A 57,671-nucleotide genomic window follows, 5' to 3' on the forward strand; every position below is an offset into this window, starting at 1 on the left:
GCCATCAATCACACCAGTGACTAAATCGATTGGGCTACCGTCAGTGCCACCTGTAATGCCATCAATCACACCAGTGACTAGGTCGATTGGGCTACCGTCAGTGCCACCAGTAATGCCATCGATCACGCCAGTGACGAGATCAATCGGACTACCATCAGTACCACCCGTGATGCCATCAATCACGTCAGTCACAAGATCAACCGGGCTACCGTCAGTACCACCCGTGATGCCATCAATCACACCAGTCACTAAATCAATCGGACTACCATCAGTACCACCAGTAATGCCATCAATGACACCAGTGACGAGATCAATTGGACTACCGTCAGTGCCACCTGTGATACCGTCGATCACACCAGTCACCATTTCAAGTGGTGTACCATCAGTAAGATTACCTAAGTTACCAAGATCGCTACCAATGTGTTGGACAACCTCTGTAGCTGTAGAGCCGTTATTAATTAATGTTTCCACTACACCAGATACGGAGTCGATCGCACCATTAAAATCTGCACCAGCTAAGTCTGAAACAGCTTCTAAAGAACCATTTACGGTATCGCGTGAAGTCTCAAAAGTCAGTGTGCCTAGATCTGCTGTATCCCCAATCGGATGTTCGGATTGATGAACAGCGCTAATGATTGTATCTGCAACGGTATTAATACCTGAGTTAATGACTTCTGTTTTGAGGCTTTCAGCACCTTGTAATGAATCAATACCGCTTTGAACAGTTTGAGTTACAGGGTTACTTCCGCTACTTACCTGATTGATGATGGTAGAGAAGGTATTTGTTGGGTTAGTCTCACCAGTGATATTTGAAATGGTTGTTGTGAGTGTATTGAGTTGATAGCCGCCGACACCAATATTTATATCGCCTGATCCTGTATTAATCCCACCATTGATACCATTCTCAGGGTCACCAGAAAGGCCACTATTGATATTTCCAACAGGCGTATTGATGTTGCCGCTGGCATTGCCTGAGCTATCATTCACTCCGCCATTTAATCCCCCAAAGAAGTTAGTTAAAGCTGTTGCAGGATTATTCGCAATTAAGGTTTTAAAGTTGTTAATGGTGTTGATGTTATTTGCGAAACCATCTGTGTTTAGCCCAATAATTGAGCCACTGAATGCATTTGTTACGGTACTGAGTGGTGAAGTGTTGGTTGTGTTTGTAAAGGTATCAAAAATATTGGTTGGATTTTCTAGCGTACTTGTATTGAGAAGGCCTGAGTTATTGGTGATAGTGCTCGTGGTCTGATCAAATAATTGGTTATTCAGAGTTGTATTTTTTACATTTCCAGCCATATTAACAGCTGCATCTAATGGATTGTTGGTCGGAATATTTGGAACTCCACCACTCATATTGGGAACGACTTTAAACGGAATATTGACTAAACTTTTGAAGTTCCCGCTACTACTAGAAATGTCTTCAAAAGTCCCTGTGAATGATGATATAGGATTAAAATTTCCTAGAATATTAAGTACAGGGCTAAACGAGTTCATTGCTATATTGCTCGTTATACTGCTCACCATACTGTTGATATTTTGAGTAGACAGCGCCTGTGAAAGCAACGCAAAAGGAATCTGTGTTGAGCCACTCAGGGGCGATATTGTGAAATTATCATCAAATGAATTCGATGATAGATTCGAGATTGGCGAAAATAGACTTTTGAAGCTCATAAGCGTACCTATATATTTTTAAAATGTTTTGTTTCGAGTAATTATTAAATCCATATTGTTTTTGTGTGATTAACATCACATTAATCATTTTTAGTGTTATATGTTGCAGTTTTTTTGTCAATCTTGAGAATTTGATTTGCTTATTCTGTTTTTGATACCTTATCTTGTTGATTGTAAATAGTTTTAATATTTAATAGACTTTTTATTTGAGCTTAAGCTCAGGTAGAATTTGTTTAATATGTGAGCAATATCAGTTGTTTAAAGTGAAGGTTAATTTTTTAGACTGTCGGGGCGTTCTGTTTGTCAAAAGTGGTCATTCGTCAGTTTTTTTTGTATAGAATTTATTATTGTTAAGATATTTAAAACTATGTATTTATCAATACTGTTGATTAAGGTGTTTGAATGGATAAGTACGTTTAAATCTTTATTAAATCAAAGCCGCTGATGACAGCGGCTTTTTGAGCGAGGATTTAGAATAGATTCAATGAGTGGAATAGATCATCTGAGAGATTTGTCAGTGTAGATGGTGAGGTAATGGTTTCTGTATATGTGCTGGTTGAGCCTGTTGAATCCGCTACCGTTGTCACTGTTGATGTCGTTCCTGTAATTGCTGTCAGGATATGATCAACGCCTAAGCTGTTCTCACTTTCACCATTTAAGCTAATGCTGATGAGGTTATGAATACCATCAAGTGAACCATCACTTAATCCGCCAGTCAGACCATCTAAACCAAGTTCAAGGTTATCCGTCGCATTGCTAATGGTTGTTCCAACAGAATCAAGCGCTCCGCCACTGAATACGCCATCGATATCGGCTGTAATATGAGTTACTTCACTTAGTGCACCACCATTAAGACTACCAGTAATACTACCAAGTAAGTTTGTGACGATTCCCAATGAACTTTCAGTACTAGTTATGCCACCAACTACATTGGTGAGTAGATCAATCGGACTACCATCGGTACCACCTGTAATGCCATCGATTACACCAGTCACTAAGTCAATCGGACTACCATCGGTACCGCCTGTGATACCGTCAATGACATCAGTCACCATTTCTAGTGGTGTACCATCAGCAAGATCACCGAGATTACCAAGGTCATCAGCAATATGTTGAACAATACCGATTGCAGCAGAACCATTATCAACTAAGGTTTCAATGACACCTGTTGCAGAATCTAAAGCACCACTAAGATCAGCACCCGCCAAATCAGACACGGTTTCTAAAGTACCATTTACAGTATCGCGAGAAGTTTCAAAAGTGAGGGTACCTAGGTCAGCGATATCACCGACAGGATGTTCAGCTTGAGGGAAAGCACCGATGATGGTGTCAGCTACAGTATCAATCCCCGTATTGATGATTTCAGTTTTTAAGCTTTCAACGCCTTGTAGAATATCGATGCCTTCTTGAACAATCCCTGTGACAGGATTATTAGCAAGATCACCACCAGTAATACCATCAAGGGCACCAGTGACTAAATCGATAGGACTACCATCAGTGCTACCCGTGATGCCATCGATTACACCAGTCACTAAATCAATCGGGCTACCATCGGTTCCACCCGTGATGCCACCGATTGCACCTGTAACAGTACCTAAAACTCCTGAGCCATCACCATTACCAGCAACAACGTCAACCAAGTTAGTCACTGGGCCAAGCACATTAAAATCACCTTCACCATTTAGACCACTGAGATCGAGAACGGATATTGCATTTCCTGAGAAGTTAATCGGTATCGTAATTGGCGTTACAACATTCGCATCATCTCCGTTGCCATTACCAATACCGTAGTTGTGCTCACCATTGCCTGCACCGATACCATTGAGGATTCCACCTGAACCATTGGCACTGCCGTTGCTATTATTTTCAAGGTCATTGTCATTGAACTGATTGGTTGTATTGGTAGATGAGTTGTTAGTTGAGTTCGCAGAGGCACTACCAAAAAGAGAAATCGCATTACCAGAAAGGTTGATAGGAATCGCAATCGGTGCAACAACACTTGCATTGTCACCGTTACCATTGCCAATACCGTAATTGTGCTCTCCATTACCTGAGGCAGCGCCATTGAGTATTCCACCAAGACCGAATAAGCCACCAGAACCCGTGCTAACACCATTTCCTGTGCCATTGCTATTGTCAGTATTATCATTGTCCTGATAATAGTTTGTAGTGGTTGTTGATGAGTTATTGGTTGAGTTGGCTGTTGCATTTCCAAAAATTGAGAACGCATTACCAGATGCATTAATTGGTGTCGTAATTGGCATCACGATGCTGGCATCATCCGCAATACCATTGCCAATACCATAGTTATGTTCACCATTTCCTGCAGCAACACCGTTCAGGATACCACCATCGCCAAGAGTCCCTGAGCCACCTTCGATTTCGCCAGCATTATGAGCATTGCTGTTATTGATGCTGTCATTGTCTTCGAAGTGATTCACAGTTGTTGTTGATGAATCATTGGTTGAGTTTGATGTTGCATTACCAAAGATGGAGAAGGCATTGCCTGAAGCATTGACTGGTGCAGTAATCGGGGTAACGATACTGGCATCATCAGCTATACCATTGCCGATTCCGTAGTTATGTTCTCCATTGCCAGCACCAACACCATTTAGCAGTCCTCCGCCAATTCCGTTCCCTGAAGAACCACCACCTAGACCACCATCACCAAAACCATTCGCGCTGTTACTGTTGTCTGTGGTGTCATTGTCTTGGAAATAGTTTGTCGTATGTGTGGATGAGTCATTCACAGAATTAGAGGTTGCATCGCCAAAGAGTGAGAATGCATTACCAGAGCCGCTCAGCGGGGCAGTGATAGGGGAGACAACGCTGGCATCATTGCCAATACCATTGCCGATGCCATAATTATGATCACCATTACCAGCGGTAGGACCGTTGCCCCAACCGCCTAAGCCGTTGCCAGCAGCTCCTTCGACGATGCCAGTGCCACTGTTACTATTATTTGTGGTGTCATTATCTTCAAAATGATTGACAGTTGTTGTTGATGAATCATTCACAGAGCTTGAATTTGCATCTCCAAATAATGCAAATGAGTTACCCAAGCCACTCATTGGTGTGGTAATCGGTATGACGACACTAGCATCATCACCGTTCCCATTGCCAATTCCGTAATTATGTTCTCCATTGCCAGAACCAACGCCATTCAGTAAACCGCCAACACCATTACCTGCAACACTATTGATACCAGTGCCGTTATTACTGTTATCTGTACTGTCATTATCAAAAACATAATTTGATGCTGTAGTAGATGCATTATTCGTGGATGAGTTGTTTGCGTCGCCGAACCAAGAAAACTCATTTCCGAGGGCGTTGATTGGTGTCGTTGTTGGCATGATCACGCCTGAATCATCACCGTTACCATTTCCGATACCGTAATTTTGCTCTCCGTTACCAGCGCCGAAACCGCTGAGAATACCACCAATGCCATTACCAGCTGCACCAGCGCCATTATTGCTATGATCAGTAAAGTCATTGTCTTCAACAATATTGGTGGTGTTGGTGGTTGCTGTGTTGGTTGAGGTATTGCCAGAACTGTCTTCATCATTGTTTTGATTTATTCCAGAGACACCATTGCCCATAATATTGATTGGGCTGACGACAGGTGATGTCCAGTCGACATCATCACCGTTACCATTACCGATGCCATAGTTATGTTCACCATTTCCAGCGCTCACACCATTGAGTAGGCCGCCAATCCCATTACCAGAAGCACTGCCCAAACCAGTGCCACCATTGTTGCTATTATCGGTACTGTCATTGTCTTGTACGTGGTTGAGAGTTGTGGTTGAGCCATTGTTCGTCGATGAAACATCACCGCCAATACCTTCAAATGCATTACCTAGAACATTGACGGGTGTTGTGAATGGGGCTGTAACATCAACATCATCGCCATTTCCATTGCCGATACCATAGTTTTGTTCGCCATTACCTGCTGCGGGGCCGTTGCCCCAACCATCAATCCCATTACCTACAGCACTGCCAAGACCATTGCTATTGTTGCTGTTATCAATACTGTCATTGTCTTGAACAATATTTGTTGAGGTTGTTGCTCCATTATTGTTGGAAGAAACATCGCCACCACCGATGCCACCAAATGAGTTACCGAGAACCTGAACAGGTGTTGTCCATGGGACAGTTACATCTGCATCGTCACCATTTCCATTGCCAATACCATAGTTTTTTTCGTCATTGCCTGCGCTGACGCCATTCAGTAAGCCATCAAGACCATTGCCTGTAGAGCCATCAATGCTATTGGAACTATTGTTGCTATTGTCGGTTGAATCATTGTCTTCGACATAGTTTAGCGTTTGAGTTGGTGCATTATTGGTTGAATCAACATCACCTCCACCGATGCCTGCAACAGAATTTCCAAGTGCTTGGAAAGGAGCGGTGACTGGTGCAGTTACATCAACATCATCGCCATTTCCGTTCCCGATACCATAGTTTTGTTCACCATTGCCAGCAGCAGGACCATTGCCCCAACCGCCAACACCATTGCCTGTTGAATTGGCTATGCCTGTAGCATTATTGCTGTTATCTGTTGAATCATTGTCATGAACAATGTTGGAACTTAGGGTTGGTGCATTATTGCTTGAACCGACGTCACCACCACCTATGCCTGCGACTGAGTTACCAACCGCTTGAACTGGCGTTGTCCATGGCATCGTGACACTTGTATCATCGCCATTTCCATTGCCGATACCATAGTTGTGTTCATCATTACCTGCACTCACGCCGTTGAGTAGACCATCGCCAATCCCATTGCCTGAGCTACCCTCTATCCCCATGCCATTATTGCTATTGTCTGTTGTGTCATTGTCTTCGATGACATTGGATGCCACTGTTGGCGTACTGTTCACGGAATCTACATCACCACCTCCGATCCCAGCAATCGAGTTGCCAATGCTTTGAAAAGGAGCAGTTACAGGTGTGGTCACACTGGCATCGTCACCATTGCCATTCCCAATGCCGTAGTTTTGTTCACCATTTCCTGCACCAACAGCATTGGCTAATCCTCCACCAGAACCATTGCCTGATGTGCCTGTACCATTGTTGCTATTATTGGTTGTGTTATTATCTTGAAGATGGGTTGAAGATACTGTTGGTGCTGTATTGATGGAGTCTACACCGCCAATGCCAGAGATTGAGTTTCCAACAGATTGCACTGGTGTCGTCCAAGGTGTTGTGACACTGGCATCATCACCATTGCCATCACCAATCCCATAATTATGTTCACCATTTCCCGCAGCGACGCCATTCAGAAGACCGCCTGCGTTTCCATTCCCAGCGGCATCTACGCCAGTATTGCTGTTATTGGTATTGTCATTGTCTTCAATAACAACTGTTGAACTGGTCGGAGTTGTATTGATTGAATCAACTGCACCACCACCAATTACTGCATAAGCATTCCCTAGGGAGTCTACAGGTGTGGTGATAGGTGTAATGATGTTGGCATCATCGCCATTTCCATCACCAATGCCATAGTTATGATCGCCATTACCTGAAGCAGTACCATTTAAGAAACCACCATCATTGCCATTTTCTGCAGTACCCGTATTACTGTTATCAATCGTATCTTGATCTTGTAAATGGATTGAAGAGGACGTTGGTGCTGTATTTATAGAGGTGACAGGTTCAGCATTGCCAAACCAAGAATATGAGTCTCCGAGTGAATAGAAAGTTGTCGTAAATGGAATAGGAAAATTAACGCCTTCACCATTACCCACGCCAACACCGTAGTTTTGTTCACCGTTTCCAGCGGCAGTTCCATTCAACAAACCATCATAAGCAGAACTACTGCTATTATTGGTCAAGGTACTATCTTCTATTTGATTATTATTGACTGTTGATACCGTATTCACAGAAGATGATGAGCCTTGATTATTCTGGCTTGGAAGAGAAAGGATGCCTGTTATGGGTGATAAGATATTTTTAAATAACATATTGGTATACCTATCATAATTATTAAAGTCTTGTTTTATTCGTCCTTATAATTATGTGACTCCTGTCTCATAATTAATAAAAAGTATTGAATGTTTAACTAATTTTTGTCAACGCCACTCGATAAAGCGTAGTTTTTGTGAAAATCTTGGGGATAATAAAAATCAACTGCTTAGCTTATTTTTTAGTGTGAGAGAAGAGAGAAAATATGGATAAAATAGCTAAAATCCATATCAAAAGCTAAGTGAATAAAATGTGAAACAAAGCATCTAACGCTGTAAATAAATTTTTAATCTTCTGAAATTTAATAATAAATCATGAAAATTTTGATCGTAGTGATTAAGCAGAAACTCTTGTCTCGTATTTCAATTGAAAGCAAATGTTTATATTGTGTATTGATGTGTTTTTAAACGATGTGCTGAATCTATAATCAATTGAAATTATTTTGCAATAAAGTTCTTATCAAATGGGAAAAAGTGCGTATAATGCCCTCCATCAAATACGCGCTCATAGCTCAGCTGGATAGAGCACTTGGCTACGAACTAAGGGGTCGGGAGTTCGAATCTCTCTGAGCGCACCAATTTGAAGAATTAACCGCTAACTTAGCGGTTTTTTTGTGCCTGAAATTTATATTTTGTTTTTAACTTTCTGTACAAACACAGTATTACCTCCAACAGCAGGCAGCACATCATGATAAGGCAAGCTGCGCATTGCCCTTAATAAAAATGGTGCTTTTTCATCAATTTTTGCGCTGGTGGTTATTTTAAATAAACTGCCTTGTTTGAGCTCAGTCAACTCCATTTTTCCTTTAATAAAACGTAAATCACCACCCGTGGCATAAAAACTATTCTCGGTGTCATTTGGATAGTTAAAATGCAGTTTAAATGCAAAGGGAATATTAATGACCCCTAAACCGACATTAACTTGAATATCAGCATTTTGTCCTTGGTTTTGAATGGGTGTCGTGACGACTTTTTTAATTTGTCTTGGAAATAACTCTTGATAGGAAATAGGATTCAACCATTTCTGTAATTGCTGTGGTGGATGTTTATAAAAATGATAGGTCGTTGTAAATCGCATGCCTTCACGTCCGTGAGTATACGGTACGCTCGTCGGGGCATGTAACACGCTGACTGGTTGTTGGGATGCTTGAATCAGTTGAGTGATTTTCGCTAATTGAGCTGCACTGAGTTGTGGATTGGGCATTTGTCCTGCATTGAGTGCAGCCGTGTTTTGTCCAATAAATCGATTTCTGAGAGATTCTAAAATAAATGCATTACTTGTACTGGGAATCCCAAGCTTAACTTCAGGAATGGCATTTAATACTTTTTTGATGATAAAGCCTTTGGGTTGGTTTAGATCTCCCCATTGCGTTAAGGTGATCAAAGTTCTGTTGTCATCGAGTGCAAACCACTCTAATTTCCCTACTCCGTAAGGAATAGGTGCATCGACCACCAAACTCGCGATGCTATTGGCTTTAATCTGATGTTGTAATGTCACATCTTCATTGAAATTAAGTACAGGAATAGGGGTTGGGATGGAGACTTTATATTTCATCTGTACGATATTGCCTGATTGTTCAATACGTTTGGCAGATTTCAGTGTTGGAAATAGACCAACATAATGACTAAAGTCAGTCAATGTTTCAGAAACGCGTTGGCTATTGGCGGGGACAATAATCGCAGCAGTATTAAAACTAACACTTGGCTGAGGATTGTTTTTTAATGTTGGTACAGATGTTTTGACGGCAGGGTGGCCATAAATAAAAATATTGCCTTGCGTATAACTGGCTAAAAGTTGAGGATTATTTTGAAAAGGCTGTAAAGCACTTGGAATATTGTCAGACCATGTAATGATCTGAGCAAAACTAAACGGACTTATTCCGAATAAAATGCCTATAGAAATGAGGCGAGAAAAATAAGACATTACATTCCTTTGAGTTCTTATAATTTACCTGTTGAGCAATGGGTGTTTATCCATAACAGTGAATCCAAAATATTTATAATTTCTTTCTAGAGTAAAAAATAGTCATATTGTGTAAAACAACATGTAGCCATTTAAATTAGTGTAATATTTATGCCCATTCATGATGAGCAAAATTAGAAGCCGAGTATGTCTGAACAGCGTCCAACCGTATCTGTGCGTTATTACCTTAACTTACAAGAATCTCAAGATGGTTTTGCCTTAGTCACTTTTGGAAAAAAGCCTCTTACGCGTTTTCTCACCCCAGCGATTAGCATTGCGATTATTTTGTGGGGTGTTTATCTCGGTTTTACTGATGTAGGTCGCTACTACGTCGCGCTTGGCGTTTTCTTCCTGATTATGCAGGGTGTGATGCGTTATTGGTTATTGCCGATGTTGTTTAAACGTCAGTTCGTGCGTTATCAATTTGGAAAAAGTGAGCAAGGCATTGATCTCTACCAAGATCATTTTGAACTTTACTCAACAGGAAAGAAACAAACAGCGCAGTATGCTGAAGTACAATCCTTTGCAGTAGGCAAGTTGACCTACATGTTAGAGTTGAAAAATCATACGGTGATTATCGTGCCCAAACGAGCATTTACCGATTCAGCAGATCAAACGAAGTTTGAAAATAGCTTTAAAAAATAAACTCATTATTGGTTATAACAACAAGGAGCTTACATGAGTACTCAGCCATCAAAAATTGTTTGTGTAGGCAGAAATTATGCTGAGCATGCAAAAGAGCTTGGTAATGCGATTCCAGATCGTCCGATTTTATTTATGAAACCACCCAGCAGTATCGGTTCACTGGCGCAAGGTGTTAAATGGAATCAGGCTTTAGGCGAGTGTCATTTTGAATGTGAAATTTGTTTGCAAATCGCACATCCTCTTTCTCAAGAGACGGATAAACTAAAAGCTTTAGAAGCTGTTGGTGCGATCACGCTAGGTTTGGATCTCACGCTGCGCGACTTACAAAGTGACTTAAAAGCCAAAGGACAGCCCTGGGAGCGAGCGAAAGCATTTGATGGCGCATGTATTCTAGCGGATTGGGTCGAAACAGATGAAATCGGCGATTTGCAAGAATTAGAGCTGATCCTGACGATTAATGGAGTTGAGCGTCAGCACGGTTTTAGCCGAGATATGTTATTTGATATTGGTGCTTTACTGGTTGAGATCAATCAATCTTTCAGCTTACAAGCAGGCGATGTGATTATGACTGGAACGCCAGCTGGCGTTGGTGCATTACACCCGAATGATCAGTTGACAATGAAGTTGATTACCCAGACTGGAGAATATGACTGGGATACCTTTGTAAACGCTTAATAATGTTTAGAATGGCGCTGACGCTTATAAGGTCAGCGCCATTTTTATTTAAAAATAAAAGAGAAGAATCATGAAAAAATGCTTAGGTTTGCTGCTGATATTTGTGACAACAATGGGGCAGGCGAAACAACTGGCATTAAGCTTTGATGATGGTGTGAATCCCGATCTAAATTCGCAAGCGGTGCAGATTAATCAGCAAATTCTACAACAACTCAAACAACATCAACTAAAAAGTATTATTTATCCAAGTGTTATTAAAATAGGGGATTATGCCGGTTTGCAGCTTGTAGCTGAATGGCGCAAGCAAGGGCATCAAATTGGGAATCACAGTGAGTTACATCTAAATCTCAACAAAGACCATATTAGCAGTCAGCAATATATTGCAGGCATACAACGTGCTGAACAGGTTTTTCGTCCGCTAACGGGTTGGACGGCAAGATATCGTTTTCCTTTTTTAAAAGAGGGAAATACGCTTGAAAAACGAGATCGCGTTGCAGCGTACTTAAAACAACATCATTATCAATCTGGCGCTGTCAGTATTGATGCTAGTGATTGGTTTTATAATCAGAAATATATCGCCTATCAAAAACAAGGACAGACGCAGTACCTTAAAAAGTTAAAACAGGCTTATATTGCTCATTTACTTGATCGGGCGGCATATTACGATCAATTAGCGATTGAAACGTTGGGCTATTCGCCTAAGCATGTTTTGTTGTTACACGTAAATGCCATTAATGCGGCATTTCTCAATGATATCATACAGGCATTTCAAGCACATGATTGGCAGTTGATTGATAGCGAACAAGCATATAGTGATGCACTTTATCAAAAAAATGCAAAAATTTTGCCCGCAGGTGAGAGCATTATTTGGTCTTTGGCAAAGCAAAAGGGGGATGTCAATTTGCGTTATCCCGCTGAAGATGCACCCTATGAACAGGAAAATTTAAAACGTTTCGAGCTGCCTTAACTGCCTTGATAGAGTTTTCGGAACTGATCAGGGGTGAAATGCATCCAACGTTTGAACATATAAATAAAAGCTGAGGAACTAGCATAACCTAAATCAAGCGCAATACTTTCAATGGTTTTGCCTTTGTTTAACATCGACATTGCTTTCATGACTTTTAAACGTTGTCGCCACTCGTGCAAAGACATACCAAGCTCTTTTTGGCTATAACGCGCCAAGGTTCGCTCAGTCATGTTGATCATTTTAGCGAGTTCTTCCAAGGTACTATCATCTGCTGGATGCTCATGTAAATGATTAAGAATTTGAGCAAGAGCTGGATGTTGTGTAGTGGGTAAATAACTTCCGACTAATTCGGCATGTGTTAAGCAATCAAGCAGCACTTGGAGCAGCCTTAAATATTCAGGATCATGGTCGGGTAAGTGATGACTACGAATATGTTCGAGTAAGGATGGAACGAGTGGTGCAGTCAGTAGAATACCTGCCTGTTGCGGCATCTGCTGACACAAAGATTCATGGACATACAGCGTACAGTAAGTGACATCATTTCGGTTAATCCCCCTGTGCTGCATATGTGGTGGTAGCCAAATACCATAAGGTGGCGGTGTTAAATAATGGATTTGCTCGATATTTACTTCTAACACACCATCAAAGGCATAAATAAATTCACCCCAAGCATGTGCGTGTTCGGGGTAAATTGTTTCAGCAGGCGCATCGCGAACTCTTAACCATAACGGGGCAGGAATATCATTGATGGCAGGAATTTTTTGGAAATCCTGAATTCTTTGTGCTGTTTTTTTCATAGAGTGAGAATTGCCCGAAAACACGTATGTATTGTCAGATTTTCACTATATCATGAAAATCTGACAGACTTATATTGGCTCTCTAGAATGAAAATTGGGAGAGGGCGATGGATGAGCGTAAAGCTTTAGATGCAAAAGCATCAGGTCTAATGATCGTGCTTTGTATGATTTGGGGATTGCAGCAAGTGATTTTAAAAATGGCTGCTCCCGATATCTCTCCCTTGATGCAAATTGCATTGCGCTCTGGTTTAGCTGCACTTTTGTTATTGCCTTTATTGTGGCTGGATAAAAACAGTCAACTGTTTAATCGACAAAACCTTAAAGCAGGCGGTTTGGTTGCTGTTCTTTTTTCTTTAGAATTCTTCTTATTGGCACAAGCGTTAAATCTAACCTCCGCGTCTCACGCTGTGGTATTGCTATATACCGCTCCGATTTTTGTTGCCTTAGGATTGCATTGGAAATTACCGTCTGAGCGTTTAAGTGTATTGCAATGGAGTGGGATCACGATCGCATTTATGGGGATCGTTGTAACCTTCATTCGCCCCAATCAAGGCCCTACAACAGTACTTGAGCAACAAATGCTTTGGGGGGATTTATTGGCTTTGGCGGCTGCAATTGCTTGGGCTGCGACGACGATTACCGTACGTTTATCCTCTTTGGCTCAGGCCGCAGTGACTCAGACTTTGTTTTATCAGCTTGCAGGGAGCTTTGTCCTGTTATTTAGCTTGGCTGTTTTTTTGGGACAATCCACTATCTATTTTACTCCCTTGGTTTTTGGTAGTTTGGCATTTCACACTTTGATTGTTTCTTTCGCAAGTTTCCTTGCATGGTTTTGGTTACTTAGAAATTATTTAGCTTCTCGTTTAGGTGTATTTTCATTTTTAACGCCATTATTTGGTTTGGCTTTTGGTGTGTGGTTATTGAATGAAACTGTAGAACTAAACTTTGTGGTTGGTTCTGCATTGGTTCTGTTTGGGATTGTAGTTGTGAGCTTGCAGGGTTGGCTACGGAAATAAAAAAGACCTCTGTTGAGGTCTTTTAGGTGAGCTTTATTTCTGTTCAAAGATAGTGGAAAGAGGGATGGAAAGTTTAGCCGCTAAGTAATCATTACTTTCAATCAATGATGGTCCAAGTCTCTCCATCCATTCATCATCTTGATGAATATTCAGAACGTCCTCACGGAGTGGAAGCCGATAAGGTAGCGCAGTAAAGAAACTCCAGAAATCGACTTGTGCCAGATTGCGAACCAAAACGTATTCGTCCTTGTCGGTACGCTTAACCAAATTTTGTTCCTCTAATTGGAGGATATATGCAGGCAGGCGGCCCAGTTCGCCTCGCCCAATAATACCGAGAAGCTCTTGCTCCGAAACACTTTCACCAATCTGTTGCTTTTTATAAAACAATTCCAAAATGTCCAATAACATCAAGATCGGATGGCGTTTTTGTTCCTTTCCTGAGTGAAATGCAGTCAATGCATAACTCACTTCGACGCCGAGCAAAATCATATTCCAAGAAAGGTAGATCCAGAGTAGGAAAATAGGAACGGCAGCGAACGCACCATAAACGATTTCGTAGCTGGTAAAGTTACTCATCACCCAACCGAAGAAGCGTTTTAAGATTTCAAAAACGGTTGCACTAAAACAGGCAGCAATCAGTGCTGAGGGAATAGGCACGGTACGATTTGGAATTGTCCAATACAGAATAAAGAAACCAATAATGGTCAATAAAAATGAAATCAGCCATAAGATGAAAGATCCATCGAGCTGATAACCTGCAAAGTTATTACTCAGAATATTCATCGAAGCAACAGTAGAGGACAGGACAAATGCACTACCGAGCACGATTGGGCCTAATGAAATAATGGTCCAATAACGCATAAAGCCAACCAAACCTGAGCGTGTCTCTTTAACGCGCCAAATACGGTTAAAAACGTTCTCGATGGAGGTCAGCATTAAAACGGTTGTGATAAAAAGAAACAGCACACCAATGATGGTTAGGTTGCTTGATTTTTCAGTGAATGCATTGAGTGCCTTATCAAAAGCGATGGTACTTTTAGGTAAAAAGTTACTATAAATGAGTTGTTGTAGTTGCTGTCGAGCAGGCTCTAACGCCTTAATCGAAGAAATGATAACCAAGAATACAGTTAACATTGGAACCACAGCAAATAGGGTCGTATAAGTCAAAGAACCTGCTTGTTCCTGACAACGATCAGCCTTGAAGCGCCGTAACACAAATACAATAAACTGAAACCATGTTTTCTCTAAAAAAGGTAATTTTTTTAGATAACGGTCTAAGATCATGGGTTCTATCCTAATTATTTTTAATAAAAATCTTGTGAAAATCACAAGACTTACTACCGCGCAAACTATAAAAAATGTCGTATAGTGTTCTTTTTAACAAAATTATCGAAACTGATGCAACCTTACGTCCTTGTACTTTATTACAGTAAATATGGTTCAACTAAGCAAATGGCACACTTGATTGCTGATGGAATTGAAGCTTCAGGTATGACTGCACGAATTCGTACTGTACCGAATTTAGCGACTGTTGTGACAGAGGCTCAGCCAAGTATTCCAGCAGATGGCGATATCTATTGTAGCTTAGAAGATCTCACACATTGTTCTGGTTTAGCACTTGGTTCTCCAACTCGTTTTGGCAACATGGCGAGTGAGATGAAATATTTTTGGGATCAGACCACGAGCCTATGGCTGAATGGCGCTTTACACAATAAACCAGCATGTGTATTCACCTCATCAGGATCAATGCATGGTGGGCAGGAAAGCACATTGCTGACCATGTTACCGCCACTGTTCCATCATGGCATGATGATTTTAGGACTGCCGAATTCTATTCCTGCGCTATCAAATACTAAAACAGGTGGCACACCTTATGGTGCAAGCCATGTCAGTGGTCCTCGGCATGATCAAAGCTTATCTCAAGATGAAAAAATGTTGTGTGAAGCTCAAGGGAAGCGGTTAGGTGAGGTCGTGAAAGCGTTAATCGGAACGTTTAATTAGAAAAAAGGGAGCATCAGCTCCCTTTTTATTATTTCTTAATTTGCCAATCGTAGATTTTCTTGTGATAGGCATACCACATCATCCATAGACCAATAATGATCATTGGGAAACTGAGGATTTGTCCTTTGGTCATCCAGCCAAACAAGATAAAGCCTTGGTCAATATCGGGTTGACGGAAGAATTCCATGAAGAAGCGCGCAACACCATAGCCGATCAAGAATAATGCTGAAACTGCCATACGTGGGCGAGGTTTCGCACTAAACCACCATAAGATGATGAATAGAAGCAGACCTTCACACAAAGCTTGATAAATTTGTGATGGGTGACGAACCAATCCTAATGGATCTGTTGGAAAAATCATGCCAAATGGATAGTTTGGGTCTTGAACTTGGCGGCCATAAAGTTCACCACCAATGAAATTACCAATACGACCGAACATTAAACCTGTTGGTACACACGGTGCGATGAAATCCAAAGTCTGAAACCATGTTTTTTGGTATTTCTTACACCAAAATAACATCGCAATGATGACTCCAAGGAAGCCACCGTGGAAGCTCATGCCACCTGTCCACACTTGGAATAACCAGAGTGGGTTTTCTAAAAACTTACCAAACTCATAAAACAGCACATAGCCTACACGGCCCCCAAGCACGACACCTAACGCACCATAAAACACAAGGTCTGAGACCATGTCACCAGTCCATCCATCACGTTGCTTAGCACGATATGATGCTAAACCCCATGCGCATAGAAAGGCCAATAAATACATCAGTCCATACCAGTGCACTTTGACTGGTCCTAAGCTCAGTGCGACTGGATCAATATTAGGATAGGTCAGCATTGCTGTTCCTCAATTTTATATTTTGAGCAGATTGTAGCGGAATGATGTGAAAAATGTTGTACATTCAATGTGTAAAGATGTGAGAACAAAATAATGTGTATCGTCGCTTTTGCATGGCATGTTCTTGAGGATATGCCACTTTGTTTAATTTCAAATCGTGATGAGTTTTATCATCGTCCAAGTCAAACGCTGCATCTTTGGGAAAATAGTCAGATCGTTGCAGGACAGGATTTACAGTCTGACGGAACTTGGATGGGTGTCACCGCATCAGGTCGCTGGGCAATTGTGACAAATTTTCGCAATGGACATGATAAAAACCAATATGAAACCTCGCGTGGAAAACTTATTCAGGACTTTTTAGAAAGTGACTTGCCACCCATTCGCTTCGCGCAAAACTTAGAACAACAGCAACAAGCCTATGCTGGCTTTAATTTATTCGTTGGCGATCATGAGCAAGCGGTGTATATGAGTAATCGTGGCGAAGCACCTCAAGTGTTAGCCAATGGTGTGTACGTGGTTTCCAATGGATTAATGACTGAGGATTGGGAGAAAACCAAACATTTACGCAAGCGCTTTACACAAGAGTTTCTACCGATGTTGCAGCAAGTTGATATTTCAGAATCAGATTTAAAAAATGCGGTATGGGATATTTTGGAGGATGAGAGAAAGATTATTCCTGATCTTTTACCAAATACGGGAGTCAGCGTGGAAATGGAGGAGTTACTTTCTTCCACCTTTATTCAAAGTCCGATTTATGGGACACGCTGTTCGAATTTTTTAAGAATGACATCGCAACAGTGGCATTGGCTTGAGAAAACCCAACAAGGTGAGCAGCAGGGGCATCTTGAGGAAATAAAACTGAGCTTGCTGAAATAAATAATGCCGACATTTGTCGGCATTATTTTAGTGGGTAAGCTAGGATTATCCTGCAATTACTCCACCATCGGTACGTGTAATCACAACAGTCGCTGAACGAGGGCGAGCAGTTGTATTATTTGGATTTGTTTGAGTTGCAGGCCAGTTACTTGCTGGAGTTGCATAATCATCTGAATCTTCACCAGGATGTTGGACATTGATGAAAATTGCTTTGTAGTCTGGTGTCATAGCGATACCTGTGATCTCACATTGTTTTGGTCCAGTAAGGAATCGACGTAATGTTTCATCAGTTACTTTTTTACCAACAAGTGTCTCAGTACCATTTGAAGTGGTCGCCGCAGCACCATCACCAATTTGACCTGGTAGAGCAGCAAGCATCATACAGTTTGTTACGTCTGTATATGCACCGTCATCTGTCTGAATCCAAAGAACACCGCGTGGGTCAAACCACATGCCATCTGGACTTGAAAGATCATTATTATCTGTCAAACCTGAAAGGTTGATGTTTGCTGCCATAGAAGCTTCAGCACCAAATAGATAGATATCCCATTTGAAACTTTCAGCAGTAGTTAAATCTGCAGTTTCACGGAAACGAATAATATGACCGTTTACATTGCCTTTTTGAGTTTTTGTATTGTTATATAAATCTTCATAAGTACGAGGGTTTGCAGCATCTGTTGGATAACTTGAACCACGGTTAGAGTTATTGGTTAAAGTAACGTAAACCTCACCATTCTCTGGATTTACTGTACACCATTCAGGACGGTCCATTTTGGTCGCACCAACAGAGTCAGCAGCTAAACGAGCAAAGGTTACAACATCTGCTTGAGAGTTAAATGGATAAACTGCGTTGGTTTGATTTAAGCCATTTTTGCCAAAGCTAAGTTCAATCCATTGACCTGAACCATCATTATTGAACTTCGCAACATATAACTTACCAGCGTTCATGTATTTATCGCCAGCAGCGTAACCGCCATTAATATCGTTGGCATCCCATTTTGCATCTGACACAAATTTATAGATGTATTCACCGCGTGAATCATCACCCATATAGAATGCGAGTTGTTGTCCTACAACAGCTCGGCAGGCGCTATCTTCATGTGCAAAACGTCCTAATGAAGTACGTTTTACTGGGTTTTGACGACCATCAAATGGATCGATTTCAACCATCCAGCCAAATGTATTTGGTCCATTACGATAATCTTTTGTTGCCATATCTGCTTTCGCATCAGCATTCCAACGATCATATAGGTCTTGAGATTCAACTCCACCAATTGCAGATTCCCAACCATAACGTGAGCTAGAACCAGCTTTTAGACCATAGCGTTTCAGTGCAATAATTTCTTCTGGGCTGCGTAAAGCATCGTCAGTTGTGCTACGAGCAAAATATCCAATGAAGTTTTCTTCAGTTGTTAGATAAGTTCCCCATGGCGTGTAACCATTACCACAGTTATTGTGTGTACCACGTGTTTGGCGGCCAGCTGGTGAATAAGCAGTTGCAAGTAAAGCTGAACCAGCAGCGGCACCAGCAAAGTCCATTACTGTAGAACCCGTAATACGACGGTTGAAGATAGAGTTCTTAACAACCTCTACCTTTTGTGAAGTTTTATCTTTTTTGATTTCGATGACAGAAACACCATGTGCATTTACTTCACGAATCACTTCATCTTCAGGGCGACGACCATCAACTTTCGTTGGTCCTTTAGGGTGTAGGAAAGTTGGGTTGATATATTCGTGGTTCATGACCAGCAAACCATGATCTGAAATGCTTTCATCAAAGCGTTGAGTAGAAGCATTCATGCCGAAGTAATGCATACCGTCGTGACAGTCACCTGAACGGAACTGGAAACTTGGGCCAGATGGAATATTATTATCATCCCATTCAGCATATGTTGGGTTGATCGAGTCACCTAAAGCATATAAAACCGTCGCTTGATAACCTTCAGGAACAGTAACAATATCATCTAGATTTTTTGAGACTGGTGAGAATGACAATTTTTCTGGTTTTTGATTCGGATCAACAGGTGTTGGTGTTCCACCATTATTATTAGAGTTATTATTATCGTTGTCGTTACAGCCAGTCAACGTAGAAGCCAAAGTTAATGCGACAGCACCACTCGCAGTTTTGCTAATTAAGCTACGGCGACTAATGTGTTGTTCTAAAATGTCACGGAAATGGATATTGTCTGATGTGTTGTTATCCAACTCTTGATCTTCATGATATGGCGATAGCTCGGTCATGGAATATTCCTAAAATAGTAACAGTTGTTCTGAAAGTTTTCCCCCAATTAACTTAATGTTTAAATATGACGAAGCATTTACATTTGCATGACAAATTTGTGAAAAATCAATTAATAAGTAAAATATAAGAAATAAAAAAACAGGTAAAAACCTGTTTTTTCAAGAATAATCTAAGCCGTCTTTCTTTTTTCTATAATTTTTCCAAACAGTAATCCAAGCTCAAACAGGAGCCACATTGGGACTGCTAACATAATCATTGAAATAGCATCGGGTGGGGTAACGAACATAGAAATAAAAAAACATCCAACGATGATAAACCGCCGCTTTTCTACTAGGCTTTGTGTTGTTACGATCCCAATTAAAATCAGTAATAATGTAATGATAGGGATTTCGAAAGTTAAACCGAATACTAAAAATAGTTTCAAACAAAAAGCTAGATAACTATTGATGTCCGTCATAGGGGCTACAGTTTCAGGCGATACACTCATAAAAAAATGTAAAATAGAAGGAAGAGCAATAAAATACGCAAAAGCGATACCAGCGTAAAATAAGACAATGCTGCTTACTAATAATGGAAACGCCAAAGATTTTTCTTTTTCATACAGAGCGGGCTTTGCAAATGACCAAATTTGGTAAATGATGAAAGGCATTGCAAGCATAAGAGCAACGAAAAAATTCAGCTTGAATGGTGCCATGAATGTTGCGGTTACATCTGTTGCAATCATTGATGAGCTAACAGGAAGCTGTGCTCTTAATGGCTCAGAAAGTAATTGATAAGTCTGATTTGCAAAAGGCAACAAGCAAAAAAATAAAACGAGTAATGCGCTTACGATTTTAAATAAGTGTTTCCTTAAAATCATTAAATGCTTCGTAATCGGCATTTCTTCTAGTTTATTTTCTTGCTCATCATTCACCGTATTAGATGAAGGTAATTGTTGAGTAGACGATGGGTTCATACAGCTACCTTTAATTCTGAAACCGATGAGTCAGAATCCGAGTTTGATTTATAGGATTCCAAGTGTAAGACAGCGAATTTAGGAAAATAAATCAATGCTAAAGGCTGTATGAGATATGAATATGATGTTTGAACCTTAATTGGTTGGTCACTGCTAGTCGAGTTCTCTTGTGCAAGAACAGACGCTCTTTGCTGTTCTAATTCATTGATCTGTACTTGCATTTTTTGTTCTAGCTCAGCGATACGTTGCATCTCTTTTTGCATTTGCTCACGTAATTCTGATAGTCGGAGTTCACGATCAATATCATTCTGAACATTACTGACGAGGCGTTTTATTTTTGTATACCATTTACCGACAAAACGAGCAGCCTCAGGTAATTTATCAGGCCCGAGTACAAGTAAAGCAATAATGCCGAATACTAATAATTCGGACATTCCCAAATTCAGCATAATCAGGCTCGCTTAGTTTTTTACTGAACTTTCAGTATTTTTAACTTGAGCATCAATCGTGCGTGGTTCATTTAAAGATGCAGTTGCCTCATCTTCTTCTTTCATTGATTTTTTGAAATCTTTTACCGCGCCACCAACATCTTTACCTAAGTTTTTAAGCTTAGATGTACCGAAAAGTAAAATAACCACAATAGCGAAAATGAGTACATGCCAAATAGATAAACCAGCCATAATTTTATTCCTATCAAACTTTGTATATATCTCAACAGCTTGGCATGACAAATATGTGACACTTATATTGCAATTTTGCGACAGAGGAACAATTAGCTTTAAATATTTGAATAGATGATTTTACTTTTTGATTTGTAATCAATACCTAATACAGGCGTTTTTTCTAATTTAAGCGTATTTGATTTTTTATTTTATCTAAAAGTGCTCTAGTTTTTATTCATCAACTAGAGCACGCAGCTTGATTTAAATTAAGCTGGCTTTGAAGAGTTGCATTGCTTTGCCACGATGACTGATTTTACTTTTCTCTTCTTTGCTGAGTTCAGCACTCGAACAGTTACATTCAGCTACCCAAAAGAGGGGGTCATAACCAAATCCATTTTCTCCGCGGGCAGTTTCTAAGATTTCACCTTTCCAAATACCTTGAAAGATTTGTGGTAAAGGATCTTCGGCATGTGTAACCAATGCGAGTACGCAAACAAACATGCCTTCAATCACTTCGCCATCTTTGCGAAAAGGTGCGAGGTCAGCTAAAAGTTTTTGGTTGTTGGCAGCATCGTTACCATGTTCACCCGCATAACGAGCAGAATAGATGCCTGGAGCACCACCTAGAATTGGAACACAAAGTCCTGAATCATCAGCAAGTGCAGGTTTACCTGATAGTTTAGAGGCATGACGGGCTTTGATAATCGCATTTTCGACAAAGCTGAGACCATCTTCTATCGCATCTTCAATATCCAGTTTGCCTTGAGGAATAATCTCCACAGGTAGGTTGAGTTGTTGAAAGAGGTGTTCGAATTCGACAACTTTGCCTTTGTTGTTACTTGCAAGGACAAGACTGCCTTGAGAGAACCAGAGGGGAGTAGACATATGAATTTTAAATTCGCTTAGATTGAGTGGAATTTTAGGGTGTTTTTATGGAATAGGGTAGAGAGTCATTATTTATTTTCAGTAAATGTTTAACAAGTCTAGTTATTAATTTCAAAAAGTAGAGGAATATGATCACTATAGTTAAGCCATTTATATTTATTGAAAAATTTAAAAGAAGAGTTGTTCTTAGAGAATAAATTACTATGACAAAATAAGTAGTCAATATGATAGTTCTTTTCATGATTTCTATTCATAAAAAATGTGGGAAGTGTCTCCTGTCCTTGCTCTTCATTTGATAACTCATGGTAAAGGCTATGAATATTCATTGCTTGTAATTGATTTACTACATCACTATGATTCCACCAGCGATCCCATACATCCCATTGAGCGTTGCTATTTAAATCGCCACAAATAAGAGTAGGTTGTACTTTTATTAACTCTTCATGTAATTGTAAATATTTCCAAAGTTGCCCAATATATTGAAATGTAGGGGAATTGGCATATTTAGTCCAAGCAGCTAAGAGCTGAAAACTATCATTAACTCTTATTGGTAAAAATAATTCTAATCTAGAATCCTCCCAATATAATTGCTCTAATTTATAGTCTTCTCTAGCAAAGACTCCTAGTCCTTTATTTTTATTAGTACCTTTCCAAATTAAATTGGGTAACCATGCTTCATAAGCATTTTTGGCTTGTTGTTGATTTTCACATTCTTGAATGATGTAGATGTCGGCTTCTATTTCTTGAATAAACTCAATTTTCTTTCTAAAAGCTCCATTGCAATTCCATGTTAATATTTTCAAACTTTAATTTCCTTAAATAAAAACCGACTCTTACTAGTCGGCTTTCAAATCATTCAAAAAATATTAAAAAACTACTGTGCTTGAATCCATTTGTCAGCACGGTCACGTGCAGTACGGATTTGATCTTGCGTTAAGTTAGCAGCTAAAGCAGTTTTCTTACCTTCTGAAAGTTTAATTACTTTAGTGTCGAGCATGCCATCACGAGTAGAAAGCTCATACCATTGATAAGCACCCATGTAGTTTTTCTTTTGCTCTTCCATCATTGCAAGATTAAAGCTGGCACGATTGTCACCATGACTTGCTGCTTTCTCAAAGTATTTACGTGCTAAAGCTTCATCTTTTTTGACGCCAATACCATCAGCATACATGCGGCCGACATTTAATTGTGCTGCTGAGATACCTTGATCTGCTGCTGCTTTAAACAAAGAAAAAGCTTGTTTCTCATCTTTAGCCACATCCTTACCGTATTGGTAACGAGTCGCTAAATAAAATTGTGCCCCAGCCTGACCAGCTTTTGATGCGCGTTGTAACTCATCAATACCCATTACTGAGTATCGTGCTGCTTGTGCTGCAACCGATTGCGGTTGAGTCACATAGTCAGCATGCGCTTGTATACTGATCAGACCAAATAAAAATGTGCTGATTAATGTCTTTTTCATAGAGCGCTCACTCGATAAATTGCGACTTCACCAAATAGGTTCGGCATATGCTTGCTCAGCATACTACCTTGTTGGTCACCATTAACGGCAAGTCGATTAATAATTTTAATCCGATTCTCAGCACATAAGGCTTCAAAGTCACGGAAAGTACATAAATGAATATTCGGGGTGTTATACCACATATAAGGTAAAGCTTCCGAAACAGGCATTTTCCCTTTTAATGCTAGAAAAGAGCGTGTTTTCCAATACGCAAAGTTTGGGAAGGTAATAATGGCCTGTTTGCCGACACGCACCATATCACGAAGTAATACATCTGGTGCATCTACAGCTTGCAAAGCTTGTGCCATAACCACAGAATCAAAAGATTGGTCGGCAAAGCGGCTTAAACCTAAGTTTAAGTCCTGTTGGATAATATTTAACCCCCGACTGATCGCAATTGCAATCTTTTCTTGATCAATTTCTAGACCATAGGCACGAATATTGTGCTGTTTACTCATATGAGCCAGTAATTCACCATCACCACAACCCAAATCGAGTACGCTCGAATTCGGATTAATCCATTTTTCAGCGAGTCGTTGATCTATACGCATTAGTGAACCTCCTGCGGTGTCGATTGCAACTGTTGTTCTCCACCTAAAAATGCTCGTAGTGTTTTTACATAAAGTGGGATTGGGAACAAGAACGAGTCATGACCTTGTTCAGCATCAATATCTAAGTAGCTGACAGGCTTATGATTATCAATCAATGCATCCACTAACTCTTGTGAACGGCTTGGGCTAAAACGCCAATCCGTGGTAAATGAGATGACCAAAAACTTACATTTAGGTTGACTCATTGCCTTCGTCAAAGAGTGCTCATATTCACGAGATGGATCAAAGTAGTCCAATGCCTTGGTCATAATCAAGTAGGTATTTGCATCGAAATTACGGCTGAATTGTTCGCCTTGGTAACGAAGGTAACTTTCTACTTGGAATTCGACATCAAAGCCGTACATAAATTTGCCTGATTTTAAATCACGACCAAATTTTTGCTTCATCGCCTCTTCGGAGAGATAGGTAATGTGCCCAACCATACGCGCTAAAATTAAGCCACGTTTTGGATAGCTATCATGTTCCAAATAACGACCATGATGGAAATCAGGATCGGAAAGAATCGATTGGCGTGCAACTTCATTGAATGCAATATTTTGTGCTGAAAGCTTTGGTGCACTTGCGATGATGGCACATTTTTTTAAACGATCTGGATAATCCAAAGACCATTGTAATGCTTGCATGCCACCCAATGAACCACCAATAACTGCATACCAAATCTCAATCCCTAGACGATCTGATAGCATTGCTTGAGTTTTTACCCAGTCGCGTACTGTGACAAGCGGAAAGTCTGGGCCATAAGGGCGATTTTCATTCTCTGGATTCGGCGAAGTTGGGCCAGTTGAACCGCTACAACCACCAATGTTGTTTAATGAAACCACAAAGAAATGATTGGTATCGATTGCTTTTCCTGGTCCAATACAACTATCCCACCAACCTGCTTTTTTATCATCTTCATGATGAAAACCTGCGGCATGGTGATGTCCTGATAATGCGTGGCAAATTAAGATCGCATTTGACTTATCTGCATTGAGTGTTCCATAGGTTTCAACCATCAAATCGAAACGGGGGAGAATACGCCCACATTCGAGTTCTAGAGGTTGTTCAAACTGAAACTTTTGTGGTGTGACTAAACCCACTGAATCCGATGGAAAAGACACTGGAATGATTCGCCCTATATTAAATCATTAATAATAAAAGGATACCAATTCAGGTATCCTTTCAAAAGTCATTTTTTCTGATATTACAACTCAGCTTTACTGAGCATTATGTGAAATTTCACAAATTTAGACGGCTGCTGCAACCACTTGTTCAGTTGTCAACACGCCTTGCTCGATCAAGCGGTTAGTACATGCGATAATTGCTTCAATTGATGAAGTGACAATGTTGTCGTGAACACCTGCACCAAATGCGCTCTTACCAGCACCTTTCACTTGAAGCTCAATTAAGGCAAGCGCTTTCGCATTTGCACCTGAACTGATGCTACGTTCTTCATAGTTCACAACATCAATTGGGAGTTGTAATGCATTCAACATCGCTGAAATTGGGCCATTACCTTCGCCACGTAAGCGTTGAATCTCACCTTCAATTTCAATGTCTAATTCAATGATTTGTGTGCCATTGATATCTGACAATTGATAATGCTTCATTTGATAATGACGGTTTTTGATATCGACATAAGTATTTTGGAATAAAGTCCAAATTTCAGTTGCACTGATCTCAGTACCATTTTCATCAGTATGTTGTTGTACGATCTGACTGAACTCAATTTGTACACGACGTGGCAATGCAACGTTGTAATTTGATTCCAATAAGTAGGCAATACCACCTTTACCAGATTGGCTATTCACACGAATCACCGCATCATAATCACGACCTAAGTCTTTAGGGTCGATTGGTAAATAAGGCATGTCCCAAATTTCTTCATCTTTCTGGAATTCAAAGCCTTTTTTAATCGCATCTTGGTGAGAACCAGAGAATGCAGTAAAGACTAAATCACCTGCATATGGATGACGAGGGTGCACAGGCAAACCAGTACATTCTTCAACAGTTGCAATAATTTCATTGATATTTGAGAAGTCTAATTCTGGCGCAACACCTTGGGTGTACATATTCAAGGCAATCGCGGCAACGTCAACGTTACCTGTACGTTCACCATTACCAAACACACAACCTTCAACACGGTCAGCACCTGCCATAATTGCCAACTCAGATGCTGCAATACCGCAACCACGGTCATTGTGACAGTGAACTGAGATAATCACCCCATCACGACGTGCTAAATTACGGTGCATCCATTCGATTTGATCGGCATAGACATTTGGTGTTGAAACTTCGACTGTTGCAGGTAAGTTTAAAATGACTTTGTTGCTAGGAGATGCTTCCCAAATTTCAGTTACAGCATCACAGACATCTTTTGCGACTTCTAATTCAGTTGCAGAGAAACATTCAGGGCTGTACTGGAAAATCCAGTCCGTTGCTGGATATTCGGCTGCATACTCTTTTACTTTTGTCGCGGCATTGATTGCAAGTTGTTTTGAACCATTTGCATCGACATTCAACACTTTCTTACGGAAAGTCGGGGAGTTCGAATTATAAATATGGACGATCGCACGTTTCGCACCAACTAAAGCTTCAAATGTACGTGCAATTAAATGATCACGTGCCTGAACCAATACTTCGATGTATACATCTTCAGGAATCAAATCTTCTTCAATCAACATACGAGTAAAGTCGAAGTCGATTTGTGAAGCAGAAGGGAAGCCGATTTCAATATGTTTAAAGCCGATTTTCACCAACATTTTGAACATTTTCAATTTTTGATCCATGTTCATTGGTTCAAAAATCGCTTGGTTACCGTCACGAAGGTCGGTACTCATCCAAATCGGTGCTTTGTTAATTTCGTTGTTTGGCCATTGACGATCTGGTAAATCCACTCGTTGATACATACGGCGGTATTTTTTGCTTGGGTCAGCCAACATCATGAGATAACTCCTTGTTGTAGCATGGTTGCTGAGTCAAATTAAATGCAACGTACTACAAATATATATGGGGTCTATAAGAATCAATTTAAAGAAAATATGGGGATCGAGTACCTGAAAAAATAGGCAAAAAATTTATACGCGCGCGAGGCGCAGCATCAGGAGAGCAGTGAGATGTGTTGTATTATTAGACGGATGGGTAACACCGTGAGTTGTTTTCATCTTCTACCATTCAAATCAGTGATTGGGTTTTGCAGTTATATTCATCATCTAGTAAAAACCAGTCTAGGTGAAAACACAAGCGACTGCAAAGGTCTATAAAACATTTTAATTTGAACAAGTGGGAAATGTTTTTCTATTTTTTGCAGTATTCCAAGAATTGTGAGAAAAATTTCCCATAATTTCTATAAAAATGGGAAAAATAAATTATTTCTTAAGGCTGAAAACTTTATAGTTCCGACCACATACGAATAAGGTTGTGATAGAGATTAGTGAGTTTCATCACTTCTGAATAGTCATCGCCGTGATCTTTGCGGAGCTGGCGAATGCTTTCATCTAAATTAAATAGCATATGACGTTTTTGATCTTCGCGAATAAGGCTCTGTACCCAAAAAAATGAAGCAAAGCGAGTGCCACGCGTGATGCTACTGACTTCGTGCAAACTAGTAGAAGGATAGAGTACGACATCACCTGCAGGAAGTTTTACTTCATGATAACCATAGGTGTCCTCAATCACTAGGTCGCCGCCCTCATATTCTTCTGGTTCACTTAAAAAGAGTGTACAAGATAAATCTGTTCGAATTTGTTGACTCGTACCACGAATCAATCGAATGGAGTTATCGACATGAAAACCAAAGGTCTCGTGTTCATCATAGCGATTAAATAGTGGTGGAATAATCTGTCGTGGTAGAGCCGCGGCTTGAAACGTTGGATGTTTCCAAATGGCTTGCATCACGATCTCACTTAAATGATGGGTGAGAGGGTCTTGTTCTGAAAGTTGCTGATTTTTTTTAACAGATGCCGAGAGTGTACCTGCTGTTACTTTACCGCCAACCCAACTTGCTGTTTCCATCACTTTGCGGAATTCTGCAACTTGTTCTTTGCTTAATACATTAGGAATGTGATGAATCACAGAACATATCCTTTTGAATAATAGATAGTGATAAAAATAGCCTCTTAGTAGAGGCTATTTTATATTAACTTAGATAAATTCCATAATAAACTTATGGGATTCAGTCTTAGTATTTAAAGTTAACAGCAAGTACAGCGTTACGACCATCACCTTCATTTGCGTAATGGCGGGCATGTGCACTCGTGAAGTAACGTTTGTCAGAGAGATTATTGATATTTAGCTGTAAATCTATGTTGTCATTAACATTATATTTAGCCATTGCATTGTAAATCGTAAATGTTGGCAATACACGGCTCTGGTCATGGTATGTGTAAACTTTATCGCGGTATTGCACGCCTGCACCTACAGTGAATTGTGGTAATACTTGATACGTTGTCCACAGATTTGCACTGTTTTTAGCTACGAATGGGATTGGGCCACCTGATTGAACTTGCTCATTTCTGACGATTCCACCTTCTTCAAGTTTGCTATCTAAGTAGCTATAGCCAATCGCCATTTCCCATTGATCAGTGATATGGCCTGTCAAGCCAATTTCAAAACCATCAACTTTGCTTGAACCTGCATTTGTAGAAAAGCCTGAGCTATCGGTAATGCGAGTATCTTGTTTTTCTGTACGGAAGATCGCAGCAGTTGCATTGGCACGATTTTCCCAAAGACTCCATTTTGTACCGATTTCATAGGTGCGTGCTTTTTCAGGCTCTAAGTTCTTTGTTGATTCACTTAAACTATCAATATCAGGGTCGATACCTACAGGATTGGCTGATGTTGCGTAGCTCGCATAAATACTACCATGTTCAGTAGGGCGGAATACCACACCAGCTTGATAAGAGAAGTAATCTGTATCGTTTGAATACTCTGTGCCAGCAGTAATGGTATTACCACGACTTGTTACATCTTTATTGTATTTTAAGTTGGTATCAAATTGGTCCCAACGTACGCCGAGATTGAGTAACCAGTACTTGTTGAACTCAATACTATCTAATGCATAAATAGAAACAGTTTCATTGGTGAGAGTGGTTTGTTTCTTATTTGGATTGAGTGTGCCTAACCACGGATCATTTGCGCTAGGGGTGTTTAGATCTGTACACCAACCATCATTATTCTGACATTTTTCGTTGAAGCCTGCTGTAGTTGAATCTGTGTAACCTGGATAAGTCATATCATAGTTACCACGATTGGTTTTTTCGCGGTTGTACTCTGCACCCAAATTAAAGCTATGAGCGAATGTACCTGTATTGAATTTGCCAACTAAAGACAACTGATCGGTAAATGCTTCTGTGTCACGAATTGACTGAGTTGCACGACGATAAACCTTGCCGTTATAAATGTTACCTTTTGAGTCATCTGGGTTTGTGTAAATATAGTCTGCTTTAGAGCGACTATAAGTTGTTGTATTCGTTACAGTGAGATCATCATTAAAATCATGTTCTAATTTTAATGTACCGATGTGATTTTCACGTTTATCAAAGTCACGATCTTTCCAGCCATAATATGAACCTTGCTTCACGTTAACTGGTTTTCCACCATTATTCCCATCAAATGGAATGCCAGAGTCTGGTTCATCATTGCTTTTCAAGAAGTAGTAGCTAAGCGTTGCACGATTTTCACTACCTAACCCAAATGCAATACTTGGTGCTAATCCAACACGTGCATATTCAGCACCGTTATGTTGGCCCGGTTTTTCATTCTCATGGCCCATCGCAATGACACGACCTGCGATACCATTGCCAAAGTCTTTATTTGCATCTAGTACGATGTGTTTATAGTTATCAGTACCGCCAGCAACAGTACCTTGGTACTCATCACCTTCGTGAGCAACTTTAGGGATCAAGTTAATGCTACCACCTACACCGCTACCACCAGTAAGTGCAGAGCTTGAACCTTTAGTGATTTCTACTTGGTCGATTGCGAACATGTCGCGATTTTGAGTCGTTGAGTTTCGCACACCATCTACATAGATTGCGCTTTGCCCATTGTAACCACGAATATATGGGATATCTGTATAAGGTGTACCGCCTTCACCTGCGCCTAAAGTAATACCAGGCTCATTACGTAATGCTTCTAATAATGTATTTGAGTTGGTTTCTTTTAAAAGTTTTTGAGAAAGAATCGAAACAGTCTTTGGTGTATCTTTTAACGGAGCCACATATTTTGCATTTGCAGATTTGTCGACTTTTAATTCATCAACAGTTGCTTCTGCATGGATCGTTGGAAGTTGAACCACTTGGCTTTGATCTTGAGCAATCGCTGTTGTTGCGATCATTGATAGGGATGATGCAATTGCAGAAGAAACAAATTTCTTACGTGTTCTGATAAAAGAGGACATATCGTATCCATGTAAACCTTAAAATTCATGCAAATAATAATTATTCTTATTTTTATATGCAATTCTTTGAGATTGGTTTTAACGATCTAAAGATCATATAACTTTGGAAAAAGAAATAGAATAGTGTAATAAAGTGTAAGTTCTTGTGGATTTTGATTGTTTAAATATGAGCGTTTTTTATGGTGGAGTAATTAACCTTGGGTATATGCAATTTTCACCTATTTAGAATAATCACTGAAAATAATTAAAAGAGGCGAGTTGGTAGAGATGCTCGGATTCACTTTTGCTGCTAGAATGCCTGACTAATTTTGTATATCAGCAAAGTTGTCATATAATGTGGCACTTTTAAAATTGTTACTACTAACTATATATCGAGGAAGCCATGCAAGTAACGACTGAAGCGGTTTCGGGCGTTGCCCGTCGTTTAAATGTTTCTGTACCGACGAGCCGTGTTAACGAGCAATTTGAAGCTCGCTTAAAACGCACTGCTAAAACTGTGAAGATCAACGGCTTCCGTCCAGGTAAAGTGCCTTTAAATGTTGTTCGCCGTGAATATGGTGCGAGCATTTATCAAGAAGTTGTGAATGACATCATTCGTGACACAGTATTCGAAGCGATTCAACAAGAAAAAATCAATGCGGTCGGTATGCCGAACATTGAGAAAGTTGAAAACAAAGATGATGCTTTAGTTTTTGAAGCGACTGTTGAAGTTTATCCTGAAGTAGAAGTGAAAGCTTTTACTGATTTAGAAGTTGAGCGTAAATCATCAGAAATCAACGATGCAGATGTTGATGTAATGATTGAAAACTTGCAAAAACAACGTGCTTCTTGGACTGAAACCAAAGGCATGGCGAAAAAAGACATGCAAGTGACTTTCGATTTTGAAGGTACTGTTGATGGTGAGAAGTTTGAAGGCGGTACTGCTGAAGACTTTAAACTAGTTCTTGGTTCTGGTCGTATGATTCCAGGCTTTGAAGACGGTATCATCGGCATGAAGAAAGGCGAAGAGAAAGTGATTGATGTTACTTTCCCTGAAGACTACCAAGCTGAAAACTTAGCGGGTAAGGCAGCTCAATTCAAAATCACTGTGAAGCTTGTTGAAAAACAAAAACTTCCTGAGATTGATGCTGAATTCTTGAAAATCTTTGGTTTAACTGAAGAAGAAGGCTTAGATAAGTTAAAAGCTGACGTTCGTAAAAACATGGAACGTGAAGTTCGTAACGGTCTTCGTAACCAAGTTAAACAAGCTGCATTTGATGCACTTGTTGCTGCAAATGAAATCGAAGTTCCAGCTTCTATGGTTGCTCAAGAAATTGACCGTCAACGTCAACAAATGATCCAACAGTTCACTCAACAGTTTGGTGCTCAAGGCGCTGGTGCGTTTGATAGCAGCATGCTTCCTGATGAGTTGTTCAAAGAACAAGCTGAAAAATCAGTTAAGCTTGGTGTATTGGTTAGCAAAGTATTGGCTGATGCTAAACTTGAAGTTGACCAATCACGTGTTGATGCTTACATCGATGACATGGCTTCTTCTTATGAAGATCCAACAGAAGTTGTTGAATACTTCAAAAATGATAAACAACAACGTGCTCAAATCGAAGCAGTTGTTTTAGAAGACCAAGTTGTAGATCACATTTTAGCTGCGGCTAAAGTAAGTGATGTCGCTGTAAGCTATGAAGACTTATTGAAAGAGCAACAAGCACGTCGTGGCTAAGCTTTCAAAAGTTTAAAAGAAAGGCGCTTATTGCGCCTTTTTTTATCCGTGTTATGAAAGTGTTAATTTCTAATGAAATTGCCAGCTTTTAGTCTAAATAATCGAATATTTCAGATTGAACCTTTTGCAATTTCGTCGATTATCCCTCATATTGTTGGCATAGACCGAGTCACAATAATTTAGGAATAAGTAAACGTATGTATGTTCCAACAATTGAAAATGCTTTAGTTCCTGTTGTCGTTGAACAGTCATCTCGTGGTGAGCGTTCATTTGACATTTATTCACGTTTGTTACGTGAGCGCGTTATTTTCTTAACGGGTGAAGTAGAAGATAACATGGCAAACCTCATCGTTGCTCAGATGTTATTTTTAGAAGCTGAAAATCCAGAAAAAGACATTCATCTTTATATTAACTCACCGGGCGGTTCGGTGACTGCGGGTATGGCGATTTACGATACGATGCAGTTTATTAAACCTGATGTCGTGACTTATTGTATGGGACAAGCTGCTTCTATGGGCGCTTTCCTATTAAATGCTGGTGCAAAAGGCAAACGTTACTGTCTTGAAAATGCACGTGTCATGATTCACCAACCTTTAGGCGGCTTTCGTGGTCAAGCTTCTGATATTGAAATTCATGCTCGTGAAATTTTATTTATCAAAGAGCGTTTAAATCGCTTAATGGCTGAACATAGTGGTCAAGACTATGAAACGGTGGCTCGCGATACAGATCGTGACAACTTCATGACTGCGCAAGCAGCAAAAGAATATGGTTTGGTTGATCAAGTGCTTAGTAAGCGTCCTTGATTTTTAAAAACTAAGTTTAAGATTTAAGTGGTGGAGTAAATATGTCCGAACATCCTCAAGGACAAAAACATTGTTCATTTTGTGGTAAGACGCAATCTGAAGTTGGAAAATTGATTGCAGGTGAGGACGCATATATTTGTAATGAGTGTGTGGATGTCTGCTTGGATTTAGTGCAAACAAGTCAACAAGTGGAAGCAGGTGATTGGGCGACAAAACCATTGCCTAAACCACACGAAATTCGTGCAGCGTTAGATCAATACGTCATCGGACAAGATGTTGCTAAAAAAACATTGTCAGTTGCGGTTTATAACCACTACAAACGTTTGAAGGTTGGTCAATCTCAGCATGGAAACCCTGAAATTGAGATTGCCAAGAGTAATATCTTACTGATTGGACCAACAGGTTCAGGGAAGACATTACTTGCACAAACGCTTGCTCGTTTACTCGATGTGCCTTTTGCAATGGCAGATGCAACAACACTCACTGAAGCAGGTTATGTCGGTGAAGATGTTGAAAACATCGTGCAAAAGCTACTGCAAAAAGCAGATTATGATGTAGAAAAAGCGCAGAAGGGCATTATCTATATTGATGAGATCGACAAGATTACTCGTAAATCGGAAAATCCATCGATTACTCGTGATGTGTCTGGCGAAGGCGTACAACAAGCATTATTGAAAATGATTGAAGGTACGGTTGCTTCTATTCCACCACAAGGTGGCCGTAAGCATCCACAGCAAGAATTTATCCAAATTGATACTGCGAATATCCTATTTATTTGTGGTGGTGCTTTCTCTGGTTTGGAAAAAATCGTACAGCAACGTCAAGAAAAAGGTGGAATCGGTTTTACTGCTGATGTGAAGAATAAAGATGACAGCAAAAAAGTCTCTGAATTATTCCGTCAAGTTGAAGCGACTGATCTCGTTAAATTCGGTTTAATCCCTGAATTTATTGGTCGTTTACCAGTGATTGCAACCTTAGAAGAGTTAGATGAAGAAGCTTTGATGCAGATTCTAACTGAGCCTAAAAATGCATTAACTCGTCAATATCAATACTTATTTAGCATGGAAGATGTTGATTTAGTGTTTGATGATTCCGCATTGCGAGCAGTGGCGAAGAAAGCACTTGAGCGTAATACAGGTGCACGTGGTTTACGTTCAATTCTGGAAAATGTATTGCTTGAAACCATGTATGATTTACCTAGTCGTACAGATGTAGGTACTGTCATTGTGGATGAAGCTGTGATTAATGGTACAGCAAAACCTACTTTTAAAGCTGAACGTTTACCACAAACAGGTACGCCAGAATTGGTTGAAAAAACGGATTTGAAAGTAGTTGACTCTAAGTCAGCTTAATTCACATTCATCTAAAAAAGCATGAAAGGCTTGGCTTTTCATGCTTTTTTTATTTGCAATTAGGCGTTGAGGTGTTAATCTTAAAATTGAAAAAATCCGCATAGTTTTGCGCTGTTAAAAATAAATTCAAAAAACGCCTTGAGGGATGTCATGCGTTATTTAATATTGTCATTATGTTGTGCAGGGGTGTTGGCTGGCTGCCAAAGTCATAAGGCAGTGGAAAATGATCCAACTGTATTGACTGCGACACTTCCATCTATAGATACAGAAAAAGAGCCGGGTTTATTTGATCAATATCATGTCGGTGGTTTCTCTGTCGGTGGTTGGGTCAATCAAAAATTAGGTCAATACTTCGAACCTATCAAACCGCAAAATGAACAAGCTGCAGTCGTCTATTTATACCGACCAGATACGCGTTGGAATCGTCAGGAAATTGCAGCCGCGAATTTATTTATCAATGGGCATCGTATCCCTAGCTTGTTGCATAATCATTATTATTGGTTAGAACTACCAGCAGGTACATATCGTTTAAGCGTAAGTCGTCCTTTGGCTGGCTTACACTTCCAAAAGCCGAAATATGTCGATTTTACTGTGGATGCGGCACAAACTTATTTTATTAAATACGATGAAGAAAATAAGATTTCTAGAAGTGAGCATACTGGCCCATTTATGATTATGCCAGATAAAGTCGCACGCCAAGAAATAGCATTTACTCGATTAAAATCATCTAGCTATAACTTTGTTGCGCAGGATGCTTCTGGGAAAATTCGTAGCAAGCCACAAGAATTAAAGCCTGCGAAGTACGATGAGAAATCAGAAGTACATTTGGTCAAACCATTTAAGTTATGGAATCCTTTAACTTGGTAAAACCAAGCTCGAGAATAGGTACTAGTTGATTTGAATGAGTGGTTTGATGATTGTCAAAAACTGCTCTTTCAGTTCGGCGTTTTGTTCTGGATCATTTAATGTCTGCTCACTCAAACTATTCATATATTGAAAAACATCGGTGCTGATTTTCAGGTTTTTCTTATTAATTGATTTACCTTCAGGCGTTTTCAAAAATTTGAGATAGGCTTGTATTTCTTCTTCCGTCAAAGCCTCGGCATAGATTTTTTCAATATTTTGTAGAGTTTCAGGACGGGCAAAAACTCTAGAGCTAGTTTGTTTCAGTAGCTGACTTAGCTCTAAAACTGCTAAATGTTCTTGTGTGGTGGTTAATTCATTCTTACCCAAAATATTTAATAAAATGTTTTCAGCTTGTTTGTCTAATGCTGGCTGCATTTCGTCTAATGAGGCATTTAAAACATTTTCCAAATCGCTGAGCGTGATCAGTTCTTTGACTGATTTCATTTGAGCAGGGCTAGCAAAAGTGTTCTGCATGTTGATCATTAGACAAAACCCAATCATAAAGATGGGTAAACGCTTACGCATATCTCTATCCCTATACTCATATTATCTTTTTGTAATGTAACAGAAACTTTAGACAAAAAAATAGCCGAATCAATGGATTCGGCTATTTTTCTGATAAAGGAATTATTGAGCAGCATCAACGACTGGAATTTTACCAATCTTTGCTTGCCAGATTTTCGGTGCAGTCGCATGGATTGAAGTACCATTTACGTCTACAGCAACAGAAACAGGCATATCTTCAACGACAAATTTGTAGATTGCTTCCATACCTAAGTCGGCAAATGCAACAACTTCAGCTTCACGTACCGCTTTTGATACGAGGTAAGCTGCACCACCAACGGCCATAAGGTAAGTTGCTTGGTTGTCTTTGATCGCTTCAATCGCAGTAGGACCACGATCCGCTTTACCAATCATACCAAATAAGCCAGTTGCTTCTAACACTTGACGAGTGAACTTATCCATACGGGTTGCAGTTGTTGGACCCGCAGGACCAACGACTTCATCACCAACTGGATCGACTGGCCCCACGTAGTAAATGAATTTACCTTTTAAGTCGACTGGTAGCTCTTCACCATTATTTAACATGTCGACCATGCGTTTATGCGCAGCATCACGACCTGTATAAATGGTGCCGTTAAGAAGTAATGTATCACCTGGTTTCCAAGAGTTCATTTCTTCTTGGGTGATCGTGTCGAGATTCACACGTTTAGATTGAGAAGAATCCCAAGTTACTGCAGGGTAGTCTTCAAGTTTAGGTGCTTGAATGTGTGCAACACCTGTACCATCTAATTGGAAATGAGCATGACGAGTCGCTGCACAGTTCGGGATCATACCAACTGGTTTACCAGCAGCGTGACATGGGTAATCTTTGATTTTGATATCAAGAACAGTGGTTAAACCGCCAAGACCTTGTGCACCAATACCCAACGCATTCACTTTTTCGAAGATCTCAATACGGAGTTCTTCCATTTTGTTTTGTGGGCCACGACGAAGTAATTCGTCCATGTTGATTTCTTCCATCAATGCTTCTTTTGCAAGCATCATGGCTTTTTCAGCAGTACCACCAATCCCGATACCGAGCATACCTGGTGGACACCAGCCTGCACCCATCGTTGGAACAGTTTTGAGTACCCAATCTACGATTGAGTCTGATGGGTTTAACATTGCAAGTTTAGATTTATTTTCTGAACCACCACCTTTAGCAGCCACAGTAATGTCAACTTTATTACCTGGTACGAGTTTGTAGTGGATGACAGCAGGGGTATTGTCTTTGGTATTTTTACGACCAAAAGCTGGATCAGCAAGAACAGAAGCACGCAATACGTTTGAGTTTTCTAAGTAACCTTGGCGTACGCCTTCGTTCACTGCATCGTCTAAGCTCATGGTTAAATCAAATTTAACATCTAAGCCAACTTCAAGGAAAACGTTGACAATACCTGTATCTTGACAGATTGGTCGATGGCCTTCAGCGCACATACGTGAGTTGATGAGGATTTGTGCAATTGCATCTTTTGCAGCTTTGTTTTCTTCACGATCATAAGCACGGCTCATCGCTTGGATGAAGTCTTGTGGGTGATAGTAAGAAATAAACTGGAGGGCATCCTTGATTGATGTAATCAAGTCATCTTGTTTGATGATCGTTGTCATATCAAAATTCTCTTGAGCGGGCTAATAGCTGGCGGGCTAAATTATATGACAAAAAGCGTTCATTGTGGGAGTTTTACCGAGTATTTGGCAAAAGGTCTAAGAGGAATGATCAAATGGCTTTTATAAGAATTTACTCAAATGATTGAAGGGGAAAATCATTTCTTTCTCATTTGCGATGGAGAGTAGCCAAAATGCTTTTTAAAACGATGACTAAAATGACTACTCGAACTAAATCCATACTGAGTCGAGATATTCGTCAGATTTTCATGGGTCAATTCTAATGCTCGATGTGCCAGTTCTAGTCGACGTTGCATGACATATTGATGAGGTGGCATTTTCATTGACTGTTTAAACATACGAGCAAAATGATATTCACTCAATGCTGTTTGTTGAGCGAGATCAGATAAAGTCAAGCTTAGGTGTAAGTGTTGATCAACCCATTCTAATAATTGCTTTAATACATAGGGTGATAATCCACCTTTAACTTCAGGTGTCGTCCATTGTGTATGGCTATAATTTTTAATTAAGTGATTGAGTAATAGCGTTGTTGCGGTACTCATTTGCAAATGATTTTCACGATTTTGCCAAGCACCATTGAGTAAAAAATGTCGATAAAGCGTAGAAATTTGCGGGTCAGCCACAAAAATCTGTGGATTTAGGACGATTTGGCTGGGTTCTCTATCCCAAACCTGTTCGGCAATCCTTCTTAGGTGTTGTTCTGTGTAGTAAAGATGCACAAAAGTAAGCTGATCTCTGAGATCCCATGTCGACTCGAAATCTTGCGGCATCAGACACATACGATCTGGGCCACCGCCATTGTGCCAACCATGCTCAGTCTTTTGATAGCTCTGATAGCCACCCTGGATATACATGCTTAAAGTGTGATGATTACTGCAAACGCTGACACGATCTTGGTTATTTTGCCACATCGCGAGTTGCATACCCGAACCCAGTTCTACTGAGTCGAGCAACTGAGCTTTATATTGTTGTAATTGATCTAGAATCTGATATTTCATCTTCTACACACTGCGCAAGTATCGTGATTAGTGTAGGACTTTCTATTGATATTGTCACCAATACGAAAGCGGAGAAAGAAAATCGCAATTTGATGATAATCACCACAAGATCATGCAAGCATAAAAAGAGAGAAGTTAGACAAAATAGTGATCTCTATGATTGAGTTTGGTTTTAGAAATGAATGCGTTGTTATATGCCTTGGTTGTGGTGATCTGGGGAACGACATGGATTGCAATTACGGTACAGCAACAAAGTGGTATAGCAGCAAATGTTGCTGTGTTCTGGCGTTTTTTTATATCCGCATTAGTGTTATTTGTTTTTATTTGCTTAACTCGGAAATTACAGAAATTGACGGTTAAAGACCATCTGTTTTGTATGTTGCAAGCGAGTTGCATTTTTGGTTTTAACTTTGTTTGTTTTTATTATGCGGTGCAATATATCAGTAGCGGTTTAGAAGCTGTCATTTTTTCAATGGCTGTTATTTTTAATACCATTAATGCAAAACTCTTTTTCTCTCAGCAAATTTCTACACGATTTTATCCTGCAGCGTTGTTGGGATTATTTGGAATTGTGGCTTTGTTTTGGCATGACGTGGTTGGGACGACCTTAAATAGTCATACGCTGATGGGTATCGGACTTTGTGTAGTAGGTACTTATGGTTTTTCTTTAGGAAATATGATCAGTACGAGACATCAAAAGCATGGGTTAGATATTTTCACAACCAATGCATATGCCATGTTCTATGGTTCTGTATTAATGGCATTCATTTCGTTATTAAAACAGGATGACTTTTTCCTAAGTATGCCTGTGAGTTCTGTGAGTGCATTATTGTATTTAGCAATTTTTGGTTCAGTGATTGGCTTTACTGCTTATTTTTATTTGGTAGGACGAATTGGGGCAGGCAAGGCTGCGTATAGTACTTTACTATTTCCACTCGTGGCATTGCTCATTTCTACAGTTTGGGAAGGTTATCAATGGCAGATCAATGCCGTGATTGGAGTAATTCTGATTTTATGCGGTAACGCGATTTTCTTTGTAAAAGGACCGCAGTTGAAGTTATTCAGAATGTCAAAGGAAGTATGAGAAATACGATGATGTAAAAAGACCATCTATTTAAATATATCAAATAGATGGTCTTTGGCTGTCAGAACAATATGTTAGTCTTGTTGTTTTGCCTGAATCGCAGTTAATGCGATGGTAAATACAATATCATCAACCAACGCACCACGAGACAAATCATTCACAGGCTTGTTTAGGCCTTGCAGCATTGGACCGACACTCACGACATTGGCAGCACGTTGCACCGCCTTATAGGTCGTATTGCCTGTATTGAGATCAGGGAAGATAAAGACGTTGGCACGACCAGCAACTTTTGAATCTGGTGCTTTTTGACGACCTACGCTCTCAACTGAAGCCGCATCATATTGCAAAGGACCATCGATCAATAAATCTGGTCGACGTTGTTGCGCAATTTTGGTTGCTTCGGCAACTTTTTCAACATCCGCACCTGTCCCAGACGTGCCTGTTGAATAGCTGATCATGGCAATACGTGGGTCTAAACCAAATGCTTTTGCAGAGTCTGCTGATTGAATCGCAATTTCAGCAAGTTGTTCTGCATTTGGATCAGGATTAATTGCACAGTCACCATACACATAAACTTCATCTGGCAGCAGCATGAAGAAAATAGACGAGACGAGTGAATAGTTCGGCGCAGTTTTAATAAGCTGGAATGCTGGGCGAACAGTATTTGCTGTTGTGTGAATCGCACCTGATACCAAACCATCAACCTGATCAAGCGCAAGCATCATCGTACCAAGTACCACTGTATCTTGAAGTTGTGCTTTGGCTTGTAAGGCATCGAGTTTGCCTTTACGTAACTCCACCATTGGTTCGATATATTGATCACGGATACTGTCTGGATCAATGATTTCTAAGTCATCGGGTAGTTGAATACCACGCGCTTTTGCAACTTCTGCTACAGATTCTGGTTTAGCAAGCAAAATACATTGTGCAATACCACGCGTTTGACAAATCACCGCTGCTTGAACGGTACGAGGTTCATCACCTTCAGGTAAAACAATACGTTTTTTCGCTGAAATTGACTTTTGAACCAGTTCATAACGGAAAGCAGAAGGCGACAAACGTGGATGTAAATTATTTTGCGTGTGCTGGTCAAGCCATTGATTATCAATATGGCTAGATACAAAACGGGTCACTTGTTCTGCACGCTCAGTATCATCAACTGGAATTTCATTACCAAAGTGATGTAAGCGCTGCGCCGTTTCTAAGGTGTCTAAAGACGTATGCAAAATCGGTAGACCTTGCTTAATGGCACTTTGACAGAATTCTAAGACATTGTCTGCTGGCGCAGCTTGTTCCGTTAAAACTAGGCCTGCGAGCGGAATACCGTTACTACTTGCAAGGCTTGCTGCAAGTAGCGTATCGGTACGCTGAGACGCACTAATAATCAGCTCACCTGCAACAAATTTATGTAGTTCAGATTCAATATCCGATGCAACCAAACTGGTATGTAAAATACGACGTTGTTTGGCTTCACCTTCATGTAACCATGTCCCGTTGACCAGTGGGGCAATATCCAAGCTTCTTGGGACGCTTAAAATATTGCTAAATGGAACGAGTCCAATAATTGGAAGCTCATTGGTGCCCATGAAGCGATTGTAACGTTTTAACTCAACTGAAAACTCAGCGATTTGTTTTTCTAAACGTAAACTTGGATCAAGGGTGACTGGGATTTCAGCAGTACCATCAGGAAGCCCTTTGGTTCGCATGAACAGTACGCCTGTAGTACGAGCAGACGCAGCACCACCAAATTGACGGAGATGTGCATCAACTTTTTCGGCTGTTTTGCGTGGATCAGCTAGATCTGCGGTGCTGACAAGCACAACTTGCGCATCAAGTGCTTGAGCCAGCGCCGCATTGATTTCGCTTGCAAAATGATCTTGTCCATTTGGAACTAGACCTTCCACAATAATCACATCATGATGTGCGGAAATTCTACGATGAAGTGCAACAGCTTCTTCAAGTAATTCGTCTGTTTCACCTAATGAAATTAATTGCGTTAGTTTTTCATAGGTAATTGGTTCAACAGATTGATGTTGGAATAAATGGCTATATAGCGTTGTTGTGCGATCAACCGTTGTATCTGCAATTTGAGAAAATGGTTTTAGAAACCCCGCATTAATACCTTTACAGTCCAATGCATAAATCATACCTAAGCAAGCTGATGTTAAACCAACACCTTCGCCTGTAGGAATTAATAAAATAGTGTTCATAATGACCTTAATTTTTATCTAAATTTTTTGAACTAAGCTAAAACAGTTTGCTCAACCACTTGACGTGTTTCTTTGGCAATACGACCTTCTTCGTCCGTAGGCACCACCCAAATCTGAGGGCCTTGACCTGCATCAATACGGCCTTCAGTACCGCGAGGGAGCGCATCGTTTTTCTCTTTACTGAATTGCAAGCCAAAGTGAGATAAGTAACCTAAAGTTTTTTCACGGACATACGCTGAGTTTTCACCAATTCCACCAGTAAATACCAAGCCATCTAAACGAGGTAAACCACAGCTAAGCGCTGAGAGTGATTTTGCTAAACGATAGCAGAATACTTCGATTGCAAGTGTCGCTCCTTCATGTCCATCGTTTGAAGCATCAACTAAAGTACGCATATCGTTTGATAACCCAGAAAGACCAAGCAAGCCACTTTCTTTATTGAGCATATTGTCAATTTTTTGAATATCCCAGCCCAAGTTACTTGCCAAGAACAGATGTAAACTTGGATCTACATCACCGCTACGTGTGCCCATAACCACACCTTCAAGTGGTGTCATTCCCATTGATGTATCAATACTTTGACCATTCCAAACCGCACAAGTCGAACTACCGTTACCTAAATGTGCACTTAACCAACCGCCTTGATTTTTTGCTCCTGCAAGCTCACTTGCACGCTCTGTTACATAAGCGTGGCTTGTACCGTGGAAGCCATAGCGACGAACGTGATGCTCTGTATATAAATTTTGTGGTAATGCATAACGATATGCACGTTCAGGCATAGTTTGATGGAATGCAGTATCAAATACAGCAACTTGCGGTAATTCAGGGAACAAACGCATGGTTGCTTCGATACCCACCAAATGTGCAGGATTATGTAATGGAGCTAAAGGTGTTGCAGCTTCAATACGTTTCACGATTTCAGGCGTTAAAAGCTCTGCTTTGGTGAGGTTGCCACCATGAACTACACGATGACCAATTGCTTGCGGATTATAATTTGCTAGGCGAGCTAAAAGTGTTTCAAGTGCTTTTGCATGGTCTGCATGTGGAATCGAAAGCTCTAAGGGTTCACCACCAACGGTCACACCTTTGATTCGTGCATCAGCAGAGCCTAAGTTTTCTGCCAAGCCATAAATACGATCTTCACGACGCTCAGAAATTAGCGCGTATTTGATTGAAGATGAACCACAGTTAATTACAAGTACAGATTTAGCCACGTTTTGAACACCTAACAGATTTTAAATTTTATGACGAACACTTTGATCTTGCTGCAACGCAAAAGGCAGTGGAATCAAGCGCAATGTTTTAACATGGGTTGTTGTATTGGTGAAAATAGACTTTAGCCTATACAACTGATTTATAATTGAATCTCATTAATTATAGGTTGCAAATCATAATTTCTTTTGAGTGATGTGTTTATTTTGCACGTATTTTTTGTATGAAATTATGTAAAAACACGATAAAGATCAAGTTGATGAGCTTTATCGTGTGGAATATTTAAAACAACAAAAATAAATTATTGGCGAATTTGACCATCACCAAAAACAATCCATTTTTGTGAGGTTAAACCTTCTAAACCAACAGGTCCGCGTGCATGAATTTTATCGGTTGAAATTCCAATTTCAGCACCTAAACCATACTCAAAGCCATCAGCGAAGCGGGTTGAGGCATTGATCATGACTGAGCTTGAGTCAACACGTGCGAGGAACTCGCGTGCTAGACTAAAGTTTTCAGTTACGATGGCATCTGTGTGATGAGAACCATATTTGTTGATATGCTCAATAGCTTCATCCATGCCGCTGACGACTTTGATCGCCAAGATCGGGCCTAGATATTCGGTATACCAATCTTCTTCAGTCGCCGTTTTAACTGAATCACCTAAAATCTGTTGTGTTTCCGCACAACCACGAAGCTCAACTTGTTTTTCAGCATAAAGTTCAGCAATACTCGGTAAGAAATCATCTGCAATTGCTTCATCGACTAACAATGTTTCCATCGCATTACACACACCATAACGATGTGTTTTAGCATTTAGTGCGATAGGCAATGCTTTTTGAAGATCCGCTTGTGCTTCGACAAAAACGTGGCAATTTCCGTCTAAGTGTTTAATCACTGGAATACGCGCTTCATTGGTAATACGTTCAATCAAGCTTTTGCCACCACGAGGTACGATCACATCAACATATTCAGTCATGGTAATCAAATGACCAACAGCAGCACGATCAGGTGTATCGATTACTTGCACGGCATACTCAGGTAATCCTGCAACTTGTAAACCGTGTTGAATCGCTGTTGCAATGGCTTTATTTGATTCAAGTGCTTCTGAACCACCGCGTAAAATGATGGCATTACCTGACTTTAAAGCAAGTGACGCTGCTTCTAATGTCACGTTTGGTCTTGATTCATAAATCATACCAATGACACCTAAAGGCACACGCATTTTACCAAGTTGAATACCTGATGGACGGTAAGCAAGATCCGTGATTTCACCAATTGGATCAACCAAGGCGATCACATCTTTAAGACCTTGTAACATGCCTTTAAAGCGAGCAGGGGTCAACTCTAAACGGTCGAGTAAAGCGTTGTCTAATTGGCGTTGGCGACCATTTTCCATATCGATTTGATTGGCTGCTAAAATTTGTGCTTGATTATTTTCCAAAGCAGTATAAATTGCAGACAATGCATGATTTTTCAAATGAGTCGATGCGCTAGTCAAAACACGAGACGCTTTACGCGCTTGGATACCGACCTGCTGCATATAATTTTGAATAGATTCTTGCATAGCATTTTGATGATTGCATGTATTTATAAAGATAGTAACAGTCAAATGCGGAACAATGAATAGTTTGAACCGACAATTCAAAAAATTATAAATTGTTAAATTGCTCAAACCTTTTGATTTAAATGCGATGGAGATATTGAATAAATCGCTGAGACTACATATTTTGCAAAAGATTATTGCTTTAAACAAGATAAGTGGTTAAGGAAATGATTGCGTATAAAACGCGCATTTGTATAGAATGAAAATGTATAGGATAAATGTAATACAAATTTTATAAATTTGTTAACTAGCAAGTAGAAATCGCTAAAAATGAGACTCTTGCTGCAAAAAAATAATCAAGGATGGAGGAAGGATATGAATTCCATTATCCAAATGGACTCGGATTTAAATCATACCTTCACGGGTTTTGGTTTTTTCGACATATACAATAAAAACAGTTTTAAACAACCAGCACGTACGACATGGATAGATGGTTGGAAAATTGAATATATGGCAATTGCAGATCCTAAAACGATCTACAACACGCCAATTGTAATTGTCGGGGGCGCATTTCAAAATTTTAACTCTTATAAGTATTGTGTTGAGCAACTCTTTGAGAGTGGACCCGTGATTTTAATTGACTTACCTTCAATGGGAGCTAATCAACAAATTCGTAATGTTGATACAGGTGAGTCAGCTGGAATTCTAGAACTACCCGATTTATCTAAAATGTTAGGTCAGTGGCTTGATATCGTTGGAATTGAAAAAGTTTCAGTGATGGGGATGTCATTAGGCTCAGTGGTTGCATCTTCTTTTGCTCACCAACGTCCAGAACTGATTGATCGTATGGTGTTAATGGGGGTTATGCAAAAGACCCGTAAGAGTTGGCGTATGCTGCTTGAAGAGTCTCTGCATTTAATGCGTGAAGACCGCATGGAGGAGTTTGGTCAAGCTGTAATTTTGTATCTCGTAAATCATGCGAAGCTAGACAAAACGCGGATGTCACCAACAGCAAAACGTTTGTTCTTCAGACAAATGGCTGAGTTTACTGCGACTGAGCGAGAGCGTTATGAGATTAATTGCAATCGTTTACTGCGTTTAAGTGATGTGCCAGTGCCACAATGTAAAACATTGGTCGCGGCTGGTCAGTACGATAGTTTTACTTTGCCACATGAAAATGCTGATTTCGCTTTGCAATGCCAAGATATGCAGTTTGCTTTAATTGCCAATGCAGATCATGTACCGCAACTGCAACGCCGTAAAGAAACCATGAATTTATTCACCTCATTCTTAAAAGGAGAATCCATCAATAACCTTGATGGCATTATTCCTATGACGCGTGAAGAAATGAAGAACATCGAGCGTCGTGGTGAAGAGCGTATCCCTGTTTTGCAGCCTGAAACGAAATTATCTCATCGCCATTCAGACATTGAAGCTGGTGTAAAAATTGTAGATATCACTTTCTTCGGTGTGTTTTTAAAACTTGATAATCTTGAACAACTTGACTTTGTTCGTCAGCATCCGCGTGATTTAGCATTACATTTGGTTGATGAAGAAGGTGAGTTTAAAATTGAGTGCTTAACCTTTGATGCTACTGAGCAAGGGCTTCGTATTCTCTTCAAACACGGTAGTTTTGATGTGGCAGACCGTTTGACTCGTTTTATTGCACGCCAAAAACCTGCTGAATAATCGTGATAAATAAAAAAGGTGGGATAACCCACCTTTTTTAATGTCTATTTATTATTGCTCGCTTTTATAGTCCAGACGAGATCACCTAAATGCTGCTGATTGTTTTCTAGGATCTGCTGCTCGAAAAACTGTTTTGGTTGTTGGATCACAACTTGTTTAAAACCTGCTTCATAAAAGAAACTTTCAACTTCGGCAGGTGTTTTAAAGTGAAAACTAAACGCGCTACGAGACATCCATTTAAGTAGACGACTGCTGTTCCAAATAATGGTAGCGAGTTTATTTTGCGTCGGTTCTGGATAGAGATCAGTTAAATAATGTAGTTCTTTAAAGTCTTGACCATAAGTCACAATCGATTTAATCAGTTGTTGTAATAAAGGCTTTTCAAAATAATTGATAAGCCCTTCACTGATAATAACAAGCGGACGTTTTGGATCAAATACTTCAAATGCCGTAGCGAATGCTTCTGTGAATAAATCAACGGAAAGGACATCATCAACTTTACTTTCAATTTGTTGCAGGGCGGCTTGTTTGGTTGCAGCCATATCAGGTAAATCAAGCTCGCGATAGGTAATATTTGGATAATGTTGTCTAAACCACCAACCACGCGGTGACAAGCCACATGCAATTTCGAGTACTTGGATATCAGGATACTGCTGAATTAATTCTTGTAAGTCATGATCAAGCATCGTATGACGTTGTTTAAGCGTGGTGCGCATGCTGCCACCAACATATTTTTCAGCCCAACTTTCAATTGGATGTACAAGTGCTGCTAGTGTTTTGCCTTTGGCAGTTGCTAAAGCTGGATGTGAAATCCCCATTTGATACCAAATATAGCCGGTGTAGTGTGCAGTAAATGAAATATGGCGATGTTTTGAAAGTTGTTGTGTCATCTGTCCTAGACTCTATTTTCCTAATTTGGATATATAAAATTAATCTCTTTTTAACGTTGAGATTTTGCTACCAAATCCGATTTTAGGTTTGTTATTTACTATCGTAGAGCGGCATGGATGCCGCTGTTGGGCTGGGGTTACAAGGATGTACCCTCAGCCTAACAAAGGATTTTTGCTTATTTTTCATCCCTGAAAAGTAAGTCGAGCCGAAGGCAAACTTATTCAATCAGATCAGCACTCGGCAAGATTCCATTATCTTAATAAAACAATGGGAAAATCTAAGTAAAGTTAGAACGAATTCTTAAATTCTTCAATGACTTTTCTGACGTTATTCCAGTTTTCATCTAACACGAGTGTTGTTCCCACGTCGATATTTGGAATTTTGCCACGCATACGCTCTAAACGTTGCTGATTTGGTAAAGCCAACGCTTGAATTCCGTCTAATGCAATACATGCAGCTGCGCGATCATTACACACCAAGCCCATATCACAACCTGCATTTAAGGCAGCTTGAATACGTGCATCAGCGCCACCAGCAACACAAGCTGCTTGCATACTTAAATCATCAGAGAATAAAACCCCATCAAATTTAAGTTGTTGGCGTAAGACATTTTGTAACCAAAATGGAGAGAAGCCAGCTGGGTTTGGATCAACTTGATCATAGATCACATGAGCTGGCATCAAGGCATCGAGTTGAGGCATTAATTGAATGAAACTTTGCATATCTTTGTCGTAGATTTCTTGATATGAGCGGCTATCAATCGCGGCAGCAATGTGAGAGTCCGCTTTCACTGAACCATGCCCAGGGAAATGTTTGCCTGTCGTTGCCATGCCTGCTTTTTTCATACCACGCATAAAAGCATCTGCCAGTGGGATGATGTCTTGTATATTTTTAGCAAAACCACGATCACCAATTACATCACTAACATCATTGAGATCTAAGACTGGAGCGAAACTAAAATCGATACCAACCGCGAGAACTTCTGTTGCCATTAACCAACCGCATTGTTCTGATAGTTCAATGGCTTGTTCAGGATGATGTAAGTAATGTTCCCCAAGTCTTCCCATTGCAGGAAGTAGGGTGAAACCTTGTCTTAAGCGTTGTACACGACCACCTTCTTGATCGACCGCGATCAGAATATCAGGACGGACTTGACGCATATGATCCGTAAGTGCTCGAACTTGTTGTGGTGATTCAATATTTCGTGCAAATAAAATCATTCCGCCGACTTGCGGAGCTTGTAATAGTTCAATATCTTCTTGAGTAAGTTCTGTGCCAGCAATATCCAGCATCAATGCGCCGATCATATGGATTCCGTTTGAATTTTGATGAAAAAAACGATAGCTAAATTGTGCAATGATTTGCTACATTTTGTCAGTACAGAATATGATAAAACTAGATGATATTGATGATAAGTGCTTATTGGTCATTTATTTATGAAGATTGATAAGTTCTACATGTTGCAAAACTATCGAATGAATTATGTTCATATGATGATAGCAGCATGTAATAATTGCCAGATCCAAGGAAGTACCAGAATTTTATGAAACTTCAAATGATAGCGTGTGCAGTTGCAATTGCGACTGGTGGTTTATTTTTTTCTCATACAATCAATGAGGCTTTTGCAGCAACTGAAACGCCAATCGTTTCAAGCGTAATCAAACCATCGCAAGAGCAAGCTTTGGTCGCGCGCCAGCTAGCAACCTTGGTCGATCGTCAGCATTATTTAAATATGCGTTTGGATGCGACAACTTCAAATCGTATTTTAGATATGTATCTCGATAGCCTTGATCCAGATCACTCATTATTTTTAAGCAGTGAAGTTGAAGACTATAAGAATAAATATGGTTCAAATTTTGGTAGCGCCTTAAAAGCAGGGAACCTGACAGGGCCATATGCAATTCATGCTCAATATCGTGACCGTTTGAAACAGTTTTATGAATTCATGTTAGCAGAATTAAAAAAGCCACAGAACTTGAATCAAAAAGATGTGTATTTAGATATTGATCGTGAAAAAGCGGCATATTTTAAAACCTCTGCCGAGCAACAAGCACACTGGCAGAAAATGCTGGTTTCACAATTAATCAATCTCACGATCAGCAAAGAAGAGGAGCAAGCGAAACAAAAAGCCTTAAAAGCTAACCCTTCGCTTGCCAATGGACAAGATTTGACGGGTCCAGAAGATTTAACCCCAGTTCAGACTTTGAAGAAACGTTACACGCGACAATTAGAGCGTATTGGTCGTGTCAAAAGTGATGATGTGTTAGATAAAACACTCAATGCAATGTTAGCGACTTACGATCCACATAGTAATTATTATCCGCCGATTGATGCGATGGAGTTGAATCGTCAAACCACTTTACAGTTAGAAGGCATCGGTGTTTCGATTCGTCCAGAACGTGGTAATGAAGATTACACTAAGATTGAAACCATCGTAGAAGGCGGGCCAGCAAGTAAATCAGGTCAAGTGAAATCAGGAGATCGCATTATTGGGGTTGCTCAAGATGGCGAAAAAATGGTGGATGTGATTGGTTGGCCTAGCTCCGAAATCGTTGGTTTGATCCGTGGTAAGCGTGGTACGAAAGTAGTGGTTCGTTTGTTGGGCGCTGGCGCATCGATGAGCCAAGCACGTAATGTCACTTTAACGCGTGACATCATTCAAGAAGAAGATGCAGGTGTTCGCTCTCGTACCGTTGAAATTACTCGCGACGGTAAAAAACATAAGTTTGGGGTGATTGAAATTCCATCTTTCTATTTTGACTACCGTTCACGCCGTGCTGGTACTGAATATCGCTCAGTCTCTGAAGATACAGCAAAAGCATTTGAGTCATTAAAAACTCAAAAAGTTGAAGGCATTATGGTCGACTTACGTAATGACCCAGGTGGTTCATTAGAAGAAGTTGCCCGTATGCTTGGTCAGGTGATCAAGTCAGGTCCTGTTGTCCAAATCCGTGATGGCAATGGTAATGTCAATGTCTTTGAAGATACTGATGGCGGTGAGCAAATTTATGCAGGGCCAATGGCGGTACTTGTGAATTTAGCTTCAGCTTCAGCGAGTGAAATTTATTCTGCAGCGATTCAGGATTATGAGCGCGGTATTATCATTGGTAGCACAACTACGGGTAAAGGAACGGCACAAGTCCAATTAGATTCTTTAGCTCATGGTCAAGCAACATTGACACAACGTAAATTCTACCGTGTAACAGGTGGCAGTACGCAGAATAAAGGGGTCGTTCCAGACATCAAATTGGTAGATATTTACAATGAGGAGTTTGGTGAGCGTAAGGCGAAGAATGCATTGAAATGGGATACGATTCCAACTGCACCATTCAAGCGTGAAGGTTCAATACAGCCTTATGTTACTAAATTATCTGAGCTTTCTCAGCAGCGTGTAGCGCTTGATCCACAGTTTAAATATTTAGAACAACGTAAAGCTATTTCTCAGAAAACTTCTGAGCAGAAAAAAGTTGTACTAGATATTGATCAACGCAGAGCTGAATTGATTGACTTGGAAAAACAGACTTTAGCAGCTGAAAACCAGCGTCGCAAAGAAACAGGGCAAGCACCGTATGCGAACTGGGAAAGCTATCAAGCATCTATTGATGCATTGGTTGAATCTCGTGCCAAAATGAAAGCACACCTTCGTCCACCACTACCAGAGGAAGAAACTTTCATTAATGAAGCTGCAAATGTGCTTCTAGATTATTCAAAGTTGCAAGGTCGCTAAAAATTAAGTGATAAAAAAGCCCTGAATATTCAGGGCTTTTTTATTGATTATTCAGTTTTATTGTTGACTCGAATCCATATTTGGCTGCGTCCTAATACAGAAACGCCGACATAGCCACGTAAATGTAAACGCTGTCCATTCGAGCTCAGTTTTGTTGTGAGGCTATACATGCGACCACTGTTAGGATCTAAGATTTTGCCACCAGTATATGTTAAATCTTTTTTGTGCTTGAGTTTGGTAATAACGTTTAAACCTAAGATTGGTTTATTGGTATAGGGTGCAGGACAACCCGTACAGAATTCTTTTGGCGTATATCCTGTGCGAGGCGTGATTTTTGTAACCTTGCCCGTATAGGTGCCATCTGCATTTTGAGTAATTTCAACTTGCCCTTTAGGTGCACCCGTAAGGTCATCTACACTTTGCCAAGTTCCTGTAATATCTTGTGCAAATGTGAGATGGCTTAGCCCCATGAATAAAAATAGTGTAATGAGTTTTGTATACATATTTAAGCCGCTCAGCCTATATTCTTGTCCCTCTATTATTTCGGATTTCTAATAATAGATTCAATCTTTATTTTACAATTGTGCATTTTTATTAATTATTGAAATTTCAATAATTTTCAGGCTAAAAAGTAGAAAAGCTTTCTCAAAGATTGTTAGACAATGAGAAAGCTTTTTGTATAAACCGTGATCGAAAGTGATCTAAGAGAAGATGGTAGATGCTTTATCTATCTGAGTTTTATTCAGTACGAATCCAGATTTGATTGCGTCCTAAAGCCGATACACCAAGATAACCACGTAGATGCAATCGTTTGCCATTTGAACTTAATTTTGCTTTCATGCTGTAAACTTTGCCTGTATTCGGATCAAGAATACGACCATTGCTATAATTAAGTCCTTCACTGTGCTTCAGACCTGTAACAACATCTAAGCCTAAGATTGGTTTATTGGTATAAGGTGCTGGACAGTCTACACATATTTCCTTTGGAGTATAGCCTGCACGAGGGGTGATCTTTACGATTTTACCTGCATAACTACCATTCGTCTCTTTACGAATTTCGATTAACGCTTTAGGTGCCCCAGTTTTGTCATCAATACTTTGCCAAGTCCCCGTGATGTCTTCTGCGAAAGAAAAGCTACTGATTGCAGATAAGAGTAATGCACCTATAAGTTGTTTGCCCATCATTAAAAATCCTTTTAACGTTTGAAATCCCATTATGTCGGATTTTTGACAATTAGTTCAATCTTAATGTGATATTTGTGGCAAATTTTAAGATAAAGACAGTATAAATGTTGGTAACCAGATCGCTGTAAATACACCATTTACTGCCATGCCAAACGCTGCGTAACGACCAGTCACAGGGCCACGTTGCCATGCTTGCGCTGTTCCGATGGCATGAGCTGCGAGACCTAAAGCAAGACCAGATGCACGTTCATCATGAATGTGTTTTAAAATCCAAGGAGAGAAGGCCGCACCAATTACACCAGATAAAATGACAATCAATGTCACCATCATCAAGGGCGCATGTAATAGGGTAGCGATGTTCAGTGCGATAGGTGTCGTAACTGCACGTGTAGCAAATGCCATGATTGTAGGTTCAGACATATGTAATAAATATGCCAAGCCCATTGGCAATGCGACCGCACTGATACTTGCAAAGCATAAAATTCCGATCATAGATTTAATCGGTAAATCATCATAGCGCATTGCAGCTAAAGGAATAGCTAAGGCAACTGTGACATAGCCTAATAAATGATTAAAGATATCATTTACGTTCTTCATGTAATGCTCATAAGGAACGCCTAAAATGGCCAATAAAGCAATGACGATAAACATTGCAAACACGATTAAAGGAATTTGCGGGAATTTTTTATTGAGTGGTTTCGAGATCAGATAGCTAACCAAGGTGATCATAAAGCCATAAATAATCATAAACATATTTAGCGACTCCTATAACCAACGCTTTGCCATTTTGGCGTAAATCCAAAGAGGGAGTAAGGTACTTAACGTAAGTATAAATAAGAAAACGGGGATCTCTTTGCCTAAGTGAACCAACATAATCAAAGAACCTGCACAGATGGGTAAAAATGCAAATGCGCTTTCTTTCATGATTTTATTATTAGTATCAATCAAGCGATTCGAAATCTTTCTAAATCGTCTCCAGATTAATAACGTTGCAAGCAAACTCATCAAACCGACGAGATTGCCGAGTTCTGGATGATTAAATACTTTAGTGATTGCGACGGCACCTTCACGAAATACGACAATCAATAAAATCGTATAAAACCAAGCTGTCCAATCAATATCTTTCATGTTGTCTCTTACTCATTTATCTGAACAATGGACGATTACCATTATGATGATGTCATTCTTTTCTTAAGATGCTACCACGGAAAGAGAAATTTTATTGATCTTTCACGTATTCAAACTCTTCTAGTGGTCGTTTGAATAAAGCGGCTTTCTCTCCAAGAATTTCATCTAATGGTAAGTGAGCTTGTCTGATGATTTGTTCCAATTTCTGTGGTGCTATACAAACCGATAAGTGCAAATCACCTTGCTCATCATAATGCTCAGATTGAATTACATTCAGTGTATAGAGTTGCGTGCGTAGTTTACCGTATGCAGGTTTCAAGACTAAATTAAAGTGTTGTAATTGTCCTAATAAGCACTGTTGGACAGCCTGACTTAATAAGGTTAAACCTTCACCAGAGTGTGCGGATACATAAACTCGATCAGGAAAATCAGGAGATTTATAAATGATTTTTGCACTATCTCCACTTTGATCAATTTTATTATAAACATGCAAAATGGGTGCATCCGCTCCAATCTCTTTGAGCACAGACTCGACAGCTTCTATTTGTTCAAGCATATTGGGGCTGCTACTATCCACGACATGCAATAGTAAGGTAGCTTCCAAGGTTTCTTCTAGTGTTGCTTTGAAAGATTCAACCAAATCATGTTGTAGGTTGCGGACGAAACCTACGGTATCTGCTAATACAACTGTACCAATCCCATCCCAATCTAAACGACGTAAGGTTGGATCTAAGGTTGCAAAGAGTTGATCTGCTGCATATACATCACTTTTCGCAAGAATATTAAAAAGTGTAGATTTCCCAGCATTGGTGTATCCAACGAGAGAAATAGTTGGAATTGCTGCTTTTTGACGAGCAGCTCGACCTTGTAAGCGTGTTTGTTGAACCTTGATTAACTTTTCTTTGAGTTGTGTGATACGAACACGAATCAGTCGACGGTCAGTTTCCAATTGTGACTCACCTGGACCACGCAGCCCAATCCCACCTTTTTGTTGTTCTAAGTTCCCAGTAAAGCCTCGGATTAAACGTGTTGATAGATGTTTAAGTTGCGCGAGTTCGACTTGTAATTTACCTTCGTGTGTACGCGCGCGTAAGGCGAAAATATCAAGAATCAATCCTGTACGATCGATGACACGACACTTCAGTATTCTTTCTAAATTACGTTCTTGGGCGGGACTTAAGGAGTGATCAAAAATAACCAACTCAGCTTCAAGTTCCTGTACTAGTTCTGCAATTTCATCGACTTTCCCTGAGCCAATAAAAAACTTAGGATCAGGTTTATTTCTTTGTACAGAAATATGTTGCAGGATTTCAGCGCCAGCAGATTGAGCGAGCAATCGAAACTCTTCAGCATCAAGATCATCGAGGAGTTGAACAGAAACACTGACTAAAATTGCCCGTTCGCCACCTTGATGCTGCTCAAAATATTCCACGCTGCTGTCATATCCTAGGTATTAAAGTCCTATTTTAGAATAAACTTTAACGAAAGGGCAAAGACTTACTCGATTTATATGACATTACGACGAATTAGCTCAATGAATCCGATTAGCGTCCCCATATATAAAATAGCCCAGCCTAAAAACATTTTTAAAGCATAACCATAAGAGATGGTATTTTCGACTTCAGTGGCGGTGCTGTTGGTGTGCATAGTAGGACTCTTTTGATCTGTTATTTCGATTGATTTATATTATTTGATCTAATTGTTGATTTGAAATTGAAAAAAATCATGCTCACGTTCGTTTTTTATTATCAAGATAACTTTTATAAGTGGATATTGGCATGATATAACTTGCTTAACTCAAAGCGTATATACCGAGATTTTTTGGTAATTTATCTGTGTATAACGTGAGGATTGATTAATTAAAAGTAGCGGAATTATATAGTCTGCACCTTGTATCATCCAAAGATGCTTGTGCCTTTTGATATTCATGTCACAAGTTTCTATGACGGGTGAAAACCCAATGGTTTTAATGATTTTATGACTCAAGAAACAACTGCAGTAGATAGTGCACCATTAAATTTATTTTCAAAATTTAGTTTATATAGTCGAAAATTAGCCTCTGGTTTAGAGACCATTGGTGAAGGCTTTTATCTTATTTATCGTCATGGTTTATATAAAGATCCAAATAATCCTGTAAATACGCGCTATGTGCAGTATTTCTGTCGTCGTCTATGCGAAGTCTTCAATATCGAAGTACAGGTACATGGCACGATTCCGCGTGAACCTGCACTTTGGGTGAGCAATCATATTTCATGGCTTGATGTTGCTGTACTTGGTTCTGGTGCACGTATTTTCTTTTTGGCTAAAGCAGAAGTAGAAAAATGGCCAATTCTAGGAAATCTAGCGAAAGGTGGTGGTACGCTTTTCATTAAGCGAGGTTCAGGGGATTCGATTCGAATTCGTGAACAAATTACTGAGTTTTTAAAACAAGACATTCCAGTACTATTTTTCCCTGAAGCAACGACCACAGATGGTCATAAGGTTAAAAAAGTACATGGTCGATTATTAGGTGCTGCGATTGAAGCGCAGCGACCCGTTCAGATTTGTGTGATTTGCTATGTCAATCAACATGGCGAACTTGATATGGTTGCACCTTTTATCGGTGAAATGTCTTTTGCGGAGCATGTGCAACGTGTTTTAGAAATGCCGAAAGTCACTGCACATTTAATGACATTACCTGCTATTCCTGTAGAAGGACATACAGTTGATACCTTAACCAAAGAAGTTGATCGCCAAATGCGTGCGGGACTTTTAGAGTTACAACAAAAGGTTTTAAACACCCCACCTGATGCTACATAAAACCTTCGATAGGTAGCCAAGACAAAACTTTAACCCCAGCTTTTTGCCACCATTTCATCCGAGGTTCTTTTGTGTAAACAACAGGACCTTGAGGTGTTTGGCGTTGCCATGTGATTTTCTTATTCGCATTTAGAACAAGTTTATAGGCGTATTTACTAAGATTTTGATCCATAGTTGCGTGCACAGCTTGAGCCAAAGGTGGGCTATCAAGTAAAACACCAATTTCAGTATTTAAATAAGCTGAACGTGGATCAAAATTAAATGACCCGATAAAAACTTGCTTTTCATCCAGTGCCATTAGCTTTGCATGTAAACTTGATCGGCTAAGACCTTTAATATTAACTTTGGCTTTTTTGGCTAAATCTTCAGTATGTTTGTCGAGGTCATCTTTATCTAAGGCAGGTAAGAATTCATAAAGTTGAACGCCTTGCTCTAAAAGCTCCTTTCGATATTTACCATAGAAAGCATGTACCACAGCAACGTCATTGGCTTTAAAAGAGTTGGTTAAAACTCTAACCTTCACACCATCTTGGGCTAGATCGCCTAAGATTTTTGCCCCTTTTTTTTCGGGAACAAAATAAGCTGAAATAAGATCAATATTTTTCTCAGGCTGTTCTAAATGATTGATCAGTTGGAAATTAAGATGTTCTTGTTTTTTTGCTTTAGATTTGATTTTATCGGGTGAGTCTTTAACAACTTCCGCTTTAACCCAATCTAATGAAATGTCTCGATTGATCAATGCATCGATTGATTGCGAACGATCAGTTAAATCCAAATAGTTTTGTACAGTGACTTTTTTATAGTGATCATCAAGCTGTTGTTTTAAACTTTCATAGCTGAGACGATGAGATTTTGGATTAACAATTTCACGAACATCATAGGCATATTCATGATTCCAATAATCATCAAAAGACTTGGAAATGTCATTTACCGCCGTTCCAAACAGCATGACATCAACATCTGAAAATTGATAATTATCACTAACGTTATAGTATTGATTCGTCATATTACGACCACCGATCAGTGCAACCTGATGATCTGCAATAAAACTTTTATTATGCATACGTCGATTAATACGTTTTAAATCTAAAACCATATCGATTGCGCGGTATTTGCGAAAGCGATAAGGGTTGAATAATTTGACTTCAATATTAGGATGTTGAGCTAAAGCTAAAAAAATACCTTCGGTATGTTTTGCATTATTGTCATCAATTAAAAGTCGTACTTTCACACCACGGTCAGCCGCACCAATCAATGCATGTAGTGCAAGTGCTCCAACTTTATCGTTATCCCAAATATAGTATTGAAGATCTAAAGTTTTCTCAGCTTTATCAATTAAACGCAAACGAGCAGCCAAAGCCTCCAAGGGCTCATATAAAACATGATAGCCTGTCAGGTTTGGATGTTGTTGCTGTAAAGGTTGAATTACTTGCGCTAAAGTTGTATCAGCAGTGTTGATCTGTAAGGTGGGCTGTGATGTTGGTTCAATTGTGTGCTTTGGTAGCGTACTACAGCCCGTCACCGTGATCGCAATACTGCAATAAATCGCAAGCATACTTTTATTGTAAGTAGTTGTACTTATTTCTGTATGTTTGCTATTTATGC

47 protein-coding genes and 1 tRNA gene are annotated in these 57,671 nt (G+C 39.8%); 15 read left to right on the top strand and 33 right to left on the bottom strand.

All coding sequences use genetic code 11. The features are described 5' to 3' along the window. Together IO68_RS21610 and IO68_RS21615 are read right to left on the bottom strand one after the other, a co-directional pair. The coding region (locus tag IO68_RS21610; protein WP_031234725.1) for a hypothetical protein at positions 1–1,674 on the bottom strand (1,674 nt) is incomplete at its 3' end. A gap of 470 nt (positions 1,675–2,144) precedes the next feature. After that, a complete protein-coding gene (locus tag IO68_RS21615; RefSeq protein WP_023012904.1) occupies positions 2,145–7,637 on the bottom strand; it encodes a beta strand repeat-containing protein in 5,493 nt (1,830 codons plus the stop codon). 501 nt (positions 7,638–8,138) lie between these two features. On the opposite strand from IO68_RS21615, the gene IO68_RS21620 reads away from it, so the two are divergent. Then, positions 8,139–8,215: transfer RNA gene (locus IO68_RS21620), tRNA-Arg, on the top strand. Positions 8,216–8,262: 47 nt separating this feature from the next. On the opposite strand, the gene IO68_RS21625 is transcribed toward IO68_RS21620, so the two are convergent. Next, positions 8,263–9,561 (bottom strand): hypothetical protein, encoded by a 1,299-nt coding sequence (locus IO68_RS21625; protein WP_023012905.1) that lies wholly within the window; start codon positions 9,559–9,561, stop codon positions 8,263–8,265. A gap of 186 nt (positions 9,562–9,747) precedes the next feature. Here IO68_RS21625 and IO68_RS21630 point away from each other — a divergent pair, with 186 nt between their 5' ends. From IO68_RS21630 to IO68_RS21640, 3 genes are all read left to right on the top strand, one after another. Continuing rightward, positions 9,748–10,245 carry a YcxB family protein gene (locus IO68_RS21630; RefSeq protein ID WP_007479602.1) on the top strand — a complete coding sequence of 166 codons (498 nt, stop codon included), beginning with the start codon at positions 9,748–9,750 and terminating at the stop codon, positions 10,243–10,245. A gap of 33 nt (positions 10,246–10,278) precedes the next feature. Further along, on the top strand, positions 10,279–10,920 hold the full coding sequence (locus IO68_RS21635) for a fumarylacetoacetate hydrolase family protein (RefSeq protein ID WP_023012906.1): 642 nt from the start codon (positions 10,279–10,281) through the stop codon (positions 10,918–10,920). 70 nt (positions 10,921–10,990) lie between these two features. Beyond that, positions 10,991–11,887 (top strand): polysaccharide deacetylase family protein, encoded by an 897-nt coding sequence (locus tag IO68_RS21640; protein WP_023012907.1) that lies wholly within the window; start codon positions 10,991–10,993, stop codon positions 11,885–11,887. Here the strand turns inward: IO68_RS21640 and IO68_RS21645 are convergent. Then, on the bottom strand, positions 11,884–12,684 hold the full coding sequence (locus IO68_RS21645) for an AraC family transcriptional regulator (protein WP_023012908.1): 801 nt from the start codon (positions 12,682–12,684) through the stop codon (positions 11,884–11,886). The genes IO68_RS21640 and IO68_RS21645 overlap by 4 nt on opposite strands. Before the next feature lie 107 nt (positions 12,685–12,791). On the opposite strand from IO68_RS21645, the gene IO68_RS21650 reads away from it, so the two are divergent. Then, entirely contained in the window at positions 12,792–13,700 is a 909-nt protein-coding gene (locus tag IO68_RS21650) for a DMT family transporter (protein WP_023012909.1), read from the top strand. 33 nt (positions 13,701–13,733) lie between these two features. Here IO68_RS21650 and IO68_RS21655 read toward each other — a convergent pair whose 3' ends face one another. Next, positions 13,734–14,984, bottom strand: a complete 1,251-nt coding sequence (locus IO68_RS21655; protein ID WP_023012910.1) for a YihY family inner membrane protein — start codon at positions 14,982–14,984, stop codon at positions 13,734–13,736. Between the two features lie 114 nt (positions 14,985–15,098). Between IO68_RS21655 and wrbA the strand changes: the two genes are divergently transcribed. Further along, the gene (wrbA, locus tag IO68_RS21660; RefSeq protein WP_031234727.1) at positions 15,099–15,701 is read left to right on the top strand and encodes an NAD(P)H:quinone oxidoreductase; all 603 of its coding nucleotides are present in this window, start codon (positions 15,099–15,101) and stop codon (positions 15,699–15,701) included. 28 nt (positions 15,702–15,729) lie between these two features. On the opposite strand, the gene lgt is transcribed toward wrbA, so the two are convergent. Continuing rightward, entirely contained in the window at positions 15,730–16,542 is an 813-nt protein-coding gene (lgt, locus tag IO68_RS21665; RefSeq protein WP_023012912.1) for a prolipoprotein diacylglyceryl transferase, read from the bottom strand. 93 nt (positions 16,543–16,635) lie between these two features. Here lgt and IO68_RS21670 point away from each other — a divergent pair, with 93 nt between their 5' ends. Continuing rightward, entirely contained in the window at positions 16,636–17,418 is a 783-nt protein-coding gene (locus tag IO68_RS21670; RefSeq protein WP_023012913.1) for an NRDE family protein, read from the top strand. A 45-nt stretch (positions 17,419–17,463) separates the two neighbouring features. Here IO68_RS21670 and IO68_RS21675 read toward each other — a convergent pair whose 3' ends face one another. From IO68_RS21675 to IO68_RS21730, 12 genes are all read right to left on the bottom strand, one after another. Continuing rightward, a complete protein-coding gene (locus IO68_RS21675; protein ID WP_023012914.1) occupies positions 17,464–19,659 on the bottom strand; it encodes a PhoX family protein in 2,196 nt (731 codons plus the stop codon). Positions 19,660–19,829: 170 nt separating this feature from the next. Beyond that, the gene (gene tatC, locus IO68_RS21680; RefSeq protein ID WP_004877544.1) at positions 19,830–20,615 is read right to left on the bottom strand and encodes a twin-arginine translocase subunit TatC; all 786 of its coding nucleotides are present in this window, start codon (positions 20,613–20,615) and stop codon (positions 19,830–19,832) included. Beyond that, on the bottom strand, positions 20,612–21,064 hold the full coding sequence (tatB, locus tag IO68_RS21685; RefSeq protein WP_004877541.1) for a Sec-independent protein translocase protein TatB: 453 nt from the start codon (positions 21,062–21,064) through the stop codon (positions 20,612–20,614). Before tatB ends, tatC begins: the two co-directional genes overlap by 4 nt. A gap of 12 nt (positions 21,065–21,076) precedes the next feature. After that, entirely contained in the window at positions 21,077–21,295 is a 219-nt protein-coding gene (gene tatA, locus IO68_RS21690; RefSeq protein WP_004877539.1) for a Sec-independent protein translocase subunit TatA, read from the bottom strand. 243 nt (positions 21,296–21,538) lie between these two features. Then, positions 21,539–22,162: an RdgB/HAM1 family non-canonical purine NTP pyrophosphatase gene (gene rdgB, locus IO68_RS21695; protein WP_023012916.1), complete on the bottom strand. Its 624-nt coding sequence runs from the start codon at positions 22,160–22,162 to the stop codon at positions 21,539–21,541. Positions 22,163–22,260: 98 nt separating this feature from the next. Further along, positions 22,261–22,965, bottom strand: coding sequence for an endonuclease/exonuclease/phosphatase family protein (locus IO68_RS21700; RefSeq protein ID WP_023012917.1), 705 nt, complete (start codon positions 22,963–22,965; stop codon positions 22,261–22,263). Between the two features lie 71 nt (positions 22,966–23,036). Next, entirely contained in the window at positions 23,037–23,624 is a 588-nt protein-coding gene (locus tag IO68_RS21705) for a tetratricopeptide repeat protein (RefSeq protein ID WP_004877533.1), read from the bottom strand. Beyond that, entirely contained in the window at positions 23,621–24,214 is a 594-nt protein-coding gene (metW, locus tag IO68_RS21710; RefSeq protein ID WP_004877532.1) for a methionine biosynthesis protein MetW, read from the bottom strand. The genes IO68_RS21705 and metW overlap by 4 nt, the downstream gene beginning before the upstream one ends. Further along, positions 24,214–25,374: a homoserine O-succinyltransferase MetX gene (gene metX / locus IO68_RS21715; RefSeq protein WP_007479629.1), complete on the bottom strand. Its 1,161-nt coding sequence runs from the start codon at positions 25,372–25,374 to the stop codon at positions 24,214–24,216. Before metX ends, metW begins: the two co-directional genes overlap by 1 nt. Positions 25,375–25,500: 126 nt before the next feature. Next, the gene (gene leuA, locus IO68_RS21720) at positions 25,501–27,198 is read right to left on the bottom strand and encodes a 2-isopropylmalate synthase (protein WP_023012918.1); all 1,698 of its coding nucleotides are present in this window, start codon (positions 27,196–27,198) and stop codon (positions 25,501–25,503) included. A gap of 445 nt (positions 27,199–27,643) precedes the next feature. Beyond that, entirely contained in the window at positions 27,644–28,327 is a 684-nt protein-coding gene (locus tag IO68_RS21725; protein ID WP_023012919.1) for a Fe2+-dependent dioxygenase, read from the bottom strand. Positions 28,328–28,433: 106 nt separating this feature from the next. Next, positions 28,434–30,653, bottom strand: a complete 2,220-nt coding sequence (locus IO68_RS21730; protein WP_023012920.1) for a TonB-dependent receptor — start codon at positions 30,651–30,653, stop codon at positions 28,434–28,436. A 382-nt stretch (positions 30,654–31,035) separates the two neighbouring features. Between IO68_RS21730 and tig the strand changes: the two genes are divergently transcribed. The 4 genes from tig (at position 31,036) to IO68_RS21750 (ending at position 35,389) form a co-directional block, all read left to right on the top strand. Next, positions 31,036–32,367, top strand: a complete 1,332-nt coding sequence (gene tig / locus IO68_RS21735) for a trigger factor (RefSeq protein ID WP_023012921.1) — start codon at positions 31,036–31,038, stop codon at positions 32,365–32,367. 197 nt (positions 32,368–32,564) lie between these two features. Continuing rightward, the gene (clpP, locus tag IO68_RS21740; protein WP_004877521.1) at positions 32,565–33,170 is read left to right on the top strand and encodes an ATP-dependent Clp endopeptidase proteolytic subunit ClpP; all 606 of its coding nucleotides are present in this window, start codon (positions 32,565–32,567) and stop codon (positions 33,168–33,170) included. 41 nt (positions 33,171–33,211) lie between these two features. Further along, entirely contained in the window at positions 33,212–34,522 is a 1,311-nt protein-coding gene (gene clpX, locus IO68_RS21745) for an ATP-dependent Clp protease ATP-binding subunit ClpX (RefSeq protein ID WP_004877517.1), read from the top strand. A 150-nt stretch (positions 34,523–34,672) separates the two neighbouring features. Then, positions 34,673–35,389 carry a DUF2846 domain-containing protein gene (locus tag IO68_RS21750; RefSeq protein WP_004877515.1) on the top strand — a complete coding sequence of 239 codons (717 nt, stop codon included), beginning with the start codon at positions 34,673–34,675 and terminating at the stop codon, positions 35,387–35,389. A 21-nt stretch (positions 35,390–35,410) separates the two neighbouring features. Here the strand turns inward: IO68_RS21750 and IO68_RS21755 are convergent, their stop codons facing one another. The 3 genes from IO68_RS21755 to IO68_RS21765 form a co-directional block, all read right to left on the bottom strand. Further along, positions 35,411–35,953 (bottom strand): DUF2059 domain-containing protein, encoded by a 543-nt coding sequence (locus IO68_RS21755; protein WP_023012922.1) that lies wholly within the window; start codon positions 35,951–35,953, stop codon positions 35,411–35,413. A 102-nt stretch (positions 35,954–36,055) separates the two neighbouring features. Continuing rightward, entirely contained in the window at positions 36,056–37,579 is a 1,524-nt protein-coding gene (locus tag IO68_RS21760) for a fumarate hydratase (RefSeq protein ID WP_019385385.1), read from the bottom strand. A 155-nt stretch (positions 37,580–37,734) separates the two neighbouring features. Next, positions 37,735–38,595, bottom strand: a complete 861-nt coding sequence (locus IO68_RS21765; RefSeq protein WP_023012923.1) for a helix-turn-helix domain-containing protein — start codon at positions 38,593–38,595, stop codon at positions 37,735–37,737. 178 nt (positions 38,596–38,773) lie between these two features. On the opposite strand from IO68_RS21765, the gene IO68_RS21770 reads away from it, so the two are divergent. Further along, a complete protein-coding gene (locus tag IO68_RS21770; protein ID WP_023012924.1) occupies positions 38,774–39,679 on the top strand; it encodes a DMT family transporter in 906 nt (301 codons plus the stop codon). Positions 39,680–39,753: 74 nt separating this feature from the next. Here IO68_RS21770 and pta read toward each other — a convergent pair whose 3' ends face one another. The 3 genes from pta to IO68_RS21785 all read right to left on the bottom strand — a co-directional run bounded on the left by pta (position 39,754) and on the right by IO68_RS21785 (position 44,668). After that, complete coding sequence (gene pta / locus IO68_RS21775; RefSeq protein ID WP_023012925.1) at positions 39,754–41,889, bottom strand: phosphate acetyltransferase; 2,136 nt, start codon at positions 41,887–41,889, stop codon at positions 39,754–39,756. Between the two features lie 32 nt (positions 41,890–41,921). After that, on the bottom strand, positions 41,922–43,103 hold the full coding sequence (locus IO68_RS21780) for an acetate/propionate family kinase (protein WP_023012926.1): 1,182 nt from the start codon (positions 43,101–43,103) through the stop codon (positions 41,922–41,924). A 299-nt stretch (positions 43,104–43,402) separates the two neighbouring features. Beyond that, positions 43,403–44,668, bottom strand: coding sequence for a glutamate-5-semialdehyde dehydrogenase (locus tag IO68_RS21785; RefSeq protein WP_023012927.1), 1,266 nt, complete (start codon positions 44,666–44,668; stop codon positions 43,403–43,405). Positions 44,669–45,022: 354 nt separating this feature from the next. Between IO68_RS21785 and IO68_RS21790 the strand changes: the two genes are divergently transcribed. Beyond that, complete coding sequence (locus tag IO68_RS21790; RefSeq protein WP_023012928.1) at positions 45,023–46,336, top strand: alpha/beta fold hydrolase; 1,314 nt, start codon at positions 45,023–45,025, stop codon at positions 46,334–46,336. A 44-nt stretch (positions 46,337–46,380) separates the two neighbouring features. Here IO68_RS21790 and IO68_RS21795 read toward each other — a convergent pair whose 3' ends face one another. Both IO68_RS21795 and nagZ read right to left on the bottom strand, forming a co-directional pair. Further along, a complete protein-coding gene (locus tag IO68_RS21795) occupies positions 46,381–47,226 on the bottom strand; it encodes a class I SAM-dependent methyltransferase (protein WP_023012929.1) in 846 nt (281 codons plus the stop codon). 288 nt (positions 47,227–47,514) lie between these two features. Next, a complete protein-coding gene (nagZ, locus tag IO68_RS21800) occupies positions 47,515–48,534 on the bottom strand; it encodes a beta-N-acetylhexosaminidase (RefSeq protein ID WP_004877497.1) in 1,020 nt (339 codons plus the stop codon). A 236-nt stretch (positions 48,535–48,770) separates the two neighbouring features. Here nagZ and IO68_RS21805 point away from each other — a divergent pair, with 236 nt between their 5' ends. Beyond that, positions 48,771–50,954, top strand: coding sequence for a carboxy terminal-processing peptidase (locus IO68_RS21805; RefSeq protein WP_023012930.1), 2,184 nt, complete (start codon positions 48,771–48,773; stop codon positions 50,952–50,954). Positions 50,955–51,001: 47 nt separating this feature from the next. Here IO68_RS21805 and IO68_RS21810 read toward each other — a convergent pair whose 3' ends face one another. From IO68_RS21810 to IO68_RS33985, 6 genes are all read right to left on the bottom strand, one after another. Beyond that, a complete protein-coding gene (locus IO68_RS21810; protein WP_004877494.1) occupies positions 51,002–51,457 on the bottom strand; it encodes a DUF2147 domain-containing protein in 456 nt (151 codons plus the stop codon). A 235-nt stretch (positions 51,458–51,692) separates the two neighbouring features. Continuing rightward, positions 51,693–52,136, bottom strand: a complete 444-nt coding sequence (locus IO68_RS21815) for a DUF2147 domain-containing protein (protein ID WP_023012931.1) — start codon at positions 52,134–52,136, stop codon at positions 51,693–51,695. 87 nt (positions 52,137–52,223) lie between these two features. Continuing rightward, positions 52,224–52,892, bottom strand: a complete 669-nt coding sequence (locus IO68_RS21820; protein ID WP_004877491.1) for an LrgB family protein — start codon at positions 52,890–52,892, stop codon at positions 52,224–52,226. Between the two features lie 12 nt (positions 52,893–52,904). After that, entirely contained in the window at positions 52,905–53,267 is a 363-nt protein-coding gene (locus IO68_RS21825) for a hypothetical protein (protein ID WP_019385373.1), read from the bottom strand. A gap of 91 nt (positions 53,268–53,358) precedes the next feature. After that, positions 53,359–54,699 carry a ribosome rescue GTPase HflX gene (gene hflX, locus IO68_RS21830; RefSeq protein WP_019385372.1) on the bottom strand — a complete coding sequence of 447 codons (1,341 nt, stop codon included), beginning with the start codon at positions 54,697–54,699 and terminating at the stop codon, positions 53,359–53,361. A 74-nt stretch (positions 54,700–54,773) separates the two neighbouring features. Then, positions 54,774–54,914 carry a hypothetical protein gene (locus IO68_RS33985; protein ID WP_004877488.1) on the bottom strand — a complete coding sequence of 47 codons (141 nt, stop codon included), beginning with the start codon at positions 54,912–54,914 and terminating at the stop codon, positions 54,774–54,776. 330 nt (positions 54,915–55,244) lie between these two features. Between IO68_RS33985 and IO68_RS21835 the strand changes: the two genes are divergently transcribed. Then, positions 55,245–56,066, top strand: coding sequence for a lysophospholipid acyltransferase family protein (locus IO68_RS21835; RefSeq protein WP_004877487.1), 822 nt, complete (start codon positions 55,245–55,247; stop codon positions 56,064–56,066). Here IO68_RS21835 and IO68_RS21840 read toward each other — a convergent pair. After that, positions 56,059–57,621: a phospholipase D family protein gene (locus IO68_RS21840; protein WP_017196799.1), complete on the bottom strand. Its 1,563-nt coding sequence runs from the start codon at positions 57,619–57,621 to the stop codon at positions 56,059–56,061. The two genes, IO68_RS21835 and IO68_RS21840, sit on opposite strands and share 8 nt — an antisense overlap. Between the last annotated feature and the right edge of the window lie 50 nt (positions 57,622–57,671).

It is taken from the genome of Acinetobacter sp. COS3 (assembly GCF_000475335.1).
Classification (GTDB): domain Bacteria; phylum Pseudomonadota; class Gammaproteobacteria; order Pseudomonadales; family Moraxellaceae; genus Acinetobacter; species Acinetobacter venetianus.

Coding starts and splice junctions, on each gene's coding strand:
- IO68_RS21615 (WP_023012904.1), bottom strand. CDS start 7,637: ATGTTATTTAAAAATATCTTATCACCCATAACAGGCATCCTTTCTCTT.
- IO68_RS21625 (WP_023012905.1), bottom strand. CDS start 9,561: ATGTCTTATTTTTCTCGCCTCATTTCTATAGGCATTTTATTCGGAATA.
- IO68_RS21630 (WP_007479602.1), top strand. CDS start 9,748: ATGTCTGAACAGCGTCCAACCGTATCTGTGCGTTATTACCTTAACTTA.
- IO68_RS21635 (WP_023012906.1), top strand. CDS start 10,279: ATGAGTACTCAGCCATCAAAAATTGTTTGTGTAGGCAGAAATTATGCT.
- IO68_RS21640 (WP_023012907.1), top strand. CDS start 10,991: ATGAAAAAATGCTTAGGTTTGCTGCTGATATTTGTGACAACAATGGGG.
- IO68_RS21645 (WP_023012908.1), bottom strand. CDS start 12,684: ATGAAAAAAACAGCACAAAGAATTCAGGATTTCCAAAAAATTCCTGCC.
- IO68_RS21650 (WP_023012909.1), top strand. CDS start 12,792: ATGGATGAGCGTAAAGCTTTAGATGCAAAAGCATCAGGTCTAATGATC.
- IO68_RS21655 (WP_023012910.1), bottom strand. CDS start 14,984: ATGATCTTAGACCGTTATCTAAAAAAATTACCTTTTTTAGAGAAAACA.
- wrbA (WP_031234727.1), top strand. CDS start 15,099: ATGCAACCTTACGTCCTTGTACTTTATTACAGTAAATATGGTTCAACT.
- lgt (WP_023012912.1), bottom strand. CDS start 16,542: ATGCTGACCTATCCTAATATTGATCCAGTCGCACTGAGCTTAGGACCA.
- IO68_RS21670 (WP_023012913.1), top strand. CDS start 16,636: ATGTGTATCGTCGCTTTTGCATGGCATGTTCTTGAGGATATGCCACTT.
- IO68_RS21675 (WP_023012914.1), bottom strand. CDS start 19,659: ATGACCGAGCTATCGCCATATCATGAAGATCAAGAGTTGGATAACAAC.
- tatC (WP_004877544.1), bottom strand. CDS start 20,615: ATGAACCCATCGTCTACTCAACAATTACCTTCATCTAATACGGTGAAT.
- tatB (WP_004877541.1), bottom strand. CDS start 21,064: ATGCTGAATTTGGGAATGTCCGAATTATTAGTATTCGGCATTATTGCT.
- tatA (WP_004877539.1), bottom strand. CDS start 21,295: ATGGCTGGTTTATCTATTTGGCATGTACTCATTTTCGCTATTGTGGTT.
- rdgB (WP_023012916.1), bottom strand. CDS start 22,162: ATGTCTACTCCCCTCTGGTTCTCTCAAGGCAGTCTTGTCCTTGCAAGT.
- IO68_RS21705 (WP_004877533.1), bottom strand. CDS start 23,624: ATGAAAAAGACATTAATCAGCACATTTTTATTTGGTCTGATCAGTATA.
- metW (WP_004877532.1), bottom strand. CDS start 24,214: ATGCGTATAGATCAACGACTCGCTGAAAAATGGATTAATCCGAATTCG.
- leuA (WP_023012918.1), bottom strand. CDS start 27,198: ATGATGTTGGCTGACCCAAGCAAAAAATACCGCCGTATGTATCAACGA.
- IO68_RS21730 (WP_023012920.1), bottom strand. CDS start 30,653: ATGTCCTCTTTTATCAGAACACGTAAGAAATTTGTTTCTTCTGCAATT.
- tig (WP_023012921.1), top strand. CDS start 31,036: ATGCAAGTAACGACTGAAGCGGTTTCGGGCGTTGCCCGTCGTTTAAAT.
- clpP (WP_004877521.1), top strand. CDS start 32,565: ATGTATGTTCCAACAATTGAAAATGCTTTAGTTCCTGTTGTCGTTGAA.
- clpX (WP_004877517.1), top strand. CDS start 33,212: ATGTCCGAACATCCTCAAGGACAAAAACATTGTTCATTTTGTGGTAAG.
- IO68_RS21750 (WP_004877515.1), top strand. CDS start 34,673: ATGCGTTATTTAATATTGTCATTATGTTGTGCAGGGGTGTTGGCTGGC.
- IO68_RS21755 (WP_023012922.1), bottom strand. CDS start 35,953: ATGCGTAAGCGTTTACCCATCTTTATGATTGGGTTTTGTCTAATGATC.
- IO68_RS21760 (WP_019385385.1), bottom strand. CDS start 37,579: ATGACAACGATCATCAAACAAGATGACTTGATTACATCAATCAAGGAT.
- IO68_RS21765 (WP_023012923.1), bottom strand. CDS start 38,595: ATGAAATATCAGATTCTAGATCAATTACAACAATATAAAGCTCAGTTG.
- IO68_RS21770 (WP_023012924.1), top strand. CDS start 38,774: ATGAATGCGTTGTTATATGCCTTGGTTGTGGTGATCTGGGGAACGACA.
- pta (WP_023012925.1), bottom strand. CDS start 41,889: ATGAACACTATTTTATTAATTCCTACAGGCGAAGGTGTTGGTTTAACA.
- IO68_RS21785 (WP_023012927.1), bottom strand. CDS start 44,668: ATGCAAGAATCTATTCAAAATTATATGCAGCAGGTCGGTATCCAAGCG.
- IO68_RS21790 (WP_023012928.1), top strand. CDS start 45,023: ATGAATTCCATTATCCAAATGGACTCGGATTTAAATCATACCTTCACG.
- IO68_RS21795 (WP_023012929.1), bottom strand. CDS start 47,226: ATGACACAACAACTTTCAAAACATCGCCATATTTCATTTACTGCACAC.
- nagZ (WP_004877497.1), bottom strand. CDS start 48,534: ATGATCGGCGCATTGATGCTGGATATTGCTGGCACAGAACTTACTCAA.
- IO68_RS21805 (WP_023012930.1), top strand. CDS start 48,771: ATGAAACTTCAAATGATAGCGTGTGCAGTTGCAATTGCGACTGGTGGT.
- IO68_RS21810 (WP_004877494.1), bottom strand. CDS start 51,457: ATGTATACAAAACTCATTACACTATTTTTATTCATGGGGCTAAGCCAT.
- IO68_RS21815 (WP_023012931.1), bottom strand. CDS start 52,136: ATGGGCAAACAACTTATAGGTGCATTACTCTTATCTGCAATCAGTAGC.
- IO68_RS21820 (WP_004877491.1), bottom strand. CDS start 52,892: ATGTTTATGATTATTTATGGCTTTATGATCACCTTGGTTAGCTATCTG.
- IO68_RS21825 (WP_019385373.1), bottom strand. CDS start 53,267: ATGAAAGATATTGATTGGACAGCTTGGTTTTATACGATTTTATTGATT.
- IO68_RS33985 (WP_004877488.1), bottom strand. CDS start 54,914: ATGCACACCAACAGCACCGCCACTGAAGTCGAAAATACCATCTCTTAT.
- IO68_RS21835 (WP_004877487.1), top strand. CDS start 55,245: ATGACTCAAGAAACAACTGCAGTAGATAGTGCACCATTAAATTTATTT.
- IO68_RS21840 (WP_017196799.1), bottom strand. CDS start 57,621: ATGCTTGCGATTTATTGCAGTATTGCGATCACGGTGACGGGCTGTAGT.